This is a genomic window from Rhizobium fabae (assembly GCF_003985135.1).
GTDB classification, from domain to species: Bacteria; Pseudomonadota; Alphaproteobacteria; order Rhizobiales; family Rhizobiaceae; genus Rhizobium; species Rhizobium pisi.
In genome coordinates this window covers 1-56044 of the sequence record NZ_ML133662.1, presented here as the reverse complement: position 1 = coordinate 56044, position 56044 = coordinate 1, and the positions used below count along the sequence as shown (strand labels likewise).

Below are 56044 nucleotides of genomic sequence, written 5' to 3'. Positions count from 1 at the left end.
CGCGCCGAAGCCGAAGGCGCCGGAACCCAGCATCTTCGACAATCCCTTCACGCAGGCGATGCAGGGGATGTTTTCGACGCCGAAGCCGCAACCGGCAGCTCAGCCGAACCCCTTCCTCGACAATCCCTTCGCCAAAGCCTTCCAGGAGATGATGGCCGGACTTGGCCAGCAGCCGGCGGCCAAGACGCCGGAAGCGCCGAAGGAAGAGGCGAAAGTCAATGCCGACAGCTATGCCGACATGCTGAACGCCATGTTCGACAGCGGGCTCGAAGTGCAGAAGAGCTACCAGAAGAACCTGGAAATGATCTTCGAAACCCATCGGCCCAAGCCCTCCTCTGAAACCTAGCGCCGCGCGTCTTTTCAGACGCGCATCAAGGACGTTCTAAATCGTGGCGCGGCCTTTCCGTTTTGCCAGCCGCGCGTTAGCTCTTGGTTTAGCCATAAAAAAACCCGGAGATGGCTTGGGAAAAGCCGATCACCGGGTTAAGCGGCAGGGCTATTGGCTATCACCCTGCGGGGAAACTCGACGTTCCTACTCGTCGTAGGAACGCAGGAGCGACGGCAGGCGCCAGCGATTACGCGCCGAGCGCGTCAGGTGTTCCGACGGGTCCTCGAAGAAGGTCGACGCCAGGAACGCAGAGGTTACGTCGGCCCGGGTGAGGCCGATATCCCTCAGCTGAGTGTCGCTCAGATCATGCAGCCTGTTGATCTCCATGCGATTGCGGAACACGCGAAAGAGGGAGGCCAATGGAGCGAGGCCTGCCACCAGACGCTGGGAAAACGTCGGGGTAAGCTTGCTGCAGTCGAGTTCTAGTGTTCGGTCTGTCATGCGCATCGAACTCTCCTTTCTTTCGGGCGCGCAACAACCTGCCCCTCCCGCGAGGTCATACGGGAAGGAGCAAGGTTGAATCGGCTCGGACAGGCAGGGCGTCTGTCCTTCACTTTGCTTGATTTGCATCCCGAAGATGCCAAAGACCTATTGATCAGTCCAACGAATGTTTCTAATGATTATCATCAGCTATCTTTATGGGTGAAATCATGGCCGCGCCTCTTGATCTCGACCAGTTGCAGACTTTCATCGCCATCGTGGACTCCGGCAGCTTCACCAAGGCGGCCGACAAGGTCTACAAGACCCAATCGGCCGTCTCCATGCAGATGCGCCGCCTCGAGGAGCGTATCGGCAAGCAGCTGTTCATCAAGGATGGACGCGGCAACCGGCTGACGGTCGAGGGTGAAAAGTTGCTAAACTACGCCCGGCGTATCATCCGCCTGAACAACGAGGCGATCGCCGCCTTCGACGATAACAGGCTGGAGGGGACGCTGCGGATCGGCACGCCGGACGACTATGCGGACCGCTACATGCCCGAAATCATCGGCCGCTTCGCCAAGACCCATCCGAACGTCGAGCTCTACATCGTCTGCGAGCCTTCGGTGGATCTTGCCGAGCGCATGCACAAGGGAGAGCTCGATATCGCGCTCGTCACCCACAATCCGCGCGAGCGCATGTCCGATGTGGTGAGAACCGAGCCGCTCTGCTGGGTGGGCTCAGCCAACCACCCGATCCGCGACGACGCGCCGGTGCCGCTTGCCGTCGGCCGGCGCGATTGCCAGTGGCGCCAGCTTGCCTGCTCGGCGCTCGATGCTGTGGGCCGCGAACATCAGATCCTGTTCACCAGCTGGTCCTGCACCGTCGTTGCCGCTGCCGTGCTCGCCGGCATGGCGGTTTCGGTGATGCCGGAATCGGCACTGCGAACCGGCATGAAGGTGCTGAGCCAGGCAGACGGCTTTCCGGCGCTGCCGCCGGTGCAGATCGGCATCATGAAGCGGCCAGGCGTTTCGCTCTCGCTGATGAACGCCATCACGGCACATATTACGGCCTGCCTCGACAATATCACCCCTGCCGTCGTCGACGACAACCTCGAGGCTGATGTCAAATCCGCCCAGGCCCGGCTTTACCCGCGGCTGAAAGCCGCCAACATGGTGCCGAGCTGGTAGAAGCGCTCAGGCGGCGTTCTGTGCGGTCGCTGCGAAAAGGGAGGCGCGGATGACGCGCTTCCACTCATCGAGCATACGCCGCGCCAAGGCCTCTTCGCTCACGGCGGCAAGGCGAATGACGGCGCCGATCAGATGGCTGAAGAGGTAAGTGCGCGCGTACATCTCTTCGTCGCAAAGGTCGGGGGCCAGGCCGCGGACGGCGTCATGGAAAATGCCGGCAACGCGGCCGCTATGCTCGATGTTCAGCTGCAGCAGATCCTGATCCATCTCGGTGCCCATCCAGACGCCGAGATAGACGGGATCGTTGCGATAGGATTCGTAATACCAGTCGATCACGGTGCAGACGCGGTCGAGCGCCTGATCGAGCGACCGCACATCGACGAACATTGCCGCCATCTTTGCCTGGATCGCCGAGGCGTGCTGGTCGAACAGGGCTTTGACGATCGCAGCCTTCTCCGGGAAATATTGATAGACCGAACCGATCGGCACCTTGGCGGCGACGGCAAGTTCCGTCATCCGCATGGCGCTAACGCCCTTCTTTGCAATAATCCTGGCGGCGGCGGCGAGAATGAGATCCAGCCTCTGGATACTGCGCTCCTGCTTCGGCTTCCTGCGCAGTCCTATGCGATCCATGCTTTCGGCGCCCATATCGTTCCCATTTTTATCGTTTTTTTCGCGACGGAAGCGATCTGCCAAACCGGCGCATCGGCCGGATATGACATGCAAGCCTTCAACGGCGGTAAACGGAAACGCTCGCATTTTAACGATTGGCAAAAGCGCAGATCAAAGCATATCGCGTTAATTGATCCAGTATCCGATAGACCTGAAATAGTTGTAATATTCTTTGGTAAAGAAGAGACCGCAGACGTCATCGCCCCTGATGAGCGACGGCAAAACGCCAGGTCACGTGCGTTCCGGCAACGTCTTGGATTTGTCCGCAGCTACGGGACGATGCGGTTTCTGCGGCAGCGTCAACTCGCTGCCATCCAGACGGCAAGCCACACCCACATCGCAGCGAGCACGATGTAGCCGGCGGCAAAGATCGGGCTGCGATAGCGCAGGTCGTTGCTGGTAACGTGGACGGCTGCATGGGCATAACGCAAAGCGACGAAGGCCCAGGCCAGGACGCCGGCAACGACATTATCCGCCTCGGTGATATAGAGAAGAACGCAGCAGGCATAGAACAGCACCGGCAGCTCGAACTGGTTGGCGAGGCAGTTCTTGACGACCAGGCTCTCGGCCGGCTCATCGCGATTTTCGCAATAATCCGATTTCGCGATCTTGCCGGCACGGATCATTTTTGCGCGCCGCATGCCGAGAAGGGCATAAAGACCATAGACCAGGGCCACATGGGCAAGGAGTGGCCAGAAGATTTGATAGCCGGTCATATGGTCGTGTGCCTTTCCGCTTTTGCCGTCGTCGCGAGCAGTAGCCGAAAGGGAAACCGGATACCAGCGCGGCCTAAGATCGCAGAGACGGGCGGGATTCCAGTGTCGGCGGCCCGCCGTCAAACATTGGCGGGCCGCCGGATTTCATCACACCTGCGCGGCGCCGCCGTCGGCGAAAAGTTCGATACCGGTGACGAAGCTCGAATCGTCGGAAGCAAGAAAGAGTGCGGCGGCGGCGATCTCTTCGGCGCGGCCGACGCGCCCCATTGGCACCTGCGTTGCGAGATAATCGAGCAAGCCCTGCTGCTGCACCGGATCCTTGCCGGCGAGTTCGACGAGACCGGTTGTCTTTGTAGAACCGGGGCTCAGCGTATTGATACGAATGCCGCGATCCTTGAGATCAAGGATCCAGTTGCGAGCGAAGCTTCGTAACGCGGCCTTCGAGGCGGCGTAGACGCTGAAGGCCGGAGTACCGGTCGAGCCCGCCGTCGATCCCGTCAGGATAACCGATGAGCCCTGACCGAGCAGCGGCAGCGCCTTCTGCACGGTGAAAAGAACGCCTTTCACATTTCTGTCGAACGTGTCGTCATACTGCTCTTCGGTAATTTCGCCGAGCGGCAACATCGAACCACCGCCGGCATTGACGAACAGCACATCTATCCGGCCGGCTTCGGCTTTCACGCGTTCATAGAGCCGGTCAAGGTCGGCAAGCTCTGCGGAGTCCGCCTGGATGCCAACAACCTGGCCCCCTATTTCCGCTACGGCCGCGTCGAGCACGTCCTTGCGCCGGCCGGTCACGAAAAGCCGGGCGCCTTCGGCGGCGAAACGCTTGGCAGTGGCAAGGCCGATGCCCGATGATGCGCCGGTAATCACTGCGATCTTTCCACTCAATCTCTGCGTCATTGTCGTCTCCTGTTGTTCGACCAAGGCTGAGATATGGACGCAGGGAACGTTTCGAAATAGAAAGAAATGAAAGCTATCATTACAGGAATGAAATGACGAAATTTCCGGATTTCGAAGGCCTCGCAATGTTCGCCAAGGTGGCCGAAGAGCGTTCTTTCGCTCGCGCCGCCAGGACGCTCGGTGTATCGGTGCCTACCGTTTCGCGGGCTGTCAGCAGGCTGGAGGAGAGACTTGGCGCACGGCTCTTCAACCGCACCTCCCGGCAACTGGCGCTGACGGATTTCGGCTTGCGATTGGTCGACAGTGCCTCGCGGCTCTATGCGGAGGCAGAGGCTGCGGAAAATGCAGCGCGCGAGCTGTCCAGCCGACCGCGGGGACTTATCCGGCTTGCCGTGCCGATGGCTTTCGGCACACGCTGGCTGGCGCCGATCCTGCCCGATTTTTTCGACCTCTATCCCGATATTTCTATCGACCTGCATATGAGCGACGCCGTCGTCGACCTGGTGGGAGACGGTTTCGATGCTGCCCTGAGAATTGCCGTTCTGCCGGATTCCTCATTGGTCGCCCGGAGGCTGGCAGCGGTCGCTCCCTTCATTCTCGCTGCACCTGCGTACCTCGATAGATACGGCACGCCGCGACATCCGCGCGAGCTTAAGGCCGATCATTGCCTAGGGTACGCCTATCGGCCGCGCCAGGACATCTGGCGCTTTCGCAATAAGGCAGGCGAAGAGGAAGTTGTCGTGCCGGCCGGTCCGTTGCGCTCCACCAATTCGCAAGCCTTGATTCCGATGGCGTTGCACGGCCTTGGGATTGTAGAACTGCCGGAATTCATGGCGCACGAATATCTCGCCGATGGCAGGTTGAAAGCGATCCTCACCGACTGGACGCTGCCGAGCGGAGCACTCTATTTCGTCACGCCCTCTGCCCGGGCTCGGCCTGCGAAGGTGGAGGTGCTCTCGGATTTCATGGTGGCGCGACTTTCAAATCCGACGTGGCGGTGGACAGGCTGATAGCACCTTAGTCTTCACGCGGTGAGAGCCATCGGGCGATGGCAAGCCGGGCGATGACGATGAAGCAGATGGCGAGGCTTGCGAATTTCAGCCGCGTCATCCACGGCAAAATGTACATCGCAAGCGTTGCGGATGCGCCGCCGCCGAAGGCGATCAGGCTCGAGATGTTCTCGCCATAGTCAGCAATGCCGTAAAGGAAAGGCAGCAAATAGACCGCCATAGCGACGAGCGGATGCAGTGACCGGCCGAACCACGAGCCGACAGGTCCAAGCTTGAGGAAGGCAAGGAACAGCAGCGCCGTCAGCAATGCCGGAAAGATCAGCTCCGGTCCGAAATACATGGCGCGCAGCAGCCTGGTCGCTGTTTCGTTCTCATCGAGCAGCTTCTGCATGTGGAAGACGGCCGATTTGTCATAGCCGGCAAAATAGGTGTCGAGCACTGCTTGTCCGGTCTCGTGCTTGAACGGAACGACGAAGCCGAAGGTCGTCCAGGCAAGTACGGCCAAGCAAAGGGCTGCGAGCAGCGCGACGACCCAGAGGGGAATCCCGCTGCTCGCTTTCATGTCAGAGGCCGGCGCCCGGATAATTCGGGCTCTCGCGGGTGATCGTCACGTCATGAGCGTGGCTTTCGCGAAGCCCGGCGCCGGAGATGCGCACGAAGGTCGCCCGCTCCTGGAAATCCTTGATGTCCTTTCCGCCGACATAACCCATGGCCGCCTTGAGGCCACCGGCCAACTGGTGGACGACGGCCGAGACCGGTCCCTTGTACGGCACCTGGCCTTCGATGCCCTCCGGAACGAGCTTTAGCGTGTCGCGCACCTCCGCCTGGAAATAACGATCGGCCGAACCGCGGGCCATGGCGCCGACGGAACCCATGCCGCGATAGGCCTTGAACGAACGTCCCTGGTAGAGATAGACCTCGCCCGGGCTTTCATCGGTGCCTGCCAGCAGTGAGCCGATCATGACGGCGGAAGCGCCGGCAGCGATCGCCTTGGCGAGATCGCCCGAGAACTTGATGCCGCCATCGGCGATGACGGGCACGTCCTGATCCTGTGCCGCCTGGACCGCCGACATGATGGCAGCGAGCTGGGGAACGCCGACTCCGGCGACGATGCGCGTCGTGCAGATCGAACCCGGCCCGATGCCGACCTTGACGGCGTCGGCACCTGCATCGATCAGCGCTCTCGTGCCGTCATAGGTGGCGACGTTGCCAGCCATGATGCGCACCGAGTTGGAAAGCTTCTTGACGCGGGTGACGGCATCAAGGACGCGCTGCGAATGGCCGTGGGCGGTATCGACGACTAGAAGGTCGACACCGGCCTCGATCAGGCGTTCGGCGCGTTCGAAACCGTCATCGCCGACGCTGATGGCGGCAGCGGCGCGAAGCCTGCCCTGCGCATCCTTGGAAGCATTCGGGTTCAGCTGCGACTTCTCGATGTCCTTGACGGTGATGAGGCCGACGCAGCGGCCTTCAGTATCGACCACCAGGAGCTTCTCGATGCGATGCGAATGCAGCAGGCGCTTGGCTTCCTGCTGATCGACGTTCTCCTTGACGGTGACCAGATTGTCTTTGGTCATCAGCTCGTGGATCTTCTGCTCCGGATCGGAGGCGAAGCGGACATCACGGTTGGTCAGGATACCGACGAGGCGGCCAGACTTTTCGACGACGGGAATGCCCGAGATGCCGTGCGATTTCATCAGGCCCAGCGCTTCGGCGAGCTTCGCATCGGGGCCGATGGTGACCGGATTGACGACCATGCCGCTTTCGAACTTCTTCACCTGGCGGACCTCTTCGGCCTGCTCAATCGGCGTCAGGTTGCGGTGGATGACGCCAAGGCCGCCGGCCTGCGCCATAGCGATCGCAAGCCGGCTTTCGGTGACGGTATCCATGGCCGAAGAGAGGATCGGGATGTTGAGATCGAAATCCCGGGCGATGCGGGTGGAGATGTTCGTCTGGCCGGGCATGACCTCTGAGTGACCCGGCTGCAGCAGCACGTCGTCGAAGGTAAGCGCGTCCGCGCCGGTTGCCGTTTCAATGATTCGTGCCATGGCCAAATTCCTTCGTTAAAGAAAAATGCGACCTGGTCGGGAAACGAATCGTCCGCTCCGCGGTCAGCATTGAGTTGCTTGGAAGTTGGCGAGGGCTGGTAACACGTCTATGACAGGAAGGAAATAGGAAAAAGCCCGGCATGTCCGCCGGGCTCGTCATGGGTGCCATGCATCTGGCTCAGATGTCGAACTGATAGGTCTTCGGCACGAAGCGGTAACCGCCATCCTGCCTCTCGACGAAGCCGACCGCAGGGAACGGCATGTGGTAACCCAGGAAGGCGATCTTGTCGGTCGCTATCATATCGAAAACCTTGCGGCGGGTGGCCGCCGCCTGCGACTTGTCCATGTCGAAGCGCACCTCCCAATCCGGACGCAGCAGCGACAGGATATAGTGATTGGCCGTATCGCCGGTCAGCACCAGGCGTTTGCCCTCGGTTTCGACGTGGAACACCATATGCCCCGGCGAGTGGCCGGCCGCCAGCATCGCCGTCACGCCGGATGCGACGCTGTCACCGTCCTTGATGAAGGCGGCTTTTTCGATGAGCGGCGTCACATTGGCGAGCACGGCTTTGTGACCGCCTTCGGCGGGCGTGCCTTCGCGCGCCTTGTCCGACCAGAAATCATATTCGGCCTGGCCAATGACATAGCGGGCATTCCTGAAGGCAGCCGCGCCGTTTTCCATCAGCCCGCCGATATGATCGCCATGCAGATGGGTCAGCGCGACGACGGTGACGTCGTCGGCCGAATATCCCGCGGTCTTTAAGCCTTCGGCAAGCTGGCCGGCGCCGCGCGCACGACCAGAGGCGCCGAAGCCGGTATCGACGAGAATGACATCCGCACCGGTCTCGATGAGGGCCGGCGAATAGCCGTTGAGGAACTTGTCGGCCGGCAGGAAATTCGCGCTCAGTAAGGCCTTGACGGTTTCGGGATCCTGATTGGTGCCGAAGGTCTCATAAGGCTTTTCGGAGATGTTGATGCCGTCGCGGACGACGGTGAATTTGTAGGAACCAAGCTTGAATTGATTGATCTCAGGCAAAGGCGTTACATTCATATTTCTGCTTTCTCCAGTCGCGGCCGCTTCGGCCCTGTCTCTTAGAATTGCCGGCGCCGCCAACAGCCCGAGGCTTGCCGCAAAAAGCGTGCGCCGCTTTATTCCAATTGAAATAGCCATGCATCCCTCTCCCGTGACATCAGGCGCGTCACCGCGGCCCAATGATCCCGGCCGGATTTCTTGTTCCGGCGCAGCAGATATATGCCAATCTTGACAGGCGAGGTTGTCGGACAAGCCATCTCACGCAGACGTGAACCAAATGTCTCATCCACGCGGATTGAGGGATTGGCATGACCGGCAGGCGGGACTAAACAGCACGGGCCTTTCCAGCGCCAATCCACAGCCCATCGAGGCTCCCGCCTATGAATCGCATCGTCCCGCTGATCCTCGCCGTTGCTCTCTTCATGGAACAGATGGATTCTACGGTCATCTCGACGGCGCTGCCGGCGATCGCAACGGATTTGCATGTCGGACCGATCACGCTGAAACTGGCGCTGACGTCCTACATGGTTGCGCTTGCGGTCTTCATCCCGGTCAGCGGCTGGATGGCCGACAGGTTCGGCGCCAAGAAGATCTTCCGCCTTGCCATATCGGTCTTCGTCATCGGCTCGATCTTCTGCGCTGCCTCGTCCAGCCTCGTCGAATTCGTCTTCGCCCGCTTCCTGCAGGGCATGGGCGGAGCGATGATGACGCCGGTCGGCCGCCTCGTCCTGGTACGCACGACGCAGCGCAGCGATCTCGTCTCGGCCATGGCGCTGCTCACCATCCCCGCACTTGTCGGCCCGCTCACAGGTCCGCCGCTCGGCGGCTTCATCACCACCTATTTCAGCTGGCACTGGATCTTCCTGATCAATGTGCCGGTCGGGATCATCGGTATCTGGCTTGCGACGATCTTCCTGCCGGAGGTGGAGGCGACAGCGCCGCCAAAGCTCGATTTCACCGGCTTCGCGCTCACCTCGTTTTCCGCCGCGGGCGTCGTCTTCGGCCTGTCGGTGGTCAGCCTGCCGGCCCTGCCGCCGATCATCGGCGTCACCGCCACCGTAATCGGCCTCGTCTGCGGCTTGCTCTATGTGCGCCACGCCAAGCGGCACCCGGCGCCGATCCTCAACCTCAACCTCTTCAAGAACCCGACATTCCGAGCCTCCACCGTCGGCGGTACGCTCTTTCGTATCTGCGTCGGCGCCATGCCCTTCCTGACGCCGCTGATGCTGCAGCTCGGCTTCGGACTGACGCCGTTCCAATCCGGCCTCATCACCTTTGCCGGCGCGATCGGGGCGATCACCACGAAGTTCATGGCAAAGCGCGTCTTTGCAGCCGCCGGCTTCCGCACGACGCTTCTCGGCGCCGCCATGGTGACGACGCTTGTGACCGTGATTACCGGCCTGTTCACGCCGTCGACACCGCATCTCGCCATCATCGGCGTGCTGCTTCTCGGCGGCTTCTCCCGCTCCTTCATGTTTACCGGCGTCAATGCGCTCGCCTTTGCCGATATCGATGATGCCGAAGCGAGCCAGGCGACATCGATGAGTTCGGTGATGCAGCAGATCAGCCTGGCGCTCGGCGTTGCGGTCGCCGCCGCGATCCTGGAAACCTCGATCTATTTCCGCGGCGAGGCGCTTGATGTCACCGATTTCCACCTCGCCTTCTATATTATCGCCGGGCTGACGGTCATCGCGACCATTCCCTTCGTCAGGATGGACCGCAATGCCGGCGCGCTCGTTTCCGGCCACCGCTCAAGGCGCATCGCGACATCCACGATCGAGGCTGAGCAGCCGGCCGTGAAATAGACCTCGGATTATTCGGGGTTTTCGCAGACCGCACTGAGCTTGTTGCCGTCGAGATCGCGCACATAGGCGGCATAGAAATGGGCATGGTAGGGGCGCAGGCCCGGCCCGCCTTCGTCCACGCCGCCAGCTGCCACGGCCGCCGCATGGAAGGCATCGACAGCCGCCCGCGTTTCGGCGGAAAACGCGACCATTGCGCCGTTGCCGGCAGTTGCCCGGCGGCGATTGAATGGGGTCACCACCCAGAAGCGGCAGCGTGTATCGCCATCGGCGGAATAGCCGATTTCCTCCTCCGAATAGTGCTGGCGACGATAACCGAGCGCAGCCAGCACGGCATCGTAAAAATGCCCTGCGCGATAGAGGTCATTGGTTCCGAGCGTGACGTAAAGAAGCATAGGATCAGCTGTTCAGTTCCTGGGTCGCCATCATCGGACAGGACCGGCCCGAAGATCAAGCCTCCTTTGCTTGCTCCTCGGCCCTTCGCCCTTTGAAGCCCTTCGCCAACAGGAACATCTCGACCGATTCGGCACGTGAGGAGTTCGGCTTGACATGGACGACCTGGCGGAAATTCTGCTTCAGCATGGCAAGCAGATCGCGCTCGGTGCCGCCTTGGAAGGTCTTGGTGAGGAAGTGCCCGCCCTCCCCCAGCACCTCAATGGCGAAATGGGCCGCCACCTCGCAGAGATGCATGGTGCGCAGATGGTCGGTGCGGTGGTGGCCGGTGGTCGGCGCGGCCATGTCCGATATGACGAGATCGGGCGTGCCGCCGACCGCCTCCATTAGCTTGTCAGGCGCCGTCGGATCCAGGAAATCGAGCTGCAGGATCCTGACGCCGGGAAGCTGGGCCATTTCGAGGAAATCGATCGCTGCGACACGGATATCGTCATCCGTCGAGCCGGTGACCTTGGCGGCGATCTGCGACCAACTGCCGGGCGCGGCACCCAGATCGATGATACGCCTGGCGCCGCGAAGGATATGATATTTCTCGTCGATCTCCAGCAGCTTGAAAGCGGCGCGGGCCCGATAGCCTTCGAGCTGCGCACGCTGCACGTAGGGATCGTTGATATGGCGTTGCAGCCACTGGCGGGAGGACGCCTTCATCTTCTTGTTCTTCACGCGCTGGCCGAGCTTGCGGCCGGTGCGATTTCCCGCGATCGGTGCCTTGGTCATGCCTTCCCCTTATCTCGCGCGCTGGCCGCGGCGGTTGCGGTTCCGCCGCCACACGCCGTCATCGGCCATCATGTCTGTGAGCAGGCCTTCCCTCAAGCCGCGGTCGGCAACGCGCATGCGCGGGCTCGGCCAGCGGCGGCGGATCGCTTCGAGGATGGCACAGCCGGCAAGGACCAGATCGGCGCGATCAGGCCCAATGCAGGGGTTGGCAGCTCGGCTTGCAAAATCCCAGGAAAGCAGTTTCGCCTGCATGGCGGAGACCTCGCCATCGGACAGCCAGATGCCATCGACCTTGCGCCGGTCATAACGCGGCAGGTCGAGATGAACGCCGGCTAGCGTCGTTACCGTGCCCGACGTGCCGATCAGATGAAAATCGCTCGTCTGGGCAACCTCTATCTCAGGGCAATCGAAACACCCGAGCATGCCTTCGACCTCGCGCACCATGCCCTCGAAGATCTCCGGCGTGACGTCGCGTCCGCCGTGGCGCTCCGACAGCGTCACGACGCCAACCGGCAGCGAGGTCCAGTGGGTGATGTGATTGGCCAGCCGGCTGAAGCGGTTGTCGCCGATGCGGATGACGGCGATCTCCGACGAACCGCCGCCGATATCGAAGAGCACGACGGAGCGCGTCTCACGCCCGACCAGCGAGGAGCAGCCGGAGACGGCAAGCCGCGCTTCCGTTTCCCGGTCGATGATCTCGAGCGCAAGGCCGGTTTCCGCAACGACCCGGCTGAGGAATTCCTCGCCATTGACCGCCTGGCGGCAAGCCTCGGTGGCGATCAGCCGCATGCGGCGGATCTCCCGGCTCCTCAGCTTGGAGGCGCATATCCGCAGCGCCTCGACTGCTCTCTCCATCGCCTCGTCGGACAGACGGCCGCTTGCCGCAAGCCCTTCGCCGAGGCGCACGATGCGAGAGAAGGCGTCGACGACGCGGAATTGTCCCGGACGGGTCGGCTGTGCGATCAGCAGACGGCAATTGTTGGTGCCGAGATCGAGAGCGGCATAGAGCTCGTCCGGCCACGCGTGCTCGCGATCTCCCTCGCGACCGGGACGCGCATCGTTATCCTGGCGACCCTTGCGGCTGGCGGTTGCGCCATTCTGCGCTTCGCGCGGATCGGCACTGCGCGCCGTCTCTTCCGTACGGTTTCCCTGCTGCGTTGCGCCGGAGGGCTTCGCCGGTATCAGCGGTCGGCCCTGCAGACCGCGCTTGCCGCGATGTTTCCGACGATTGCGCCGGCTCGGCGCCGAATCGCTGTCGGGCCGGGCTGCGTGGCCTGCCACTCCCGGCTGTTCCATGGCAGGAGATTGAAGTGAACCGTCCTGCACAGCACCTTGGCCGCCACGACGGCGACGCTTTCGCTTGCGGGCCGGATTCCCGGCTGCATCCTCTAGCGGGCGTGCAGGCTGTCCGGCATCGCCGGAAAGCTCATGCGAAGCGGGATAAGCCGCGTTGCGGGATTGCCCGCCACGCTTGCCCTTGCGGCGCCTGGACTTTTTGCCGTCCTTGCGCCCTACCGCCGACGCCCCGTCAAATTGCGGCTTTGCGCCGCCTTCGGGGTCTTCCACGTTCGTTTTCCATCGCGCCGCGCAAGTCCGGAGGTATGCAGCAGGCGCTCATTCGATTTTTGCGTTGCCGCAAGAATATCAGCGCCCGCCGAAATCGCCAAATTCTTTTTTGGACAGGGGATTTGAGGACGAGTTGCGCTGCCCTCCCGCATGACGGATTTTTTTCAAAACAGGTATTTGCAATCCCCCGGCTTTTGTTTATAAGCGCCGCACACCAGCCGAACCGCCCGCCGGTTCGCTTTTGCTGGGGAATAGTTCAATGGTAGAACAGCGGACTCTGACTCCGTCGATCTTGGTTCGAATCCAGGTTCCCCAGCCAATTCTCCCTAGTAGCGCCGGATATCGTTTTGGCAATGCCCAGACCTGTAGCCCACAGGTGATGCCCACGCGCGAAATATGCGGAGGCAGCGCCGGTGGCAGTTGGCGTTTGTGGACGGAAACTAGCACTACTTTGGCAGAATTGAATTTGGGGTCATTTGGAACCTGATACGGCAGTGAGGACATCGTTGTGGTGGATGGTGGTTTGAGAGCGCGGCTATGACAGCGCGCCGGATGGCCGGCAGTGTCGGCTTAGGCGGACCGTGCCTCTTCCTTTTTTTCCCGCTTTGCCTTGTTGAGGCGTTGATGTTGAAGAAAGGCATAGGCAATCATCGTCATCAACGCGTGTCGGTGTAGGCCCTGCCACGATCGGCCTTCAAAGTGATCGAGGCCGAGTTCTTCCTTCATCTGCTGATGAGCCTGCTCGCAGACCCATCGCGCTTTGATGGCGGCCGCGAGAGCTTTCAAGGTCGCCTCGGCCGGCAGATTGGAGAGATAATATTTGCGCTCGTCGTTTGAACGCCATTCACCAACGAGCCACGCCACTTCGCCCGGCATATGCTGCTGTCCCTTGTCGAGGATGCGTTGCGGGTTGCCATCAGCAATCCGAATGCGTAGGGCACCCCTGTGAAAATGCCCAAGATGGCCAATCATCGTAAATGGCCGGTTAATCTGCCAAAGTAGTGCTAGCTAGGCGAACGCCTGCCACCAGCGTTTCGGCTTTTTCGCGATGAAGCAGTGCGTGACTGCCCGAAGATCATCATCATGATATCCCTTCGCTTCAAGCTCGCGCATGATATCGGCAGGAACAGCGCCTTCAGGTTCTCGATCAAGATTATCTGCCAAAATCGACAGCCCCTTAAGGCGGCTGGTCGCTGCAGCGTAGTCGCGTGATGAACGCTTATTAAAGTTAAAAGCATCCACATACATGTAATTCACGACGACTTCCGCAGATTCATTCGCCGCAGCAATTTCAATCTTTCTGTCGACCAGATACTTCATGGCTTCGTCGCGAGATAGCCGGAGATGCGCCCATGGGTAATCTCCGAAATACTGGGGGAAATGATGCCCATTGCGAGAGTTCCACAGCGGAGAGGCGATGCTGTAGATCGCCCCGCCTGGAGCCAACACCCTCTCCATCTCAGCAAATGCCAAGAATACATCAGGGACATGCTCCATCGTCGCGAACGTATAGACAAGATCGAAGTAGCCAGATTGGAGGCTCTTCATCTCTTCTGCGCTCTCCTGATGATAGGTTACACGAGGATGCTTGAAGTCCCTACCGATGCCATCAACGACATCGACGCCGTGAACTTCCTTCGCTCCGAGGTCGACAAAATACGTGCAATCTCCGCCAGTGTTGCAGCCTATAACCAGAACTCTCTTGCCTTTGACATTCAGGATCTTGTTGGCAGTTGTGGCATGGTAAAGGTTGTAGTCCATGAAAATTCCTCTCCGATCACAACCTGCTTACAGATCAGGGAAGAGGTATTCAACTGCTCCCTGCATTTTCCGCCACAATTACACTGCACCAACATTTTCGCTAGTGTTTGAAGTGCCGCCGGACAATGAAATCCCTCACGAAGGGGCCGCAGCATTCGCCGGTTGGCCAAATGATTTGCTTTTTCCCACCGTATCGCTCTTACAGACACGATTTCGCGTCAAGAACCATGCGACACGATCGCGTCGCGAATTTTGGCGAGCTGTTCACGTGAGAAGTGGGAACGATCTCACGGTGGTAGCCTCGGAACTGCCGATTGTCTCTAACCGAGGCGGTCACCGGTCGATTTACGATTTGTGGTTTAAGGCAACCCGTGTAGAATCAGGCTAAGTGCCTCAATTTCTCGATGTGATTTGAAGCTGCCCGCGATCATTGCTCTCCATGATGAAATCCTCTCTCAACCATATGCCACTTCGCAAGCAGCGCGAGATTGGCCGCGTTCTCGAAATTCTCCACGAGGAGTTCGAGGACGCGCTGAAAGAGGGCACCGCGGATTTCAAGAAGCGGGGCAGGATTCTGAAGATCATCCTGTTCGGCTCCTACGCCAAGGGTGGCTGGGTCGATGAACCTTATACGATGAAGGGATATCGCTCCGACTTCGATCTCCTGATCATCGTCAACAACCGCAGGCTCTGCGAGTTTGCCGAGTACTGGTACAAGGCAGCCGACCGGCTAGTCCGGGAAAGCTTGATTGAAACGCCAGTGAGCTTCATCGTCCACTCCAGACGAGAGGTGAATACCTACCTCAGGGAGGGGCAGTATTTTTTCTCCGACATCAGAAACGAAGGCATCGTTCTGTACGAACTGGACAATGAGCCTCTGCCTTTGCCTGAGCTACTTTCGACGGAGGGTCGGCTACGTGTTGCGAAGGGGCATTTCGAGCAAAGGTTTAGGGCGGCGAGTCGTTTCCTCGAAATTGGCCGCTTCGCGATAGATCGGGGGTATGCAGAGAATGCTGCATTCGAACTTCATCAATCGATTGAACAGGCCTATTCTTGTGTCCTGCTTACGCTCACCAATTACGGCCCGCCATCGCACAATATCAAGTTCCTACGCTCGCTTGCGGAGGAGCAGGACCGACGACTGATCGATGCCTTTCCTCGCGATCTGCACAGAGAGCGCGCCTGGTTCAACACGCTGAACGAAGCCTATGTGAAGGCACGGTACTCCGAGCATTTCGAGATCACCGACGAAGCGCTTGCTTGGCTCGGGGAGCAAACGGCCAACCTGATTGAGTTGGTCAAAGCCGTTTGCTCGGAGCATTTGGAGAAGCTGAGCGGAGTACTGTGTGGCGGCGGCTCGTGAAACGTATGTTCTTGATCAGCTGGTAGCGGAGATAGTCCGCGAGGACCTGAAAGTGATGGCACGAAATGGTCCGTCGGTCGGTGTTACCAAGGGTTTGGCCTATGCCTGAGGTGATCTAAGCCTCGCCTGAAAACGGGTCTATGTCGCGGGCCACCGCGGCATGGTGGGCTCTGCAATTGTGCGGCGCCTCGCATCCGAGGGCTGCGAGATTTTGACCGCCACCCGCGCCGAAGTCGATCTCAGGCGGGAGGACGAGGTGGAGGCCTGGATGAGGAAGAATCGTCCCGACGCCGTCTTCCTGGCCGCAGCGCGAGTCGGCGGTATGCTTGTGAACGCCACCTCTCCGGCCGACTTCCTTTACGACAACTTGATCCTGCAAGCGAACGTCATCCAACGCAGCCCATAGGGCGGACGTCGAAAAGCTGATGTTTCTGGGCTCGTCTTGCATCTGTTGGAAATTTGCAGATCACCTGATCGTTGAGGACGCGCTTCTGACCGGATCGCTCGAGCCCACGAATGAATGGTATGCGATCGCCAAAATTGCAGGATCAAAGCTCTGACTAGGCCTATCGCAAACAGCACGGCTCATCGTAAGCATGCGCTGAGGACCGCAGGGTCAGGCTTTTTTTTGCGCGATCGGCGCTTCCACTTTGCGGCAGGAGCCTCGACGTGTTTGCGGGATTGGCGGCGTCGACGTCGCCAGGATCGTAGTGTACGTCGCCCCTCGTCCGACAAGTCGAGAAAGAAGGGATCATCGAAGTCAACGGTAGCCAGAAGGTCGTGCGTCCAGCCGTCGCCGAAGTTTAGAGATACTTGAATGATCTCGCGCCGATATCTTTGATAGCGGCAAGAAGAGTTTCCTTGCGAGAACCGATGGAGTCATCAAAGCCGTCATGAGGCACGCCGAACCCGATGTCACGGACCCTGTACTCATATAGATGGCTGCTGGTCCAGCCGAAAGCCTCCTGAAGAATCTCATGAAGCCGATCAAGCCGGATGCGGAATGGGTCGATAACGCGACGCATCACCAAGGGATCGATCGACGCCCGCATCTTCGGCACGGCGGCACTTTCACTTATGCTCCTGACGCCGGTGATCGGCGCGTGGAGGAAGGAAGCAGGACCGGGTAGGGATTCGGCCATAGCGCTCGCCCGTCTTCTGGCGACAAGTTACGTCATCACCGGCAGCTTTGGCATCATGTTCGGCAGAAGGCATTGGACCCGATCTTCGCCTTCATCGTCGCCCTGATCTGCGCGGATCGCGGCAGTACGCGTTTTTCACCCGTCGTTCGGCGTTGACCTCAAGCAACCTCCGAGCATCTCCCTTTTTGTCGACGCTTGATTGTTTTTAGCAACTCAAGCAGATATGGTCGAAGTACGATGCGCCGATAGCCCTCGCTATCCATAATGGACGACACGAGGATTTCGACATTCCCGCTTTCAAGTCTTTCGTCGGGCAGCTACAAGCAACACACATTCAGTGAATGCCATGTTGAATAATAAACAGAAGTCAATTGCCTGGGCTGTGGTGGGGATGATAGTCGGAGCTGCCGCGACCGTGGATACGCAGGATTGACCGACAAGATATCGGCGGCAACCGCCGCAGGCCTTTTTCCCTATTGCATCGACAAGTCCCTTGGTGATCCCGACCGCTATCAAGTTGTCCTCGATCTGCGTGCAGCGAAAGTCGACGAGCGTGAAAGCGTCATAGAACAGTCGGGATGGGCGACTCCGCTGGCCAGCGACGAACCGATCGCGAGCTTGGTAAAGTGTGCTTGGTGAAACTCAATCTGTTTTAGCTACCGATTTGAAGCTATCCAATCAGCGCTACGTCAAGCAGGGCTTTCCATATGCGTGTTCTTCACTTCTTCAAGACTTACTGGCCAGACACCTTCGGGGGCATCGAGCGCACGATCCACGCTCTAGCCAAGGGCGGCAATGCTCACGGCATTCAGACCGATGTGTTGTCCCTTAGCCCCGATCCACTAATCAATACTGTCGAGTTCGATGGCCACATGGCTCACAAGGCGAAACAGAATCTCGAGCTGGCCTCGACCGGTTTCTCGCTGGACGTTTTTAGAAAGTTTCGCGAACTGAGCGCGCAGGCCGATATTGTACACTACCATTTTCCATGGCCTTTTATGGACTTGGTGCACTTCGCGACCCCACCTCGCAAGCCATCGATTGTGACCTATCATTCGGACATCGTGAAGCAGAAGGCGCTCGGCCGGATATATAGGCCACTGATGTTGCACTTCCTCTCGTGCGTGGATCAGATCGTTGCGACATCGCCAAATTATCTTGAATCCAGCGAAGTTCTTCAGCGGTTCAAGAACAAGACCGTAGTCATCCCGTTGGGCCTCGACGGCGCAGATTCCGCCACTGCGGATGAAGCTGAAAAGAATCAGTGGAAAGCCCGATTTCCAAAACCGTTCTTTCTCTTCGTCGGCGTTCTTCGCTACTACAAGGGCATTCACATCCTTCTTGAGGCTGCGAAGGAAGCGACTGCGGATGTTGTGATCGTCGGCGGCGGTCCTATGGAAGTCGAGCTCAAGGCGCGCGCGGCCGACCTCGGTCTGCAAAATCTGCATTTCGTAGGTGCGGTTTCCGACAACGCAAAGGCGGCGCTACTCGAACTGTGCATCGCATTGGTTTTTCCCTCGCACCTCCGATCGGAGGCTTTCGGTCTGTCGCTGGTAGAGGCGGAAAGGTTCGGAAAGCCGATGATCAGCTGCGAGATCGGAACCGGAACGAGCTACGTTAATCTCCATGGTGTCACTGGAATCGTCGTTGCGCCGAATGACACCCGGCAACTGGCGAAGGCAATGAACGATCTGGCGGACGATATCGAACTTACGCAGCGCTATGGAGCTGCAGCGTTCCGTCGCTATATGGAAAACTTCACGGCGGCGCGCATGGTTGCCGAATACGTCGATCTTTACAGGTCCCTAAGCTTACGCTGACCGAGGATGACGGTTAACAGATGCCGAGAGGTAGGCCCTAACCCATGAGGGCCTTGTACCAGACGGCGTAGGGCTGCATCAGCCACCATTTGATTGGCACGCTGCCGTGATGTTTCCGGACTGTGCGGATCGCCTCGCTGTAATGCTGGCGGCGCAGGGTTTTGGTCTTAGTCGTTTCGTGCTCGCGGTTGACGGCGACATCCTGCTGCACAAAATGAAGCGGGCCGCTTGCTTTGAAAAGGCGCCACCAGAGGTCGTAATCCATGACCATGTGCAGATCCGGATCGGCGCCGCCAACGGCTTCCCAGGCCGAGCGACGGATAAGCGTAGCAGGCTGAGAGATGATGCAGCGCAGCGCCAGCCTGCGCTCGCTGAACGGCTCTACCCACACCGGATAACGTCGTCCGGTCCTCTCTACGACATTTAACGCCAGGCCATACGCCGCCGGCGCATCCGGCGCCTCGGCGGCAAGCGCGCGGCAAAGATGCCCCAGTCCGCCTTTCAGATACCAATCGTCACTGTTCAGCCAGGCCACGTACGGTGCGCTGCCGCACGCAATGCCCTCATTGATGGCAGCGGCCTGTCCATTATCGCTGTGGCTTCTCCAACCAGCCAGCCGATGCTCCCACTGACGGATGACTTCGATCGAACAATCCGTCGAGCCTGCATCCATGACGAACACCTCGACCGGCACATCCTGCTGGAAGATGGATTCCAGCGCCTGGTTGAGATACCGCCCCTGATTGAACGACGGGACGGCGATCGTCACCAAGGGTGCGCTCATAGCTTAACCCGCCGGCCGGTTTTGAAAGTCCGCATAGGCCTTGGCGATGCCTTCGATGAGAGGTGTGCTTGCCTGCCACCCAAGTTTCTTCATTCTATCGACATTTAGGAGCTTACGAGGCGTGCCATCCGGCTTTGTCTGGTCGAACACAATATCGCCGTCAAAACCCACAACCTTCATGACCGTCTCCGCCAGTTCCCGGATGGTTACATCCGTCCCGGTGCCAATATTGTAGAGACCCTCGGCGACGCCGCTCTCCATCAGGAACACGCTAGCATCGGCCATGTCATCGACATAGAGGAACTCGCGCATCGGACTGCCAGATCCCCAAACAACCATTTCGCGATCGCCCCGAACCTTCGCCTCATGCGCCTTTCGGATCAACGCAGGTAGCACATGGCTGTTGTTCAAATCGTAGTTGTCGTTCGGCCCATAAAGATTGGTCGGCATGGCGGAGACATACCTTGTGCCATGCTGGCGATTGTAGTTCTCGCATAGCTTGATGCCGGCAATTTTGGCAATCGCGTAGGGTTCGTTGGTCTGCTCCAGCGGCCCCGTCAGCAAGTAGTCCTCGCGGATCGGCTGGGGGCAATCCCGAGGATAGATGCAACTAGAACCCAGGAACAGCATGCGGTGCACGCCCGCCTGCCAGGCGGCGTTAGTTATATTGGCCTCGATAAGTAGGTTGGTGTATAAAAAGTCAGCACGGAATGTATTGTTGGCATGGATGCCTCCGACCTTGGCGGCAGCCATGAAGATGAAGTCAGGAGTTTCTTTGCCGAGGAACGCGGTGACGGCCTGCTGGTTCGCCAGGTCAAGCTCCTCGTGTGTGCGAGTCACGATATTGTCGTAGCCACCGTCCAGCAACCGCCGCACGATCGCCGATCCAACCATGCCGCGGTGCCCTGCAACGTAGATTTTTGCTTGCCTATCCATTGGCTCACTCGTGATAGTCATAGGCGGAAAAGCCATGGCGCTTGACCAGTTCGTCACGCTCGGCGGCCTTCAGATCCTCTCGCATCATTTCCTGCACAAGTTCCTCGAAGGTAATCTTAGGTGTCCATCCGAGTTTTTCCTTCGCTTTCGTCGCGTCACCGAGAAGGGTTTCGACTTCGGTGGGGCGGAAATAGCGCGGATCGACAGCGACGATGCATTTGCCTGACGGATCATAGCCTTTCTCGTCGATGCCTTCGCCCTTCCAAGAAATTTCTATGCCCACTTCACTTGCAGCTGCATCGACAAATTCCCGGACGCTGAATTGCACTCCGGTTGCAATAACAAAATCCTCGGGCGTCTCCTGCTGCATCATCAACCACTGCATCTCGACATAGTCCTTGGCGTGACCCCAATCGCGCTTGGCATCCATGTTTCCAAGGAACAGGCAATCCTGCAAGCCGAGCTTGATGCGGGCGATCGCGCGCGTGATCTTGCGCGTTACAAAGGTCTCGCCGCGCACCGGGCTTTCGTGGTTGAACAGGATGCCATTGCACGCATACATGCCGTAGGCTTCGCGGTAATTGACGGTAATCCAATAGGCGTAAAGCTTGGCGACGGCGTAGGGCGAGCGCGGATAAAACGGTGTCGTTTCCCGCTGCGGAATCTCCTGCACCAGTCCGTAGAGCTCGGAGGTGGAGGCCTGATAGAAGCGGCAGGTCTTTTCGAGACCTAGAATACGCATCGCCTCGAGAATGCGCAGGGCGCCTAGAGCGTCGGAATTAGCGGTATACTCCGGCTCCTCGAAGGAGACCGCAACATGTGACTGGGCAGCGAGATTGTAGATTTCATCCGGCTGAACCTGCTGGATGATGCGGATCAGGCTGGAGGAATCCGTCATGTCACCGTAGTGGAGAATGAAACGGCGGCCGGTTTCGTGGGGATCCTGATACAGATGGTCGATACGGTCGGTGTTGAACAGCGACGCGCGCCGTTTCAGGCCGTGAACCTCGTAACCCTTCTCTAGAAGGAGTTCAGCCAGATAAGAGCCGTCTTGCCCTGTTACACCTGTGATTAGCGCCTTTTTCATGTGCTATCCATTCTTCCGTAAAGCGACCTGTAAAGCAGCATCGGCACGCTTGTGTTTCAAGAGATACGCGATATGGCGGATGATACGCTGCGCCGTATTCATCCTGCCATAAGCGTGGGCATGACGGAGCTCCGCCATTTCACGCGCACCCCGCTCACGAAAATCCGTTTGGGATTTCTGATTGCCGTGAACGCGGAACAATCCGAACAGCTCGGGCACATGGTTGAACACCGCCCCGGCCTGCATGAAACGCAAGATCAGATCCCAGTCCATCGCGAAGTGAAATCGCTCGTCGAAGCCGGCTCCCACCCTCTCCCATAGACCGCGCCGCCAGAACATGGTTTCCTGTGGTACGTAGTCGACAAACCGCAAGATCTCCTCGTCGTGCCCCGGCAATATCCAGCGACCGATCTCGCTTCCCTGTTCGTCGACAACAAGGCGGTTTCCGTAAATCACTTCGACCGAAGGGTTATCGCGAAAGTAGCGACCGACCAGATGAAGCGTTCCGGGTAGCAGCATATCGTCGGAATTCAGATAGGCCATGATCTCGCCGCTGCTGCGGGCAAAACCACGGTTCAGTGCATTTGTCTGTCCCTTATCGGCTTCCACAATGATGTCAACACCACGGTCGCGATAATTCGCGAGTATCGCTTGCGAGCCGTCGGAAGACACCGCGTCCTGAACGATGTACTGCAAATCGGGGTAATGCTGCGCCAGAACGCTGTCGAGCGTCATGCCGACGAACTTGGTCTGATTAAAGGACGGCGTAACAAGACTAATCCGCGGTAGATTGCGGTCATCGCCGGACCGCCCGATTGTGGCGATGCTAAGCGGACGCGGGGGATATTGCTGAAACAGGCCAAGCCGAAGGCCAGCCATGCGCCTTAGCGTTGTGCCGACGCCGAGCTCCGATAGGGTCGCCCTCATGCCAGGCCGCATTCCTTACGGAACCAAGTAGCATAGCGCGACAAGCCGGCCCGCCAGTCAATAGAGGGTTGCCAGCCCCAGACCACTGCCCGGGATATGTCAGCCTGGTAGTCGCGCGGATCGCCATGCCGCTCGGTGCCGCAAAACACGGGGCGGTCGTTCTTGCCCATAAGATCGAAGAGTTCGCCGACGACATCGGCGACGGTGACGGCGACACCGGAGCCGCCGTTTACCACCGGGCAGTGCGGGCCGGCATTATCCGCTGCACAGATCATGAGTTCGGCCGCGTCGGAAACATGCAGCCAATCGCGTGTTTCGAGCCCCGTCCCGAAAAACTCGGTCTCGTCAGCACTGATGCGGCGACAGGCATCCCAGAGGAGCTGTTTGCGGAAGCCTTCGCCGTAAATCGAGAACAGGCGGACGATTGCTGTGTTGAGTTTAAATAACCGCGCATAGTCGCGAACCAGCTCTTCGGCCAGACGCTTGTGTGCGCCATAAGGTGATGCAGGACGAAGGGGAGCATCCTCCCGTATCGGAAACTGCTCGGCGATCCCATAAACCGCGGCGCTCGACGGATAGACCAGAGTCGCCTGCGGGCATTCGCTGCGCACGAATTCTAGCAGATCGGCCGTGGCCGATACAGTCCTACGGAAATCCAAATACGGGTCGCTGATCGACGCACCCACGGAACCGCTGCCTGCACAATGAACGACGATGTCCGGACGAGTATCGAGAGAGCGCAGCGCTGCAAGCGAGACATCGTTTTCAGCCCAGCGCTCGACCCCCCAAGCGCGCTGTTCCTCGACGCCCCAACTGCCGTGACCGACGCCATGGACAGTCCAACCCTTGTGCGAAAGGGCAATAGCCACATGCCGGCCGATCGAGCCGTAGGCACCCGTTACTAACGCGATATCAGTCACTCTGCGCACTCAATGATCCTTCCGGGGCCGCCCCACCGCGGCCGATATACCTTCTTGCGCTGCTCGCCGGGAAAGGCGGACGCGACCCTCCCGGTCAAATTCAAGCGGCCTTGCGACTCAACTCGCCTACAGGTTTTCCTTCTATGTGCAAACGCGTCCAGCATTCAAGCAGCACGAGCTTATAGAGGAAAGGCAGGCTGTAGGCCGATAGGTCCCGAGACTTCTCGGGCTCGATCAGGCCTTGGCGCACTAGGGCGCCATTTTCGACAAGCGGCAGGAAGTGAGTGACGATGCCGTGCATCCAATCGCGCACGGGCGGCGTGAAACCCTGTTTCTTGCGAGATAGGACATCGGCCGGCAAAGCGTCGTGTAGGGCTTCGACCAAGAGCCACTTGTGCGGCTTGTGCCAGTCGACGAGGCCGCTGTTACGCATACCCGTAACCCGGTCTACGAGCTCGACATCCAGAAGCGGCAACCGGCCCTCGACCGAATGCGCCATGCTCATGCGATCGAATAGGGCCAGGCAGTTCGACCGAAGCCAAGTGCGGTTCAAAAGGTTCGAGATCGCCAGATGCAGGGGGCCGGAGACGTCGAGCGCGGCCTCTTTCAGCCAGTAGCCCTCCGGCAGATGATCGAGTGCCTTTTCCGGCATGAGCTTCCGCGACCAGGCGTCTCCGTTGCGCAGATCGGGGTGAACCCCGAAGAAATCCGCCTTTTCGGGGGGCTTCTGCCCCATAAGCCGTTTCCACCAGGGCAGTTTCACCTTCTTGCCCGCCAGCAGGGTCTCGTTGCGCAACATGGCTTCGCGCACCCATTCGTAGCCCCAGAAGAATTCGTCGCCACCCATGCCGGACATCAAGACGGGATAGCCCGCCTCGCGGGAGGCCTTGGCAACGGAGTAGTAGCCGAAAGCCGCGATATCGCCAACCGGCGTATCCATGACTTCGACCAGTGCCGGGAAGCCGTCAATCACCTGGTCCGTGTCCAGCTCCACTTCCGTGAAGCCGATCCCGAGATCCTTCGCAAGGGTCTCGGCAAAACCACGCTCATCCGTCTCAGGGCGGCCTTTGTAACCGATCGTGAACGCATGCAACTGGCCCGGGAAATGCCTCGCCGTCAGCGCTGCGACTAGGCTGGAATCGATACCACCAGACAGCGCGACGGCGACTGGAACATCCGCCGTGCCCATAAGACGGCAGGCATTGTCGAGAATTTCCTCGGTAACCGCCACCGGCTTGCCGGCATCTTCTCGGACGTCGGAAAGATCCCAGTAGGATTGTGGCGCTTTATCGAGCGCACCGGGCTTCAGCAGCAGGTAGTGGCCAGCCGGCAACAGTTCGAGACCCTGGAGTGGAGTCAGCGGCTCCGGAACGTATTGGAACGTCAGGAACATGTTGAAGGCCTCCGGCGTCAGCTTCAGCGGCTTAGGCATTACGGAGGAAATACTTCGGATTTCGCTGGAGAACCATATCCGCCCGGCATCGCCGCGATGCAGATAGAGGGGTTTTTCTCCCATCCTGTCGCGGGCCAGGAGCAGTGTCTGGTTACGCTTGTCCCAGAGCGCAAAGGCGAACATACCGCGCAGCTTGGCGAGGCAATCGACACCGTATTCCTCGTAGGCGTGGATGATCGTCTCGACATCGCTCAGGCAGGAGAACCGGTGCCCGAGCGCGCGCAGTTCCTCGCGCAGGGCATCGTGATTGTAGATCTCGCCGTTGCAAATGATGACGATGTCGCCCGTCTCGTTGAAAAGCGGCTGACGTCCGCCGGCGAGATCGATGATCGACAGGCGGCGCATGGCGAGCATTACATTTGTGTCGTCGAACATCCCCTCCGAATCGGGACCGCGATGCTCCAGCAGCGCGTTCATACGGCCGACGCCGGCTATGTCCGCCCTTGTCAGAGCCGAGTTTGAAATCATACCGCTAATGCCGCACATACTCGCCTTCCTGTTCCTCTATCCGGCTTTCGGCGCACGGCCGGCCGCTTCGTTCGCAATCGCGACAAACGCATGCGCGGATGCCACCCGCGCAGCATCGCGCCGATCGGCTGCCGCGCGTTCCGTCTCGACACAAGGTCCAGCCGTCGATCCTGGCAGTACCTGCTCGATCCGTTCAGCCATATCGTTCGCATCCGCCGCCCTGAACAGATGACACTGCTCAAGATCATTCAACTGTTCCTTGTGAACCGCGATATCAGATGCCAGGATGGGTCTACCCAGGGCCTTAGCATCTTCTATCACGGTGCTCCACCCCTCAAACAGAGAGGGTTGAAGCACGAGGCTTGCTGCACGGAAAAGTTCGATCTGATGGTCCCGAGGCACGAGGCCCAGGATCGTCACCTGATCGGCGATTCCCCAGTCGGTGAGGCTCCGGACCAGCCTGTCGTAATAGCCGGGATCGCGGCGATCCGATTGCAGGCCGGTGCAGACCATTCTCACGATCACTTTGCGATCCTTCAGGATTTTCAGTGCCCTGAAGGCCGTCTCGTGATCCTTGTGCTTCCAGAAATGGTTGGCAACGTAGACGAAGTGTTCCGGCACCCCGTAGGATTCAAGTATCTGCTTACCGGCTCCCAACTCGTCTGCCGCTATGCTGCTGCAGAACGACCAGACACGCGGCACGACCGTCGCATCAGGAAAGAAGCGCCGGAAATCGGTGAGCGCGGCATGGCTCGACAGGAGTAAGACGCCCTGTGTGGCCGCGATCTCGCCGATGCTGCGGGTGCGGGTCGCGAGTTCTTCCGCCGAAAAAAGCTCAGGGAAATGAAATATTTGGAAGTCCGGCACCCAGTAGAGATTGGTGCGCCAGCGCTGCGAGGCATCGAAGGCCGGGAAATAAACGGTGTCGCGCGCCGCCGGCCAGAATGCGCCGAGGGCCGGCGCCCGGCGAAGGATAGCCCGGTGAAGGCGCCGCGCGTGGGCCATCAATCCGGCTGCCCGGCGTCCGGCCGCCTGACGCGCCAGCACAGGATAGCGAAGCATTCGCCGAGCGAGCGCGGTTTCACCCGACGACAGGAATACAAGTCGCGTGTCAGGCTGATCTCCGACAGGCATCGAGGACAGGGCGGCCAGGAGATTGTCGATATAGATCGATCCGCCAAGCCACTGCTCGTCCTCCAGAAACTCGATCCGTAGCTTCAACCTCATGCACGGCCTATCCTATCGCCTGTCGGGCGATATCATGGAAAACCCGGCCGGCATCCAGGATGCGGCCTTCCATCTCGTGCAGCGCCTTCTGTTCCGATGCTCTGTCCGGCCCGGGTACGAGCCCGGGCCAGGCAGCGGCGAGCTTCGCAGCCAGATCGGAGGGCTCGTCGGGATCGAAATAGGTACAGCGAGCGGGATCTTGCTCACGATGAACCGGAAGATCCGACAGAAAGATTGGGCGGCCTATTGCGCGCGTATCCTCCACAACCGTGCTCCAGCCCTCGAACAGCGATGGCTGGACGATCGCCGCGGCGCGCCGGAAGATTTCCACCTGCGTAACACGGTCGATGAGGCCCAGAAGCTTGACTTGATCCTGGAGACCGTTCTCCTCGATAAAGGCGAGAAGCCCGGCAAAATGGCTTTCGTTGCGTCTGTCGGACTGCGCCCCTGTGCACACAAGTGGAATGGTAAGACCATGATCCCGCTTAAGGATTGTGAGAGCATTCAGTACCGCAATATGGTTCTTGTGCGCCCAGAATTGGTTGGGCAGATAAAGGAATTTCGACGGCAGTCCGAACTTCCCGACTATCGAATCATCCGCTGCCCCTTGAGTCTCCAGCAGCGAGCAGAAATGCCAGACGCGTGGCGTCGCCGGCTGACCGGGATAAAAGGAGCGAAAGTCGGCAGCGGCAACCTCGCTGCTGAGTACGATCACACCGGGCTTTGCCGCCAATTCCGCGATGGAACGGTCGCGCGCGGCGATCTCGTCTGCCGAGAACAGATGGGGAAGATAACGGTGCTGAAAATCGGGGATCCAGCGCAAGGTCACCGCGCCTTCTACCTCGCGCCCGAAGCCCGGATAGACAATATCGATGGGGGGCTGGGCAATCTTCAGACCGATCTTTCGTGCGATACGCTTCAGCAGGCCTTTCTTGCGGCCCAAAGCGTCCGCTAGATGATTTTCCGCAAGGAACTTGCCGACTACATCCGGCGCGCCGAGGAGTTCGACATGCGGACGCTCGTTGGCCGGCAACCGAGAAAGGCAGATGGCAAGGTTTTGTAGATACAGCACGCCGCCCATCCAGGTCGGATCACTGATCAGCTCTATCCCGATGCGAAGTGTGCGTTCTGGTCCGTTCACGATGTGTGCAGCTCCCGCATCGACCGGCGCCAGGCCCGTTTCCTGCCTATCTTCGGTATCGGGTTCCAGGCGAGCCGGCGCAGGCGCTCCAGCTGGGGGCGGTCGGGGAGGTTCGAAAAGTCGATCGTCGTCAGCCCGAACCATCTCTCACTTTGCAGCGTGCGCAGAAGACCGCGCTGCCGCAGCGTCGCCACATCCAGGCCGACAGATTGCACGTCCGCTTCCTGCACCGGGCCCGGGGCGGCCACCAGGAACAACGGCAGGCGGATCACGCCTGGAAATATCTCCGGACGGCAGAGCACGTCGGCGCCGTCGGTTGCGATCGCGTTCCTGAACTCCCGAAACATCCGACGCTGATTGTGGATATACGCAATGGTGCGCCCTGGCAGAGAAGTGAGCCAGTAGATAGGCAGAAAGAGAGGTCTTACCCCAGTACGCAAGGTAAGATCGATAACGATGCGCTTGATGAGACGCATCCGGTTGCGATTGCGGTAGGCAGCCGGCGCATGACGGCCGATGAAGCGCCAATGGTCACGCACGTTGCTCATCGACCGGCGAGAAAACAACTCGTTCCAGATGGAGCGAAAAGTGCTGCGCCCCTGCGTGGGCACGATGCCGGTTTCCTCGATGTGCGCCATGATGCGGGTTTCATAGGTCACGCCCAGTTTGAAGCCATGGCTTTTCAAACGGCAGAAGAACTCGTAGTCGGCGAGGTAATGCGGCAGCATCTCGGCATCGACATTTCCCGCGGCGCGGATCATCCGCAGCGGGATGATGCTGCCCCGCCCCGGAAGCACATCCACGTCGTCGCGATAGATCTCGCCGGGATCGACATGCTGCCTTACCGAGAAAGTATAGCCTTCCCAGTCGACATATTCGCCGGCATCGAGCACCTGTTCCGGGTCCCTGCTGTCGACGATCAACCCGCCGACCGCCGCGTCGTGCTGAAGTGCGGCCTTGACTAGCGTCTCGACATAGTCGGAATCCAGAATTGTGTCGTTGTTCATCATCAGGACCAAATCGTCCGGTCGGCCGCCGAGTGAGAGCACATGGTCTATGCCCAGCGCCATGGATCCCGACCACCAGAACTCCTTGTCCGTTGTCAACACCGTGACATCGGGAAATTCGGCACGAATGGTTGCGACGCTCCCATCCGTTGAACCGCCATCCGAAACGATGATGTTGATCGGTCTCCATGTCTGGGCCCGTAGGTAAGCAATACAGGCACGAGTAAAATGCAGCCTGTTGAAGACTGGAATGATCACATGCACGGTCGGTAGGCCGGAATCGGCCACCTCTGTCGCAGTGCCAAACTCCGCCTCGGTATTCATCGTCACTTGCCGATACCGGAAGAGGAATCGAGAATCTCCCCGTTTTTGCCGATCACCAGGAAGTCGATCTGGCGCTCCCAGTGGAAGGAGGTGAAGAACAGGTCGCGGTTGCGCTCGAAGAAATCCTGGAACGGGTTAGTATAGGCGCTTTGAAGCGCTTCGAAGAACTCGTTTCCGAGTTCACGGCGCTCGCTTTCGTTCCATTCTATCAGGCAGAGCGTATTTCCAAGCCTAATGCTGTGCCAGCGATGATGATCCTGCAGCCGGGTGAAATTAAACATCACATCCGAAAGACGCGTGGGCACTTCCAGATAGCCCCGCTTGCCGACGCGCGACAGTTCGCGCATCGCTTGGCCTGGATTGTCGAGGTGCTCCATCACGTGCGAGCAGAATACGAAGTCGTAGGCACCGTCTTCGAAGGGCAGCCTCTCGATATCGACCTCGAAAAACGTACGGCCATCGAGAACCATGGGTTCAACGCGATGCGTCGTTTCCTCGGGGAACTTATCGGCGAGATGATTGGCGCGCTGGAAAGGATATCCTCCGGATCCGACATCCAGCACAAGATCAGTCTCTGCGATGTCCCACTTCATCACCTCGTTCTGATAGGTCCAAGTGCTGCGTACTGGTTCGGCGCGTTTTTCAAGTCCCGGAGCCAGCATCCAGGCCTCTTTTGGCAACTGAGTCAACAGTAGCTCCTGCGCCGAGTGACGCAGATCCGCATCATCTTCTATCCCACTCGACCTCACCAGTTCCTTGACAATGGGAAGCAGCCAGCGCACGTCGTCAGCGCCGGCGGTCTTGGAGGACTGCGAGCGCGCTCTCATCCAAGCTTCGAACTTCTCGCGCTTGCGGCGCTCGAGACGGTTGACTATGCGTGTCAGCATCACTGTGTCCCAGTTTCGTGCGGGCGGGATATGACCGCCATTAATTCTTTCGTGACAGGCAGCGTCGAGACCCTGGCACCAAACTCGGCAAGCATGTCAGCGAAGCTCTCCTTGCTCCAGAACCAGTTGTGGCCGAGGAACTGGTCCCCCGTGCCGTCAGGCACAACGATCGCCACCGTGCCGCCGGGACGGCAGATGCGTACGAGTTCGGCGGCGACCCGCTTCGGATACTCCAGATGCTCGAGCACATCCGTGCACAGGACCAGATCGAAGGATGCCGTCTCGTAAGGCAGGTTCTGGTGGATCACGAACTGCTGGAACGCACCGTCAGGCATCGCTCGAGCCGCGCCTTCGACCGCTTTTCCCGAAAAATCGAGGCCGGAAACGGCGAGGGCCGGACGACGCCGACGCACTTCGCGAAGCAAATCTCCGACCCCGCAGCCAACGTCGCAGACGCTTCCGCTATTCGGGAGATGCACCTCGATAAGGTCCACGATCTCCGTTGTCAGCTTGTCGCGTGCATGGCCAGCTTCGGCCTTGAATGCAGCGAGATTGGAGCTGTCACCCCACAAGAGGTCGTAACCCTCTGCAGAGTTGTCCTCCGTCAGCCAGCCGACCCCTAGGTCGGCGCTACGCGTCTGGTCGGGAAGTAGCACGGCGCGATAGCGATTCTTCGGAACCAGCAGGAACCGGTCGACCGGACCATAGACGTACATGCCCTTTGGCACATAATCGTATTGACCTTGCGGGATATGATCCCATCCGTCGGCAGAATAGGGCGCGTTGCCGCGCATGTCACCTTCGCTCGTCGCCGGATAGAGGCGTTCGGCAACCCGTCGGAGCAGTTCCGCGCCCGTTTTGCGAATTCCTCCAATACTCAACCTGCTCTTTCCTTTTCGCATAGATAGACAAACGCCAAAGCATATCTCGGATCGCTTTCCTTCAAACCTTTCGCAAGGAAGGGCAATGCAAGGCATCGCAGCGCGACACGAGCGAAGTAGCCCAGCTTCGACCCCATTGCCTTCTTCTCGTGCAAAAACTCGGCGAAAATCAACCAGCGCCCACCGATGGATTGGCGCGACAGAACCTTGAAAGGCGAAAGCAGCTTGTCAAGGGCGGACGACGAAAACCTGAAAAAATCATCCGGGGCGGCGTGATAGTAATACATGAAAGGTACGACCAGAAGGAGGCGGCCTCCAGGCGTGAGAACGCGATATTGTTCCTTGAATGCAGCATCGAAGTCGAACAAATGCTCTAGCGCAAATACAGAAACAAGTGCGTCAACGGAACCGTCGGGCAGATCGATCTTCGTCATGTCCAAAACCATGTCGAAGCCGGGGACCACGTTGCTGGTCACATACGGCTGGTCCGAAGACATGAATTTCTTGTAGTAATCGCTGCCTGCTCCGAGTTCCAGGATCGCCCCGGTTCCAGCGAGAGCAGGCAAAAACTTGAGCATGGCCTCATCAGTCATGGCGCGCGCCGGGGTGCGCCCATCCGCCATGAATTCCGAGAGGAAGCTAAGTGGGAGCGCCGGGGGAGCGATTTTCTGAATCTCATCCGACGTCATCGTAAAGACGCCGCGCTGCTCTGCTGTTTTCTTGAAAAAAACGGTCATGCCTGGCTCCTTCCGTCCACAATGACATTCGCGATTTCCGGCAGAGCATGAGGACTGGGTTTGAGTTCGAACGTACTGTTCAGATGCATGACCGCGTTACTATCGGCATATAGAAACAGGTCCCGAGGGTGGAGGACTACGAACCTTGCCGCTCCGAACCAATAGAAAAGATGCACGCCAACCTCCTTGCGCGTAATCCCGATGTTGGCCACATAAGCGCCCGGCCTGAAATTCGGAGCCTGAACACGAACCTTCAACACGTAGTGGCCAGGCATGACTTTCGGCAAGGCCAGCCCCTGTTCGTAGTTGTCCAACGTCGCAATAAATCTGTAGTGAACGGCGTCGATAGTATAGCGGAACAGTAAGTTCTCTTGCGGTTCCTTCACCTCGATCTCGGCAACGATCTCGATACTTTCTTTGAACTGAAATTCACCGCCGATCCTGGGTCCGGATTCGCCATTGATCGTTACAGACGTGCAGACAACATCCCCGGTACCGCCTTTGCTGTGACCATACTCGGCCTTGCTTTCCTCTTTATCTAAAGTGTCTTTATAATGAGCTGAAACTGCGCGTTCGAACTGGCTGGAAGCAATCGCGGCATTTCGGGAGTTTTGGTCGTCATAGGCACGAATTGTCTCTTCCGCGGGGCCATCGACCAAAACTGAGCCGCGATTCATGAACAAGCCGCGATCGCAGACCGACCAGATTGCACCTGGCGAGTGAGACACTAGAATGATGGCCGCTCCCTGGCGCTTCAGTTGAAGAATATGGTCAAAGCACTTCTTTTGAAAATTCAGGTCGCCGACAGCCAGCACTTCGTCCATTAGCAGCACGTCGGGACGGCTGAGTGCCGCGATCGCAAAGCCAAGCCGAACATACATGCCGCTGGAATAGTTGCGAACGGGTAGATCGATGAAATGATCCAGTTCAGAAAAGGCGATGATCTCATCCATCAGACCATCGATCTCCCGGGTCGATAGACCGAGCAGCGCACCGTTAACGTAGACGTTTTCACGTCCTGTCAGCATCGGCGCGAAGCCCGCACCGGCAGCGATCAGCGCGCCGACGCGACCGCGGATTTGGATACGTCCCTTGTCGGGCGCATATACGCCGTTCAGGATGCGCAGGAGTGTGGTCTTGCCGCAGCCGTTTACGCCCATGATACCGAGGGCTTCGCCACCATTAAGTTGGAAGCTGACATCGTTGACGGCCCAGAACTCGCCTTCTCGGAGGACATCCGTTGTGCTCGAACGACCCGCGAGTTTACGGACCGAATCGCGAAGTCCATATTTCATAGATTGCCGCAGAGTGAGCCCGAACTTCTTCGAGACACCTTGAGCGCGGATCGCCCAGTTATCGCTCATAGCCGCTCGGTTACCTTGTCCTTGATCAGATAGAAAGCGTGGACGCCAATCCACAGCACGATGCCCGAAAACAGCGTGGCAGCAAGATAGCCAGGCCAGTGGGAAACAGCACCGAGCACTATGATAGTGCGCGGCGCGTCAACCAGATAGGTTAATGGATTCCAGAAGACGACTTGCTGAAGAGCTGGGTTGGCAAACTGGGCTGTGTATACGACCGGAGTCACATACATGACCAGGTTGATCAATGTCACGAACATGCCGGTCACATCGCGCGCCACGGCGCCAACAACCGAGAGCATCAGACCGATACCTACGCCGAGCGCTATGATAGGCAGAACGGTCACGGGATAGAGAACGACCCAGATCGACGGCAATCGACCGAAGACGAACAGCAGCAAGATAAGCACGATGACATTGACGAAGAGATTGTAGCAAAGCGATGCGAGGCCCGTGACGGCAAGGCCGATTTTCGGGATATTGGTGCGCATGACAAGATCGCTGTTGGCGATCAGTCCGTTCGCGACGACGGACAGCGCCGTGACGAAGATGCCCCAGACCGTCGTACCGACATAGACGTAGATCGGATAGGGAATTTCTGTGTCGCCAGGGTTCAGGATGCCTGTGAGCTGCATAAAGACGAAGCTGGCAATGCCGAGCAGCGGCACGAGCACGATCCAGAGATAGCCGAGCAGCTTCTGGCGGAAGCCGGCGACGAAATCGCGCTTGAAAAGGTGCCACAGAACGTGCCGCGACCATGAAAGCTCACGAGCGGCCAAAACGATGGAACCGATCGGTCCCAAGACGTCGCCGGCGGCTTCATAGGTTCGCACGATCTTTGCTGACTTGCTTGCGGGGCCCACTGTCATTGGCGCTCGCCTGCAACGGCGGGCTTGACCGCCAAGAAGGAGTAGAGACGCCCCGGCGTCTGATCGCGCGCATTCAGGGCCGCGATCAGACGCTTCAGCAGCATCCGGCCGAGGAAATGCTTGCGGTTGAAGATGATGTCGGTCAGCGACCGACCAATGATGGCGGCAGCAGGCCGGGTGCAATGGACGAAGCACTGTTCCGGTGTCATCGGGAAATAATTAATCGGCGAGTCCAGCGGCGCGAGCACCTTGTCGAGATGTAATCCGGCACCGGTCATTGCCGACAGATATTCCTGAAGCAGGAAGGCGTTTTCGCCGCCATAGAACTTGTGGAGCGTGTGTGCATCGAGGAAGGCCTGCAGATCCTCGCGGCGGCTGAGCACATGCTCGCGCGTTGCGATCATCACGCCGCCCGGCTTCAGGACACGGAAGACCTCGCGGCAGGTCTGCGGCAGATCTCGCGCATGGTGCAGCACCTGGCGGGCATTGACTACATCGAAGGTGTTGTCGGCAAAGGGCAGCTTCTCGGAATAGTCGCCGGCGACTTTGATCGTCAGTCCGCTGCTTGCCGAAAGGGAATGGATGGCACCGGCACCGACCAGCATGCTGGGGTCGGGTTCGAGAGCCGTCACGTCCCAACCGTCGCGCGCCATGGCATAGCTGCTGATGCCGCGGCCTGCGCCAAGATCGAGCGCAGTCCCGCCAGGTGTCGGAAGAAGAGCGGCGATCGCCTTCCATTCCGCACTTTCCCAGAATCGCTCGGCTGCATCCTGCAGCGGATCGTCGAAGTAGCAGGCACGCACCAGGGGCTGCTGATCCTTTTGATCGCGCAGCCATTGTACCGACTCTTCCCAGCTCATCAGTGCCATTCTATCGCTCCCGATCTTCGATCGTTACTTGCCGGCGGCGTCCAGCGCTCGTAGCGTGGTGTTTGCGCCGGTGATGACATCCATAACCGGCACATCGAGAATCTCCATCCGCCGCTTTTCGCCGCCCAGGAAATTCAGCTTTCCAGATTCATCGCGCGAATCCCGGAACCGCGAGTCGATGTAGGCTTCAGCCGCCGTCAACGCGCTGAGGCGGCCGAGACGGTCTCTTCGCACGAAGAACAAGTTGTTGGCGGCAGTATTGGACCCGACCAGTGCATAGCCCTTCTTGGAAGCGAGATGTTCGAACGCCCTTATCGAGGCGCCCCAGAACAGGTTCGAGTAATGCGCCTTCTCGCGCTGGAAAGCCCGGTCGTAGGGAACGGAAATTGCATAGTCGGGGCCGAAAACGCTGTTCCACTCGACAATGACGATGACCGGATTGCAGATGTCAATCTTTTCCCAGACCCAGTAATCGTTTCCATCGATATCTACGCTGAGAATGCCGACATCGCCATCAAATCCCGCATCGCCTATGAGCTGGTTAATGTTGTCCCGGTCGATCCAGGCATCCACTGCCGTCAGGTCATGACGCCAGTAAAGGTCCTGATTTCGGACGAAATCCATATATTCCTTGCTGCCGTCGATGATCAAACCGCGCCAATGATCGTTCATCAGCAAGAAGCGTGTGCTGGATTCGGAGTAGTTCTGAACGCCGAACTCGACGAAGCTTGTCTCTCTGCGCGTGATTCCGGTCTCGCGGATCAGGTATTGAAGTATGCCGTCCTCGCCGAACTGCGAAAACACTTTGAATTCCGCATCCTGAAGGCGCGCAAGCGGCGCCCGTTCGGAATTCTGCAACGCCAGCGCCCTGCCTTGGAGGATCATCAGATCGTCGATCTGCTGCCGGGTGTTCGACAACCCGCGCGCGACCACGCCCTCTATATGTTGGGATACGGGCGTGGCGATCATGCGGGTGAGCTTATTCAGGAGAGACACGTTATTCCTCTTTGCCTTGGGCGGTCAGGGCAGACGTCTTATCTGTCGTTGACCCGCCCGCCAGCGGTTCGATAACAGGGATCACCTTATTGCGATAGACCATACCCGGGGGTACGTCGCTGGTAACGATGGAGCCGGCCGCAATGACGCTGCCGCGCCCAATGCGCACGCCGCGCAGGATCGTCACGCCGAAACTGATCCATACATCGTCTTCGATGATGACAGGCGCCGAGAAGACGCCAGGCATGTCCGCAGCGGTTACAGGATGGCCTTTCTCGATGATGTGACGAAAGTGGGCGTGGCGCTCGTCCATATCGGCGGAATGCGCCGTGCCGTCATGAATGTTCACGTCATGGGCGATTAGCACACGGTTGCCGATAATGACCCGCTCCATCGACCAGATCTCTGTCCTGATGCCGATATAGCACCAATCGCCGATGCTGACCTCACCCCCGTGACCATAGGTTAGGAGCCGGCCACGCACGTAGGAGTTGCGCCCGATATTGATTTTCTCCGGGCCGCCCGAAAAATTGTTGACTTCCGATTCGGGCATAAGCGCCGAACCGGCGCCCAATACGCAGGCATCTGCGCCATGAACCCGCTTTCGCTCACGATCGAGTTCATGCGCCAGCCAAGCGAATGCCCGGTATCTCAGTCTTTCAAGAAAACGCATTACGCAGCTTCTGGTTGGCCCTGCGGGCGAATATCTTCAGAGACGCGATCACCCCTGATCCCGGTGAGCCGGACTGCGCGACCGGCCTCTGCCTCCCACGGAAGAAATCCTTGAGTTGCGCGAAATGGCGTTCATTGACAACCGTCTGCGCCGGAAAAGAGACGTGCTCCGGCAGTGCAGAGCCGATGTAAAGCGTAGCATCCCCCTGCTTGAGGAAATCGTCGCTACCGCAATGTACACCAGTTCCGTCGAAGCCACCGTTCCAGACCAGGCTGTTTGACGGATAGACGACAAGCCCCCGCTTGCGCGATGTAGTATACCACCAAAGGATCCCCCAGGAATCGTTGCGCCCGGCAATTCGGTCTTCTAGCATCGAAGTATAGGCGGAGCTACCGTCGAAATTGAAGAGGCTCATCCATTCGCGATCTTGGCGCGCGGCGTCCAGATCGGGAACGTCGAGATTGAAATCCTTCCAGGCTCGCTGCCATGTGGCCCAACCCCACGTCGTCGTTACGGGCAGAAGGAATGCATCCTCGACTGGACCTTTCGGCGGACTGATCGTGAAACCACCCACCTGAACCACTCCCGGCTCGTTTTCATAACGATCAAGCGATGCAATCATAAAGTGCAAAAAATCAGGACTGACAACTAGATCATCCTCGACGACGACCGCACGGCCGTAGCGTGAACACAGTTCGCTGACGCCGCCTGAAATCGAACGGGCAAGACCGATATTCGCCTCACGTTCAACCACCGTCGCGTTCAACGTCTGTGCCCAGCGACTCAGAATTTCACGCGTTTCAGCCACCTTTGCGCGCGCGCTCTCAGTCTTGGCTGCATCGGAGAAAAAATAGAAATCGCAGTCCTGAAGGCGTCGTGATTTCGAAAGAGCGAGCAGCGCCCGCTCCGTATGTTCCGGGCGATTATATGCGAAAAAAGCGACGGGTGTCTTGCCGGTCATCGATTACTACCCCACAAAACCTTCGCTTCGACCACTCCCGTCAAAATCCGACCCATCAATTCTGCTACCCCGTTGCCTAAGGAAAACATCTCCTTTCGCGATATATAGCACGCTCCAGGATCGCTTCAGCCTAAAAGCGCCGGCATTATATTTTTCGGAACTCGATTCCGACTCGACGCGCACATTCCATGTACCTACCGCCCGGAAGCGATCGCATATCGTCCCGCAGCACCCAGTTCGAGAGAAGCCATAATTCGCAAAAAGTGGCTTTGCAAGCGAATTGCTCTGCATCCACAACCATGGGATAAAGCGACAATTGCGCTTCCCGCAGGACAGGCCCTCCTGCTCAAGACCACGTGTCCACGTGATCTGCAACTTAGTATTTCCCCCGGGGATGGGTTAGAGTCCGGTCCATTAGGGCGGACGAAGGAAGGACGGTCAAGTGGGCCGGCTTGCCGTGGCGAGGTGGCATGGTATTCCACGCCGCCGAAAGTATCCGGCCAGTACGTCTTGAAGAAATGGAGAACTCTCATCCGGGCTTCGGCCGTCGTTTGGTCGTGCTTTTCAAGGCGCCGTTACCCGATTACGAGCGTTACGCCTTCAGATATCCCATGTAGGGGTGCTTCCGGCGATTAAAACTTACACCGCACTTCTCTCCCGCACACCATCCGCGATTGCCATCATCTTATCCGCCGCCGCATGCCCGATCAGCATGAAGGCATGCATCGCGTTCGACCAGTAAACCACATTCATACCCTTGCGGTTTTCAAGATCGGGCGGTTTGCGGCCGGCGTCAGACATCACGATACATAGCGCCATCGGGCCGGTTTCGGGGTCGAGGTAGGCGATCTGGGCGAGCGGCTTGCCGTCATATTGCAGGAGCAAAGCGCGTTTGAAATCGATGCCGGGAAGCAAGACGGCTTCAAGGGAGAGCGACAGGCCGAGTTTTTCGTTTAGGCTGGCGAGTTGGGCGACCTGTACTTCCCTCGCAGGGACGGGGCCAGTGAGCGTTTCTGGAGTGTAGAGCGAGATATATTCAGCGACCACGGCACGCCATTCGCTGTTTTCGTCCTTTGCCGAAAAGCCTCTGCCGATGCCGATGACGGCGCGGTCGATGGTGATGCCGGCGACAAGCGAGGCGGCGAGTGTGCCGAGGAAACCGCGGCGGGTGGCGATTGGTGGTGCGGAAGCGGATTTTGCGCTCTTCTGCTCAGGAATGGTGGCGAGCATTCTCTCCAGTTTCTCTCGCGGCGCCTCGGAGAGCAGCGGGGCGAAGGCCTGCGCGAACGGCAGGTTGGCGCGGGCGAGGAATTCTAAGCGTTCGGCGACGCTGTCGTCTTCGCTGACGAGCTCTTCGATGCGCGCGGCCTCTTCGGCCGTCAGTTCGCCATCGATGAAGGCGGTGAGGTCCTCGTCAGAGGGAATGGTGTGTTTCGTGTTCATTGCCGTCCCCCTTCCGGTCCGGCGCCGGAGAGCTTTGCGCGGGCAGCCGCCAGCCGGCTCATCACGGTCCCGATCGGAATATCCAGTATGCCTGCAACCTCGCGATAGGAAAGTCCTTCAACATAGGCGAGGAAAACTGCTGTTCTTTGCGCCTCGGGCAGCGCATTCACCTGTCTCAGAACCTGGCCCGCCATCACGTGCGTTTCGGTATCGTGGGCGCCGTCGAAGGTCAGCGCATCCCCGGCGTCGACGAACCCTTGGCCCTGGCGCACGCGCCGCGCGCGGATCTCGTTCAGCCAGATCGAATGCAGGATCGAAAACAGCCAGCGATCGAGCCGCGTGCCGGGCATGAATTGATCGGCGCGCTCCAGCGCGCGAAGGCAGGTCGCCTGCACCAGGTCGTCGGCAACATCGCGCTGATGCGAGAGAACGAGACCATAACGCCAGAGCCGCGCCAGATTTTCCGCCAGGCCGCTCCTGATATCCGCTTCGCTCGCGATGGCCGCCTCCGCCAGTCTTGCATCCTTCGGAACCGCCGGGCGAACCGGCGATTCCATCGTTGCGTGACTATAGGCAGGAAATGTGGTGCGCGCGACCGACATTCGGATATGCCTTTCCCTGGTTCCGTCTTCCCGCCCGCTCCGTCGATCAGATCTTCGACGGGTCGAGGATCGCAGCGTTGAGGTCCTGATATTCCTCGCAGCTCGTGCCGCAGATCGCCTTGATCGTGTTCAACTGGTCCTTGGCGAGATCGAGCTGGCCCTTGATGACATAGGCTTCGCCGAGATATTCACGGACCTTGGCGTATTGCGGATCCATCTTCACCGACTTGAGGTAATAGGAAATGCCTTCGTCGGTGCGGCCGAGCTTGCGGGTGGCGTAACCGCGATAGTTCAGCACTTCGGCCGTGTTCTGGTCCTTGACCGTGTCGAGCATGGCAAGCGCCTCTTCATAGCGGCCGTCCTTGGCCAGCGAATAGGCATAGTCGGTGCGGTTCTCGTCGGAGACGTTGGCGCTCTGCTGCTTGACGCATTTCTTGGTCTTCTGGTCGTAGATCTCGCCCTTCTTGCAGGTCGGCATGGTGCTATTGTTATCGCCGATCGCAAAGACCGGGACAGAGAAAACGGAAGCGGCAAGGCAACCGCCGAGAAGGATGGAAGCGATACGGACTGTCGTGAGCGTCATGGGAAAACTCCTCTAGAAGTGACGTTGCGAGGAGAGAACACCGCTGCATCGGGCTTTATTCGACAGCCTTTTCATTTTCTCGATCACAGCTTCGTGAAGCAAACCAGATCGAATAAATTATCGACACGACGTGTTCTCAGTCGTTGCGCCGGGAACGACAAGGAGAATTCAGTGACCGATACCGTAAAACTCGTCAGCCTCGCCGTCGCCACGCCCGAACACGTCATTACCCAAAATCAGGCCGCCGAAGCCTCGGCCAGGCTGTTTGCCAATCGGTTCGAGGACTTCCGGCATCTTGCCCGCGTCTTCGACAGCGCCGGCATCGAAAAACGGCATGCCGCGCGGCCGCTTGCCTGGTTCGACGAGCCACATGGCTGGCAGGATCGGATGGAGGCCTATGCGGAGGTTGCGGGCGGGCTGTTCGTCGAGACTGCCACCTCCGCACTTCGTCGGGCAGGGCTCAAGCCCAGTGATGTCGACTGTGTCGTTACGGTCTCGTCCACCGGCTTTACGACGCCGAGCCTAGATGCGCAGCTTGCCCGCCGAGTAGGCTTCCGGGCCGAAATCGAACGCGTGCCGGTCTTCGGGCTCGGCTGCGCTGCCGGTGTCTCCGGCTTTGCGATCGCCTCGCGCCTGGCGCGCAGCCGGCCGGGGGCCGTCGTGCTGTTCGTTTCGGTCGAGCTTTGCACGCTGGCCTTCCGGCTGGACGAACTGACGCGGCCGAACATCATCGCCACGGCGCTTTTCGGCGACGGCGCTGCCGCCTGCGTGCTGCGCGCAGGGGGTGATGGACTGGCGCAAGTGGAATCGACCGGCGAGCATCTCTTTCCTGATACGCTCGATATCATGGGCTGGAAAATCGACGACGGCGGCTTCGGCATCGTGCTGGCGCAATCGCTGCCACCCTTCGCCGAAAAGGAGCTCGGCCCGGCGGTGGCGGGCATTCTGGCGAGAAACGGGCTGAAAGCAGAGGATATCGGCCGCTTCATCTGCCATCCCGGCGGCATGAAGGTGCTGGCCGCGATGGAAAGCGCGCTTTCGTTGGTGCCGGGTACTTTGGATCACGAACGCGCCGTGCTTGCCGAATACGGCAACATGTCCTCGCCCACCGTCCTCTTCGTGCTGGAGCGGGTGATCCGCGCCGGATTGCCGGAACGTGCGGCGATGATTGCCATGGGACCTGGCTTTTCGGCGAGCTGCGTGACGCTCCGGAGGCCGGTATGATGTGGCCGTCGATCGCGCTCCTTTCTTTCGTGACGCTGCAGCGGCTGGGAGAACTCATGCTCGCCCGGCGCAACACCGCCGCCCTTCTTGCCAGAGGCGCCAGAGAAGTCGCGCCGGAGCACTATCCCTTGATGGTAGCGCTGCATGCAGGCTGGATCATCGGCCTGTGGCTGCTGGCACCTGGAAGAGCGGTCGAGCTCTTCTGGTTTGTCGCGTTCATGGGGCTGCAGGCGCTGCGGCTCTGGGTGCTGGCAACGCTGAAAGACCGCTGGACGACGCGCATCATCATTTTGCCCGGCGCGCCGCTTGTGAGATCAGGCCCCTATCGCCTTCTCCGGCATCCGAATTATGTGATCGTCATCGGCGAGATTGCCGCGCTTCCTCTCGCCTTCGGCCTGCCGCTTTACGCGGTCGTCTTTTCGCTTCTCAACGCCTGCGTCCTTTATATCAGAGTGAAGGCCGAAAATGCCGCACTGGAAAGCGCAATGATTTTGAAATGAATGACATTTTTCGTTTGCGCGCCAGTATCGGCACGGGCATTTTCACCTGACAGCAAAGCGGAATTCAGGGGAAATGACAAAGAACGCAATCGTGCTCGGCGCCGGCATCGTCGGGGTTTCCACCGCCATCCACCTTCAGCGGCGCGGCCGGCAGGTGACACTGGTCGACCGCAAGGATCCGGGGAGGGAAACCTCCTTCGGCAATGCCGGCCTGATCCAGCGCGAAGGTGTCGCCCCCTACGGTTTTCCCCAACAGCTCGGCCTTCTGCTGCGCTATGCCCTCAACAATCGCATCGACGCGCATTACCACCTGCGCACGCTGCCAAGCCAGATTGCCTTCCTTGCCCGCTACTGGTGGAACTCCAATCCGCGGCGCCACGCGGTCATCACCCGAGCCTATGCGCCGCTAATCGAAAATTCGATTGCCGAACACAAGGACCTGATCGAGGCGTCGCATGCCGAAACGCTGATCCGTAGGGATGGCTGGATGAAGCTTTTCCGGACGCGGGCCCGGCACGACGAAGCCCTCACGGAAGCCGCGCTTTGGCGGGGTGAATTCGGCGTGGAATATGACAGCCTGACCGCGGCCGATATCGCCCGCATGGAACCTGATCTTAGCGGCGATTTCACCGGCGGCATCCGCTGGCGCGACCCTTGGTCGGTGCTCGACCCGCATGCGTTGACATCAGCCTATCGCCGCCATTTCGAAAGCCTCGGCGGCCGGTTCGTCGCGGGTGACGCGGCCTCGCTCGGCCAGTTCGGCTCCGGCTGGAAGATCATGACGAGCGAGGGTCCGCTCGAAGCCGACGATGCGGTGATCGCGCTCGGCCCCTGGGCGGCCGTCGCAACCGGGCGGCTCGGCTATTCCTTCCCGCTCGGCGTCAAACGCGGCTATCACATGCATTATGCGCCCGAAGGCAACGCCGTGCTAAACAACTGGATGCTCGATGCCGAACGCGGCTATCTCCTTGCGCCGATGAGCCGCGGCATTCGCCTGACGACAGGGGCGGAGTTCGCGACGTTGAATGCACCGAAGACCCCGGTCCAGCTCGATCGCGCCGAAGCCGTGGCCCGCACGATCTTCCCGCTCGGCAAAAGGCTCGATCCCGAGCCCTGGATGGGCGCGCGCCCTTGCACGCCCGATATGATGCCGATCATCGGCAAGGCGCCGCGCCATCAGGGCCTATGGTTCGCCTTCGGCCATGCCCATCACGGGCTCACACTCGGGCCGGTGACCGGTCGCGTGCTTGCCGAACTCATTACCGGGGAAGCGCCGTTCATCGATATTGCGGCCTACGCGCCGCAGCGTTTCAACCCGTGACGCCGAGAGAAGCGAGACCTTTGAGAGCGGTCGCCGCGATGCCGTCCACCGTGTCGTCGATATCGACGGTGACGACGCCCGGCTCGCCTGTGGGCACCTCAAGGGTCGCCAGCTGGCTTTCGAGCAGCGACACCGGCATGAAATGCCCCTTGCGCTCACCCATGCGTTGCGTCAGCAGCGCCCTGGAACCTTCCAGGTAGACGAAGAACAGATTGCCGCCGGCAGCAGCCCTCAGCCTGTCGCGATAGATGCGCTTCAGCGCCGAGCAGGAAACGATGATGCCATCGCCTTTCTCCAGCGAGGCCTTCATGTCTTCCCCGATGCGGTCGAGCCAGGGCATCCGGTCCTCATCGGTCAGCGGAATACCCTTCGACATCTTCTCGACATTGGAGGCCGGATGAAGCGCATCGCCTTCGACGAACTGCAGGTGAAGAGCTTCGGCAAGCTTTTCGCCGACAGAGGATTTGCCACAGCCGCTCACCCCCATGACGATGATCGCATGGGCTTCGTTCATCCGCTCATCCGGCATGATTCCTCCGAACATCCAACCTTCTGTCTACGCAATTCCCTGCAAAAGCGCTTCGCGCTTTGCCTGGGAAAACCGCTCCTCACTTTTCGTGGAATTGCTCCGGTTTCTCGCTCAGTCGAGCGGGAAGTGGCAGGCATATTGTTGTGCGCCCTCTCCACTTAGTTCGGGAGAAACCTGGCGACAATAGTCCTGCGCCTTCCAGCAGCGCGGATTGAAGTGGCAGCCCGACGGCGGCTTCAGCGGCGAAGGCAACTCGCCTTGCAGGCGGATGCGGTTCTTCGCACGTTCGGGATCGGCGATCGGCGTCGCCGATAGCAAGGCTGCGGTATACGGGTGGCGCGGCCTGGCAAAGACCTCGGCGGCGGGACCGGTTTCGACGGGGCGGCCGAGATACATCACCATTACCTCGTCGGCTATGTGATGAACGACCGAGAGGCCGTGCGAGATGAAGAGATAGGCAAGGCCCATCTCCTTCTGCAGGTCCATCAGCAGGTTAAGCACCTGCGCCTGGATCGAAAGGTCGAGAGCCGAAACCGGTTCGTCGAGCACCAGCACCTTCGGCCGCAGCATCAGGGCGCGGGCGATGGCGATACGCTGGCGCTGACCGCCGGAGAACATATGGGGATAGCGGCCGTGGTGTTCCGGACGCAGGCCGACGCGGGCCATCATCTCCTCCACCTTGCGGCGTCGGGCGGCGGCGTCGAGATCGGTGTTGATCTTCAGCGGCTCTTCGAGGATGGAGCCGACCTTCTGACGTGGGTTGAGCGAGCCGTAGGGGTTCTGGAAGACGATCTGCACCTGGCTGCGCAGGCTGCGATCGCCGACATGGGCGGGCTTGCCGTCGATCAACAACTGACCTGCGGTCGGGTCCTCGATCATCGTGACCAGGCGAGCGAGCGTCGACTTGCCGCAGCCGGATTCGCCGACGACGGCGAGCGTCTTTCCGGAATGCAGGCTGAAGCTGACACCGTTCAGCGCCTTGACGGTCGCGTCGGCTTTGAAAAGGCCGCGATTGACGGTGTAGAAGCGGGCGAGATCCCTGCCCTCGAGAACAGCGCCTGTCATACCAGGTCTCCTGCAGTTTGAACGGCCATGACACCGGGATGCCCGAGCGGCTTGCCGTCCTTCAATGGATAGTTGCAGAGCGCCAGCCCGAGCTCCGGTCCCTGGCGGACGACGCCGCGATCGCATTCGACCGTCGCGTAGCCGCAGCGCGGCGCAAACAGACAACCTGTCGGGCGGCCGTGCTGGCCGGGAACGACGCCGGCAATCGATGGAAGACGGTGACCGACTTCGGCGCGTTCCGGCAAGGCGGCAAGCAAAGCCGCCGTATAGGGGTGATGCGGATCGCGGAACAGCGCCCTCACCGGTTGTTCCTCGACCTTCTGGCCGGCATATTGCACCTGCACGCGCTCAGCGGTTTCGGCGACGACACCCATGTCATGGGTGATCAGCACCAACGCCATGCCATGCTCCTTCTGCAGGCGGACAAGCAGATCGAGAATCTGCGCCTGGATCGTCACGTCGAGCGCCGTCGTCGGCTCGTCGGCGATCAGAAGCTTCGGATTGCAGGCGAGCGCCATGGCGATCATGACGCGCTGGCTCATGCCGCCTGACATCTGATGCGGAAAGTTCGACAGGCGGTCTTCCGGCGCCGGAATGCCGACGAGATTCAGCAGTTCGATCGAACGTTCGCGTCGCTCCTTCCGATTGAGGCCCATATGGAAGCGCAACGTCTCGCCGATCTGGAAGCCGACCGTGAAGCACGGGTTGAGGCTCGACATCGGCTCCTGGAAGATCATCGCCATGTCCTTGCCGACGATCCTGCGGCGCTGGCGGGCGGAGATACCGCGCAGGTCCTGGCCGTCGAACTGCATGCGGTCGGCGGTGATCTTCGCCGTCCAGGGCAGAAGGCCCATCAGGGCCAGCATGGCAACGGATTTGCCCGAGCCGGATTCGCCGACGACCGAGAGGATCTCGCCCTTATCGCAGGTGAGCGATACGCGGTCGACGGCGCGGAAAAGACCGGATGACGTCTGGAATTCAACTGTCAGATTTTCAATTTCGAGAAGTGGCATCACGACCTCTTCAGCTTGGGGTCAAGCGCATCGCGCAGGCCGTCGCCCATCAGGTTGATGGCAAGAACGGTGATGAGGATGGCAAGACCCGGAAAAGTCACAACCCACCAGGCGCGCGAGATGAACTCGCGGGACTCGGCAAGCATCGTTCCCCATTCGGGTGTCGGTGGCTGGGCGCCCATGCCGAGAAAGCCGAGGGCTGCGGCATCGAGGATCGCGGCCGAAAAGGCGAGCGTCGCCTGGACGATGAGCGGCCCGAGACAGTTCGGCAGGATCGTCTTGAACATCAAACGCAGGGTGCCGGCGCCGGCGACGCGCGAGGCGATCACATATTCCTTCTCGCGCTCGGAGATAACAGAGGCGCGCGTCAGCCGCACGAAATGCGGCTGGTTGACCAGTGAAATCGCAATCATCGCATTGGTAAGGCCGGGGCCCAGCACGGCAACCAGCACGAGCGCGAGAAGCAGCGACGGGAAGGCCAGGATGATATCCATCAGGCGCATGATGGCCGTATCGATCCTGCCGCGGAAATATCCGGCGACGAGGCCGATCAGCACGCCCGAAATGACCGAAAGCGTGACGACGACGACACCGATGAAAAGCGAGAACCGCGCGCCGTAGATCAGGCGCGAGAGGATATCGCGACCGACAGCATCCGTTCCGAGCGGGAAGGATGCACTGCCGCCCTCCATCCAGGCCGGCACGGCGAGCAGCACCGCACGGTTCTGTTCGTTCGGCGCATGCGGCGCAAAGAGCGGCGCGAAGACCGCGACGACAAGGATGACTGTGAAAACGACGAGGCCGATGACGGCGCCCTTGTTGCGGGAGAAGTAATGCCAGAACTCCGCAAGAGCGGATGGCTGGCCGGTTTTGATGGTGACCGTGCTCATGGACCGCTCCTAGTGACGAATACGCGGATTGATGAAGCCGTAGAGAACATCAACAATCAGGTTGACCATCATGATGACGCCGGCGATCAGAAGAAGTCCGCCCTGGACCACGGCGTAGTCTCGCTTGAAGACTGAATCGACCATCCACTTGCCGATGCCCGGCCAGGAGAAGATCGTCTCGGTGAGGATGGCGCCGGCAAGGAGAACGCCGATCTGCAGGCCGATCGTGGTGATGACGGGGATCATCGCATTGCGCAATGCATGCACGCCGACGACGCGCAGCGGCTTCAGGCCCTTGGAGCGGGCGGTGCGGACATAGTCTTCGCCGAGAACCTCGAGCATTGCCGAGCGCGTCTGGCGTGCGATGACGGCAAGCGGAATGGTCGCCAGCACGATGGTCGGCAGGATGAGGTAGCTGACCGCCGAGGCGAAGGCGCCTTTCTGGCCCGACATCAGACTGTCGATCAGCATGAAGCCGGTGACCGGCTTGAAGAAATACATCAGCGAGATGCGGCCCGAAACCGGTGTCCAGCCGAGATAGCCGGAGAAGAAGATGATGAGCAGCAAACCCCACCAGAAGATCGGCATGGAATAACCGATGAGGGCAACACCCATCACGCCCTGATCGAACCAGGTGCCACGCTTGACGGCCGCAAAGACGCCGGCGGGCACGCCAAGACAGACCGCGATGATGATGGCACAGAGCGAAAGCTCCAGCGTTGCCGGGAACAGTGTGAAGAACTCGCCGAGAACGGGCCGCTTGGTCACGATCGAGGTGCCGAGATCGCCGTGCAGCACTTTTACGAGATAATCGAAGTATTGCACATAGACGGGCCGGTCGAAGCCGAGATCGTGCATGATTTGGGCGTGACGTTCCGGCGCCATGACACGCTCACCCGACAGAAGCATGACCGGGTCGCCGGGAATCAGGCGGATGAACGAGAAGGCTATCAGTGAAACGCCGAGGAATGTCGGGATCAGTACCGCGAGGCGGCCGATGAAAAAACGCAACATGGCAGGTTTTCCAATAGTTTCCGGCGGTCAGGGGAACCTGACCGCCGGCCGCACCCGGCGTTGACCGGGTAGTTTACAGATTTTTTATTATTCGGAAATGTCCACGCCGTCGAAACGGTGAATTCCGAGCGGATCCATGAAGAAGCCCGAGACCTTCTTGCTCATCGGAACGAAGACCAGCGAGTGGTCGAGCGTATTCCAAGGCGCTTCCTTCTTGAAGATCAACTGAGCCTGCTCATAAGCCTTCGTGCGCTCGGCAACGTCGGCCGTCTCCTTGGCCTTCGTCATCAGATCGTCGAATTCCTTGTTGCACCATTGAGCGCGGTTGTTGCCGCCGACAGCGTCGCAGCCAAGCAACGTATCCATGAAGTTGTCCGGGTCGCCGTTGTCGCCGGTCCAGCCGAGAATGACGGCACCGTCGCGCTTCTTGTCGGACGAAAGCTTCAGATATTCGGCCCATTCATGCGTGACGATTTCCGCATCGACACCGACCTTGGCCAAGTCGGCCTGCATCAGTTCTGCGGCGCGACGCGCGTTCAGCATGTACGGACGCGAAACCGGCATGGCCCAGATCTTCATCTTCAGACCCTTGACGCCGGCATCCGCCAGCATCTTCTTCGATGCTTCGGGATCGTACTTGTCGTCTACGACGGCATCGTTATAGGACCACATGGTCGGCGGGATCGGGTTCTTGGCAACGGCCGCGGCACCCTGGAAGACGGCATCGACGATTGCCTGCTTGTTGATCGCCATGTTCAGCGCCTTGCGGACTTCGGCCTTGTCGAAGGGCGGAATCAAGGTGTTGTAAGCGAGATACGAGACGTTAAGACCTGCCTGCTCGAGCACGGTCAGGTTCGTGTCCTTCTTGAGTTCGGCGACGTCAGCCGCATTCGGATAAGGAATGAGGTGGCATTCGCCGGCCTTCAGCTTCTGCGCGCGGACGGCGGCGTCAGAGGTGATGGCGAAAACCAGGTCGTCGATCTTTTCCTTGCCCTTGAAATAGGTCTCGTTCGCCTTGTAGCGGATGACGGCATCCGGCTGGTAGGCAACGAAGGTGAACGGGCCGGTGCCGAGCGGCTGCTGGTTCATCTGCGCCATCTTGCCGTCGGCGGCGAGCTTGTCTGCATATTCCTTGGAGATGATCGAGGCGAAGTCCATGGCGAGGTCGGCGAGGAACGGCGCTTCGGGATGATTGAGAACAAACTTGACAGTAAGGTCATCGACCTTCTCGACCGACTTGATCAGCTCGGGGAAGCCCATGCCGGCGGCATATTCGTAGGAGCCGCCTTCGACATACTTGTTCCACGGATTGTCAGCCTTGAGCTGGCGCTCGAAGGAGAAGATGACGTCGTCGGCGTTGAAATCACGCGTCGGCGTGAAGAAGTCGGTGGTCTGGAACTTGACGCCGGGATGAAGCTTGAAGGTGTACTCCTTGCCATCAGCCGAAACGCTCCAGCTGTCGGCCAGACCCGGTTCGATCTCGGTGCCGCCATGCTTGAATTCGACGAGGCGGCTGTAGACCGTACGCGACGACGCGTCGAAGGTCGTGCCTGCCGTGTAGAGGCTCGGGTCGAAGCCTTCCGGCGAGCCCTCGGAGCAATAGACAAGGGTCTTGGACCAGGCCGACGTCGCCATGACGGAAATCAGGGCCGTCGCTGCCAGGAGGACAGAGATCTTTTTCATAATATTGTTTCCCGGTTGTTCTTTTTTGATGTTTGGAGACCGTAGATAGGCATCCCGATCGACGGTCGATGGAACGACATTTATCTACTGAAAGCAACGGTCTACGGAGAAAATTTTTCCAGCTGGACAATTTTAGAAATTTTCAGTCAAAAATCAGCCTTATTTGGAAATATTCGCACAAAAACAACCAGATTTTTGTCGCATTTGGTATAAATGCACCTCCTATAACGACATGCGGCCGCCAATTCCCCGCATTTCGGAGGCCGGCGAGATTCAGCAAAAGCAAAAACCGCGATTGCCAGGGCAACCGCGGTTTGAGAAGTCTGGACTGTTCTTTTGATCAGGCGGCCGGGGCGACGACCGAAGGCTTGCGATAATGCTGCTCGCCGGTCAGTCCAAGAAGGAAATTGATCTGCGGACGCGCCTTGACGAGGTCGTCGATGGTATATTCCGAAAGCACTGCGAAGAAGGCGTTCAGCGCCTTGCGCAGGGCAGAATTCAAGCCGCAGCTGTCGACCAGCGGGCATTCGACCACGCCATCGTCCTCGAAGCATTCGGCCATGGCGAAACTGTCTTCCGTCACGCGCACGACATCGAAAAGGGTGATCTCGGCGGCCGGTTTACCCAAGCGTACGCCGCCGTTGCGACCGCGGAGGGTTTCGACGAGACCCGCCTTGTTCAGCGGCTGAAGGATCTTGAAAAGAAAGAGCTCGGAAACGCCATAGGCCTTTGCGATTTCCGGAATCCGGCTCAGGTGCCCTTCATTGGCAGCACAATACATCAACATGCGAACCGCATAGTTCGTCTGCTTCGTCAACCGCATGCCAATCTCCTGACTCGTGCCTGTTCAGACCTATATAGGCTGTTTGATAGTTTTGAACAATTCCAAAATATGAAAATCACATTCAGCTTATGAGGCCATTTGCCGCGACGTTAATCCGGCGCCATAAACGGCAATCGCAGACCGGCAGCACAGCTGAAAGGCAGGCGGGCTGACATCAACGGCTTAAAATCAAGAAATCGGGGGCCGAAAGGCCCCCGAATAACAGATCGCAGATCGTGGTGTCGTGAAGATCACTTCATCGTCGGCATGACGAATTCCGCGCCGCTCTTGATGCCGGAGGGCCAGCGGGCGGTGACGGTCTTGGTCTTCGTCCAGAACTTGATCGAATCCGTGCCGTGCTGGTTGAGGTCGCCGAAGCTCGATGCCTTCCAGCCGCCGAAAGAGTGGTAGGCCAGCGGAACCGGGATCGGAACGTTGATGCCGATCATGCCGATATTGACGCGCGAGGCGAAATCGCGGGCGGCATCGCCATCACGGGTGTAGATCGCGACGCCGTTGCCGTATTCGTGCTTCATCGGCAGCGACAGCGCGTCCTCGTAGTTCTGGGCGCGAACGACGGAGAGGACAGGCCCGAAGATCTCGGTCTTGTAGATATCCATCTCGGGCGTGACGTGGTCGAACAGGCAACCGCCGACGAAATAGCCGTCTTCATAACCCTGAAGCTTGAAATCGCGGCCGTCGACGACGAGCTTGGCGCCTTCCTCGATGCCGCGGTCGATGAGGCCGCGAACACGGTTATAGGCATCCTTGGTGACGAGCGGGCCCATGTCTGCCTTGTCGTCGGTGTACGGGCCGATGCGGAGCGATTCGATCTTCGGCGTCAGCTTCTCGACGAGACGGTTGGCGGTCTCTTCGCCGACAGGGACGGCCACGGAAATCGCCATGCAGCGCTCGCCGGCCGAACCGTAGCCTGCGCCCATCAGCGCGTTGACGGCCTGGTCCATATCGGCATCCGGCATGATGATCATGTGGTTCTTGGCGCCGCCGAAGCACTGGGCGCGCTTGCCGTTCATTGCCGCTGTGCCATAGACGTAGCGGGCAATCGGCGTCGAGCCGACGAAGGAGACGGCGCCGATATCGGGGTCGGTGAGGATCGCGTCGACAGCGCCTTTGTCACCGTTGACGACGTTGAGGATGCCCGCCGGCAGGCCGGCCTCGATCATCAGCTCGGCAAGACGGATCGGCAGAGAGGGATCGCGCTCGGAGGGCTTCAGGATGAAGGCGTTGCCGCACGCAATCGCCGGCGCAAACATCCACATCGGGATCATGCCGGGGAAGTTGAAGGGCGTGATGCCAGCGCCAATGCCGACCGGCTGACGGATCGAATACATGTCGATTGCGGGACCCGCGCCCTCGGTGAACTCGCCCTTGGCGAGATGCGGGATGCCGCAGACGAATTCGCAGACTTCTAGGCCGCGGATGACGTCACCCTTGGCGTCCTCGATCGTCTTGCCGTGCTCCTTGGAGAGCATTTCGGCGAGCTCGTCCATATGTGTGTTCAGAAGCTCGACGAACTTGAAGAAGACGCGGGCGCGGCGCTGCGGATTGGTGGCAGCCCATTTCGGCTGCGCGGCCTTGGCGTTTTCGACCGCGGCGCGCAACTCCTCGACGCTTGCAAGCGCCACCGTCGCCTGCACTTCGCCGGTCGCCGGATTGTAGACATTGCTCACACGGCCGCTGGTGCCGGCAACATGCTTGCCGCCGATGAAATGACCGATCTCATGCATGGGATGCTCCTCCTGTTTTTGGGATGCCCCACAATCGCACTTCAATTTGCACAAATCAATGCGCTGATATAAGCAACCATTGTGCGTCAATTGAAGTCATCCGATAGAAGGGACAATGACCGATGAGCGGAAACCTTGTCGTCAGAATGGCGGAGCTTGAGATAGGGCCAGGCATGATCGAGGCCTATCGGGTTCTTCTGGCCGAAGAGATCGAGGCGTCGGTCGCTCTAGAAGAAGGCGTCCTCTCGCTGAATGCGGTTTGCCTCAAGGACAATCCGAGCAGCATTCGTATTCTTGAAGTCTATGCGAGCAGAGAAGCTTACGAAGCGCACCTCAAAGCGCCGCATTTTCTCAAATATAAGAATGAGACGGCCGGCATGGTGACATCGCTGACGCTCATCGATGCCGATCCCATCATGATGCGCGCCAAATCATGAACTGGGACGATGTCCGCATCTTTCTGGCTGTTGCCCGTACGGGACAGATCCTTGCCGCATCGAAAAGGCTGGGGCTCAACCACGCGACGCTCTCACGGCGACTGACATCGCTCGAAGAGGCATTGAAGACCCGCCTCCTTATCCGCCGACCGACCGGCTGCGAGCTGACGGCGGAAGGCGAGGTGTTTCTTGCTTCCGCCGAACGGATGGAAACGGAAATGCTGGCCGTTCAGGCCAATCTTGGCCACACCGATGCGGCAATTGCCGGAACGGTGCGCGTCGGGGCGCCCGACGGCTTCGGCGTTTCCTTTCTTGCACCTCGCATGGGCAGGCTGATCGAGCGCCATCCGGAACTGAAGATCCAGCTCGTGCCCGTGCCGCGCTCGTTTTCGCTGTCGCAGCGCGAGGCCGATATCGCCATCACGCTCGAGCGACCCGAACAGGGCCGGCTCGTCTCCTCCAAGCTCACCGATTACACGCTCGGCCTTTATGCCTCGCACGATTATCTGGCTACGCAGGGAGCACCCGCCGATATCGACGCGCTCAAGGTGCATCGCCGCATCGGCTATGTCGAAGACCTGATCTTTACCGCATCGCTGAATTTCTCCAGCGCAGTGATGCGGAGCTGGGATGCAGGCTTCGAGATTTCGACCGCGATCGGCCAGACGGAGGCGGTACGATCAGGTGCCGGCATCGGCATTCTGCACGACTACATCGCCCGGCAATATCCCGAACTCCAGCGCATCCTGCCTGATGTTTCGATCCGGCGCGCTTACTGGACGACCTATCATGAAACGGCCCGTGACCTGCTGCGCGTCCGGAGCGTTGCCGACTTTCTTCAGGAACTTGTCAGCGCGGAGCGGAACATCTTCCTTTAGGAGACGTGCTTGGCCGGCTCGTCGTTCTCATCGGGATTTGGAACCGGCGCCTCGTCGGGAAGCCGGTCCGGCTCCGGCTCCTTGATCGGCGGCACCGGCTTCCAGCCCGGTGCGGGCATCGGCGGCTGATCGGGAATGGGTTCATTGGGCACGGACATGACCGCCTCCCTTTCATGATTTTCAATATGAGTGATGTTCGCCGGGCTATTTGTCGGGCTTCAACGATTCGGCGGCACGCATCGGCATGCTGTCGATGATGGCGAAGAGCTCGCCGCTGGCGATCGGCTCGGTGGCTTTCAGCTTGACCGTGCCGTCCTTGCCGAGGAGAAAGGCAGCGAATTCGCCCTCCTCGGGTGCCTCCAGGTCACGGCGGATCGCTTCACCGTCGAGACTGCCAGCCGCGCCGAAGAGCAGCCGGACATGGCCCCCCGACACCTTCAGCACCACGATGTCGCGCTCATCGAGCCCGGCCCGGTCGGCAAGCAGCTGATTTTCCTGGCGGGCGGCGCGGGCATTGTCCTTGTCGGCAAAAAGGATGAAGACGCGGTTCTTCCATTGGTAGGCTGCAAGGCTTTCGGCCGGCGCATAGGCGCTGTTGGTCTCGTCGATCTTGGTCGCGCCATAGAGAAGGGTTTTTGACATGCTCATTCTCCCGTCAGCAGGAACAACGGTCCGGGCGCAGCATGGGTTCCATCGAAACGTCGGGAACCGTCTTTTGGTTTCGCTTCCCGAAATCATCAGTGAGATTTGTACAATTGCCAATCTTACCTTGCGGCCTTAGCACGCTCGCCACAGTGCCTGATGATTAACCTTCGTTTGGCACTATGGAGACTTTCGTGAGCGTGGAGATCTCCTACGCGCACGGAGAAAGCTCTCGGGATGCGAAAGACCCGTCGACCTCGTCTTGGTGGTCTCCATCTCATGGGCGCGGCGCAGGTAAGCCGCAGGAGAGACCGAACTCCTGGCATCGCCTTAATCAGTATGGAAATCGTCGCGTGCCGCATGGGAGGCTCAGCAATCTTGCCGTTTCGCGATGGGAAGGACAGCCAAATCGGGTATTCGGCTGGCGTTGAAATAGGCGCCATCATCGCATGACTACAGCTTGGAATGCGCCAGTCTATCGCGCATCAGTGCCAGCAACTCCGCCTTGCCCGACCGTTCACGGGTGGGCCGGGACTGCAGCTCGGTGGCGCCGCCGAAGGCTTGGTTCACGATCTCACTGGCCATCCCCGCGCGCACGATAGCGTCGTAAGAGGCCTCCAGCCGAGCGATGACCACCCTTTGTCTCCTTCATCGTGCTTCAGAGATCAATGCCGCGTCTGCGGTTAACCGTGCGCTGGCGCCGTTCCGAGACGATCTTGTCGCTGCTCTCGAGTCGGACGGTCTGCTGCAGGACCTTCAGCCTTTCCTGCATCGCCTCGAAGGCCCGACGCTGCGCCGGTGGCACGCGGTTGATGAGATCCTTCTCTTCCCGGAGGACGGCGTTGCGGCCGAAGCGCGCGTCGAGTGCCGTACTGACCGCGGCAAACTCCCGGCGAATGTCCGGATCGAGAGCAGCGGCCGATGCATTTTGCTTGCGGCCGTTGTTCTTCGCCCCGGCAGTCAGGCGCATGAGCGCTTCTTCCGCCGCCGTCGACAGGCCGGGAATGGCAACAGCCATGCGCCGTCGCTCCTCGGCAATCGCCTGGCGTTCGGTGTCGAGCACATTGACGTAGGCCGAACCGAGCGCGCGCAAACGGGCGGCTGCTTCGGGTACGGCCTGCACCAGCTCCTTCCGCTCCCGGCCGGCGGCAAGCATCCGGTCCATCAGGCGATCGGAACCGCGCAAAGCACCGTAGGCAGAGGGGTCGTTGGTCACCGCGGCGGCGATGCGGTCGCCAGCAAAACCTTTGGCAAGCAGCTCTTCGATCTTGCCGGCGGCGCCGGCCGGATCACGCCAGATCGTGCGTGCCACGGCGGCCAGTGCCGCTCGCTGCTGGCGATACAGCGGTGTGGCGAGAGCGCGAGATCTCGCCTCGTCGTCGATCGGGGTTTTGAACTCGGTGACAGCGGCAAGCATGGGGATATTCTCCTTCTGCGGATCAGCACTGGCGCTGGCGACGATCTTCGAACGATCCCACCGCTCGACGAGATGCTGTTCCTCGGCAAAGCGCTTCACGGCCTCGAACAGCCGGGTCAACTTCTCGTCTCTGATGCTTGTTAGGTCTTCCGGCATACGCTCGACCATGTTGCGTTCGGCAACCGCATCGGCTTTCGATGTGAAGGCGCTCCAGCCGAAGCGAGCGGTGAGCGCCTCGCTGACCGCCTTGATCTCCTGCACGACGGCACGGTCCTCGGCGGCGAGTGCGAAGGCGCTCTTGTAGGCATCGTCCCCTCCTTGCCTGCGCACCGCCTCGATCTCGATGAGACGTGCCACCGCCTTCTTTGAGAGCGCTGGGATCGACAATGACATATACGCGCGGCGTTGTTGCTCGCGGCTTTCGAACCGCTCGGCGTTTCTGCGGAACTCCGTCGCGTGGGCGCGGGCAAGCGGCAACAGTTCCGTCAATGCCGCGGTCGCGATGCTGCGCTCGTCGCGCGCCGCTCGACCGTCGATGATTAGGTCGGAGCCACGCAGGCGCCCCAGCCGATCGGGCGCAATAGCAAGATCGTCGGCGAGCCTGCGGGGTTCGATCTTCAAATTCGATGCCAGGGCGTTCAGGGCGACAAGGGCTGCATCCGGTTGACGATAGATCGTCTCGAGCAGCGGCCGCAGAATTGCTTCCCGCTCCATCCAGGCGGG

At 59.6% G+C, this 56044-nt stretch carries 58 protein-coding genes, 1 tRNA gene and 3 pseudogenes (1 of these 62 cut by a window edge); 16 read left to right on the top strand and 46 right to left on the bottom strand.

From position 1 onward, the window contains the following. Nucleotides 1–346, top strand: partial view of a DUF937 domain-containing protein gene (locus EFB14_RS29120; RefSeq protein WP_126830064.1) — the final stretch only. Its footprint begins 500 nt before the window's first position; 346 of the gene's 846 nt are visible here — the last part of the coding sequence; its start codon lies off the left edge, out of view; the stop codon is at nt 344–346. 186 nt (nt 347–532) lie between these two features. Here EFB14_RS29120 and EFB14_RS29115 read toward each other — a convergent pair whose 3' ends face one another. Beyond that, a complete protein-coding gene (locus tag EFB14_RS29115; RefSeq protein ID WP_125843850.1) occupies nt 533–835 on the bottom strand; it encodes a YjiS-like domain-containing protein in 303 nt (100 codons plus the stop codon). A gap of 203 nt (nt 836–1038) precedes the next feature. On the opposite strand from EFB14_RS29115, the gene EFB14_RS29110 reads away from it, so the two are divergent. Next, entirely contained in the window at nt 1039–1995 is a 957-nt protein-coding gene (locus tag EFB14_RS29110; RefSeq protein ID WP_126830062.1) for a LysR substrate-binding domain-containing protein, read from the top strand. A 6-nt stretch (nt 1996–2001) separates the two neighbouring features. On the opposite strand, the gene EFB14_RS29105 is transcribed toward EFB14_RS29110, so the two are convergent. From EFB14_RS29105 to EFB14_RS29095, 3 genes are all read right to left on the bottom strand, one after another. After that, nucleotides 2002–2643: a TetR family transcriptional regulator gene (locus EFB14_RS29105; RefSeq protein ID WP_125843848.1), complete on the bottom strand. Its 642-nt coding sequence runs from the start codon at nt 2641–2643 to the stop codon at nt 2002–2004. A 323-nt stretch (nt 2644–2966) separates the two neighbouring features. Continuing rightward, entirely contained in the window at nt 2967–3383 is a 417-nt protein-coding gene (locus EFB14_RS29100) for an MAPEG family protein (RefSeq protein WP_126830060.1), read from the bottom strand. A gap of 147 nt (nt 3384–3530) precedes the next feature. Beyond that, nucleotides 3531–4286 carry an SDR family NAD(P)-dependent oxidoreductase gene (locus EFB14_RS29095; protein ID WP_126830057.1) on the bottom strand — a complete coding sequence of 252 codons (756 nt, stop codon included), beginning with the start codon at nt 4284–4286 and terminating at the stop codon, nt 3531–3533. Nucleotides 4287–4378: 92 nt separating this feature from the next. On the opposite strand from EFB14_RS29095, the gene EFB14_RS29090 reads away from it, so the two are divergent. Next, nucleotides 4379–5296 (top strand): LysR family transcriptional regulator, encoded by a 918-nt coding sequence (locus tag EFB14_RS29090; protein WP_126830056.1) that lies wholly within the window; start codon nt 4379–4381, stop codon nt 5294–5296. A gap of 7 nt (nt 5297–5303) precedes the next feature. Here EFB14_RS29090 and EFB14_RS29085 read toward each other — a convergent pair whose 3' ends face one another. The 3 genes from EFB14_RS29085 to EFB14_RS29075 all read right to left on the bottom strand — a co-directional run bounded on the left by EFB14_RS29085 (nt 5304) and on the right by EFB14_RS29075 (nt 8515). Continuing rightward, on the bottom strand, nt 5304–5858 hold the full coding sequence (locus EFB14_RS29085; RefSeq protein ID WP_126830054.1) for a hypothetical protein: 555 nt from the start codon (nt 5856–5858) through the stop codon (nt 5304–5306). A 1-nt stretch (nt 5859) separates the two neighbouring features. Next, nucleotides 5860–7344: an IMP dehydrogenase gene (gene guaB, locus EFB14_RS29080; RefSeq protein WP_125843844.1), complete on the bottom strand. Its 1485-nt coding sequence runs from the start codon at nt 7342–7344 to the stop codon at nt 5860–5862. Nucleotides 7345–7522: 178 nt separating this feature from the next. Then, entirely contained in the window at nt 7523–8515 is a 993-nt protein-coding gene (locus EFB14_RS29075; protein WP_126830052.1) for an MBL fold metallo-hydrolase, read from the bottom strand. Nucleotides 8516–8757: 242 nt separating this feature from the next. Here EFB14_RS29075 and EFB14_RS29070 point away from each other — a divergent pair, with 242 nt between their 5' ends. Then, complete coding sequence (locus EFB14_RS29070; protein ID WP_126830050.1) at nt 8758–10182, top strand: DHA2 family efflux MFS transporter permease subunit; 1425 nt, start codon at nt 8758–8760, stop codon at nt 10180–10182. Between the two features lie 8 nt (nt 10183–10190). Here the strand turns inward: EFB14_RS29070 and EFB14_RS29065 are convergent, their stop codons facing one another. Genes EFB14_RS29065 through EFB14_RS29055 form a run of 3 tightly spaced genes read right to left on the bottom strand, consistent with a single transcriptional unit; the run spans nt 10191 to nt 12915 of the window. Next, on the bottom strand, nt 10191–10574 hold the full coding sequence (locus EFB14_RS29065; protein ID WP_126830049.1) for a VOC family protein: 384 nt from the start codon (nt 10572–10574) through the stop codon (nt 10191–10193). Between the two features lie 55 nt (nt 10575–10629). Continuing rightward, nucleotides 10630–11349 carry an RlmE family RNA methyltransferase gene (locus EFB14_RS29060; protein WP_126830047.1) on the bottom strand — a complete coding sequence of 240 codons (720 nt, stop codon included), beginning with the start codon at nt 11347–11349 and terminating at the stop codon, nt 10630–10632. Between the two features lie 9 nt (nt 11350–11358). Continuing rightward, on the bottom strand, nt 11359–12915 hold the full coding sequence (locus EFB14_RS29055; RefSeq protein WP_125843839.1) for a Ppx/GppA phosphatase family protein: 1557 nt from the start codon (nt 12913–12915) through the stop codon (nt 11359–11361). Between the two features lie 245 nt (nt 12916–13160). On the opposite strand from EFB14_RS29055, the gene EFB14_RS29050 reads away from it, so the two are divergent. Further along, nucleotides 13161–13234: transfer RNA gene (locus EFB14_RS29050), tRNA-Gln, on the top strand. A 266-nt stretch (nt 13235–13500) separates the two neighbouring features. Here the strand turns inward: EFB14_RS29050 and EFB14_RS29045 are convergent. Beyond that, nucleotides 13501–13854 (bottom strand): annotated as a pseudogene (locus EFB14_RS29045) (transposase); the annotation flags it as partial. A 69-nt stretch (nt 13855–13923) separates the two neighbouring features. Beyond that, the gene (locus EFB14_RS29040) at nt 13924–14676 is read right to left on the bottom strand and encodes a class I SAM-dependent methyltransferase (RefSeq protein ID WP_125843815.1); all 753 of its coding nucleotides are present in this window, start codon (nt 14674–14676) and stop codon (nt 13924–13926) included. Between the two features lie 439 nt (nt 14677–15115). Between EFB14_RS29040 and EFB14_RS29035 the strand changes: the two genes are divergently transcribed. Together EFB14_RS29035 and EFB14_RS29030 are read left to right on the top strand one after the other, a co-directional pair. Next, the gene (locus tag EFB14_RS29035; protein ID WP_126830045.1) at nt 15116–16039 is read left to right on the top strand and encodes a nucleotidyltransferase and HEPN domain-containing protein; all 924 of its coding nucleotides are present in this window, start codon (nt 15116–15118) and stop codon (nt 16037–16039) included. A 160-nt stretch (nt 16040–16199) separates the two neighbouring features. Further along, nucleotides 16200–16596: pseudogene (locus tag EFB14_RS29030) on the top strand (NAD-dependent epimerase/dehydratase family protein); the annotation flags it as partial. A gap of 246 nt (nt 16597–16842) precedes the next feature. On the opposite strand, the gene EFB14_RS33615 reads toward EFB14_RS29030, so the two are convergent. Next, nucleotides 16843–17064: a plasmid pRiA4b ORF-3 family protein gene (locus tag EFB14_RS33615; protein ID WP_245438331.1), complete on the bottom strand. Its 222-nt coding sequence runs from the start codon at nt 17062–17064 to the stop codon at nt 16843–16845. 10 nt (nt 17065–17074) lie between these two features. Here EFB14_RS33615 and EFB14_RS29020 point away from each other — a divergent pair. The 3 genes and pseudogenes from EFB14_RS29020 to EFB14_RS29010 all read left to right on the top strand — a co-directional run. Beyond that, nucleotides 17075–17337 (top strand): annotated as a pseudogene (locus tag EFB14_RS29020) (O-antigen ligase family protein); the annotation flags it as partial. Between the two features lie 273 nt (nt 17338–17610). After that, the gene (locus tag EFB14_RS29015; protein WP_126830043.1) at nt 17611–17820 is read left to right on the top strand and encodes a hypothetical protein; all 210 of its coding nucleotides are present in this window, start codon (nt 17611–17613) and stop codon (nt 17818–17820) included. 68 nt (nt 17821–17888) lie between these two features. Further along, entirely contained in the window at nt 17889–19001 is a 1113-nt protein-coding gene (locus tag EFB14_RS29010) for a glycosyltransferase family 4 protein (protein ID WP_126830041.1), read from the top strand. Between the two features lie 37 nt (nt 19002–19038). Here EFB14_RS29010 and EFB14_RS29005 read toward each other — a convergent pair whose 3' ends face one another. The 7 genes from EFB14_RS29005 to EFB14_RS28975 all read right to left on the bottom strand — a co-directional run bounded on the left by EFB14_RS29005 (nt 19039) and on the right by EFB14_RS28975 (nt 26581). Continuing rightward, nucleotides 19039–19770 carry a glycosyltransferase gene (locus tag EFB14_RS29005; protein ID WP_245438333.1) on the bottom strand — a complete coding sequence of 244 codons (732 nt, stop codon included), beginning with the start codon at nt 19768–19770 and terminating at the stop codon, nt 19039–19041. Nucleotides 19771–19788: 18 nt separating this feature from the next. Then, on the bottom strand, nt 19789–20721 hold the full coding sequence (locus tag EFB14_RS29000) for a GDP-L-fucose synthase family protein (RefSeq protein WP_125843810.1): 933 nt from the start codon (nt 20719–20721) through the stop codon (nt 19789–19791). A 4-nt stretch (nt 20722–20725) separates the two neighbouring features. Next, the gene (gene gmd, locus EFB14_RS28995; protein WP_125843809.1) at nt 20726–21808 is read right to left on the bottom strand and encodes a GDP-mannose 4,6-dehydratase; all 1083 of its coding nucleotides are present in this window, start codon (nt 21806–21808) and stop codon (nt 20726–20728) included. Nucleotides 21809–21811: 3 nt separating this feature from the next. After that, entirely contained in the window at nt 21812–22735 is a 924-nt protein-coding gene (locus EFB14_RS28990) for a glycosyltransferase family 2 protein (RefSeq protein ID WP_126830036.1), read from the bottom strand. Further along, complete coding sequence (locus tag EFB14_RS28985; RefSeq protein WP_245438330.1) at nt 22732–23655, bottom strand: NAD-dependent epimerase/dehydratase family protein; 924 nt, start codon at nt 23653–23655, stop codon at nt 22732–22734. The genes EFB14_RS28990 and EFB14_RS28985 overlap by 4 nt, the downstream gene beginning before the upstream one ends. A 100-nt stretch (nt 23656–23755) precedes the next feature. Next, nucleotides 23756–25594, bottom strand: a complete 1839-nt coding sequence (asnB, locus tag EFB14_RS28980; protein WP_125843806.1) for an asparagine synthase (glutamine-hydrolyzing) — start codon at nt 25592–25594, stop codon at nt 23756–23758. Between the two features lie 18 nt (nt 25595–25612). Further along, the gene (locus EFB14_RS28975; protein WP_245438329.1) at nt 25613–26581 is read right to left on the bottom strand and encodes a glycosyltransferase; all 969 of its coding nucleotides are present in this window, start codon (nt 26579–26581) and stop codon (nt 25613–25615) included. On the opposite strand from EFB14_RS28975, the gene EFB14_RS33610 reads away from it, so the two are divergent. Continuing rightward, the gene (locus EFB14_RS33610) at nt 26573–26791 is read left to right on the top strand and encodes a hypothetical protein (protein ID WP_245438328.1); all 219 of its coding nucleotides are present in this window, start codon (nt 26573–26575) and stop codon (nt 26789–26791) included. The two genes, EFB14_RS28975 and EFB14_RS33610, sit on opposite strands and share 9 nt — an antisense overlap. A 19-nt stretch (nt 26792–26810) precedes the next feature. Here EFB14_RS33610 and EFB14_RS28970 read toward each other — a convergent pair whose 3' ends face one another. From EFB14_RS28970 to EFB14_RS28905, 14 genes are all read right to left on the bottom strand, one after another. Next, a complete protein-coding gene (locus tag EFB14_RS28970; RefSeq protein WP_245438327.1) occupies nt 26811–27944 on the bottom strand; it encodes a glycosyltransferase in 1134 nt (377 codons plus the stop codon). Next, nucleotides 27941–29275 carry a glycosyltransferase family 2 protein gene (locus tag EFB14_RS28965; protein WP_125843804.1) on the bottom strand — a complete coding sequence of 445 codons (1335 nt, stop codon included), beginning with the start codon at nt 29273–29275 and terminating at the stop codon, nt 27941–27943. The genes EFB14_RS28970 and EFB14_RS28965 overlap by 4 nt, the downstream gene beginning before the upstream one ends. Nucleotides 29276–29277: 2 nt before the next feature. After that, the gene (locus EFB14_RS28960) at nt 29278–30162 is read right to left on the bottom strand and encodes a class I SAM-dependent methyltransferase (protein ID WP_245438332.1); all 885 of its coding nucleotides are present in this window, start codon (nt 30160–30162) and stop codon (nt 29278–29280) included. Continuing rightward, nucleotides 30162–31043: a class I SAM-dependent methyltransferase gene (locus EFB14_RS28955; RefSeq protein WP_164737607.1), complete on the bottom strand. Its 882-nt coding sequence runs from the start codon at nt 31041–31043 to the stop codon at nt 30162–30164. The genes EFB14_RS28960 and EFB14_RS28955 overlap by 1 nt, the downstream gene beginning before the upstream one ends. After that, nucleotides 31040–31780, bottom strand: a complete 741-nt coding sequence (locus EFB14_RS28950) for a methyltransferase domain-containing protein (protein WP_126830032.1) — start codon at nt 31778–31780, stop codon at nt 31040–31042. The genes EFB14_RS28955 and EFB14_RS28950 overlap by 4 nt, the downstream gene beginning before the upstream one ends. Continuing rightward, the gene (locus EFB14_RS28945; RefSeq protein ID WP_125843800.1) at nt 31777–33144 is read right to left on the bottom strand and encodes an ABC transporter ATP-binding protein; all 1368 of its coding nucleotides are present in this window, start codon (nt 33142–33144) and stop codon (nt 31777–31779) included. The genes EFB14_RS28950 and EFB14_RS28945 overlap by 4 nt, the downstream gene beginning before the upstream one ends. After that, entirely contained in the window at nt 33141–34010 is an 870-nt protein-coding gene (locus tag EFB14_RS28940) for an ABC transporter permease (RefSeq protein ID WP_126830030.1), read from the bottom strand. Before EFB14_RS28940 ends, EFB14_RS28945 begins: the two co-directional genes overlap by 4 nt. Then, nucleotides 34007–34879 (bottom strand): class I SAM-dependent methyltransferase, encoded by an 873-nt coding sequence (locus EFB14_RS28935; RefSeq protein WP_125843798.1) that lies wholly within the window; start codon nt 34877–34879, stop codon nt 34007–34009. Before EFB14_RS28935 ends, EFB14_RS28940 begins: the two co-directional genes overlap by 4 nt. A gap of 24 nt (nt 34880–34903) precedes the next feature. Continuing rightward, complete coding sequence (locus EFB14_RS28930; protein ID WP_125843797.1) at nt 34904–35875, bottom strand: hypothetical protein; 972 nt, start codon at nt 35873–35875, stop codon at nt 34904–34906. A 1-nt stretch (nt 35876) separates the two neighbouring features. Beyond that, the gene (locus EFB14_RS28925) at nt 35877–36428 is read right to left on the bottom strand and encodes an acyltransferase (protein WP_281015458.1); all 552 of its coding nucleotides are present in this window, start codon (nt 36426–36428) and stop codon (nt 35877–35879) included. Between the two features lie 106 nt (nt 36429–36534). Further along, nucleotides 36535–37509, bottom strand: a complete 975-nt coding sequence (locus EFB14_RS28920) for a glycosyltransferase family 2 protein (protein ID WP_125843795.1) — start codon at nt 37507–37509, stop codon at nt 36535–36537. Between the two features lie 639 nt (nt 37510–38148). After that, nucleotides 38149–38952: an anti-sigma factor family protein gene (locus tag EFB14_RS28915; RefSeq protein WP_126830027.1), complete on the bottom strand. Its 804-nt coding sequence runs from the start codon at nt 38950–38952 to the stop codon at nt 38149–38151. Beyond that, nucleotides 38949–39554: an RNA polymerase sigma factor gene (locus EFB14_RS28910; protein ID WP_126830025.1), complete on the bottom strand. Its 606-nt coding sequence runs from the start codon at nt 39552–39554 to the stop codon at nt 38949–38951. Before EFB14_RS28910 ends, EFB14_RS28915 begins: the two co-directional genes overlap by 4 nt. Nucleotides 39555–39600: 46 nt before the next feature. Then, the gene (locus EFB14_RS28905) at nt 39601–40137 is read right to left on the bottom strand and encodes a tetratricopeptide repeat protein (RefSeq protein WP_126830023.1); all 537 of its coding nucleotides are present in this window, start codon (nt 40135–40137) and stop codon (nt 39601–39603) included. Nucleotides 40138–40308: 171 nt separating this feature from the next. Between EFB14_RS28905 and EFB14_RS28900 the strand changes: the two genes are divergently transcribed. The 3 genes from EFB14_RS28900 (at nt 40309) to EFB14_RS28890 (ending at nt 43182) form a co-directional block, all read left to right on the top strand. Continuing rightward, a complete protein-coding gene (locus tag EFB14_RS28900; RefSeq protein WP_126830021.1) occupies nt 40309–41361 on the top strand; it encodes a type III polyketide synthase in 1053 nt (350 codons plus the stop codon). Further along, nucleotides 41358–41861, top strand: a complete 504-nt coding sequence (locus EFB14_RS28895) for an isoprenylcysteine carboxyl methyltransferase family protein (protein ID WP_125843790.1) — start codon at nt 41358–41360, stop codon at nt 41859–41861. Before EFB14_RS28900 ends, EFB14_RS28895 begins: the two co-directional genes overlap by 4 nt. Nucleotides 41862–41934: 73 nt before the next feature. Next, nucleotides 41935–43182 carry an NAD(P)/FAD-dependent oxidoreductase gene (locus EFB14_RS28890; protein WP_126830019.1) on the top strand — a complete coding sequence of 416 codons (1248 nt, stop codon included), beginning with the start codon at nt 41935–41937 and terminating at the stop codon, nt 43180–43182. Here EFB14_RS28890 and EFB14_RS28885 read toward each other — a convergent pair. From EFB14_RS28885 to EFB14_RS28850, 8 genes are all read right to left on the bottom strand, one after another. Beyond that, nucleotides 43172–43711 (bottom strand): gluconokinase, encoded by a 540-nt coding sequence (locus EFB14_RS28885; protein WP_126830017.1) that lies wholly within the window; start codon nt 43709–43711, stop codon nt 43172–43174. The genes EFB14_RS28890 and EFB14_RS28885 overlap by 11 nt on opposite strands. 111 nt (nt 43712–43822) lie before the next feature. Next, a complete protein-coding gene (locus tag EFB14_RS28880) occupies nt 43823–44776 on the bottom strand; it encodes a peptide ABC transporter ATP-binding protein (RefSeq protein WP_126830015.1) in 954 nt (317 codons plus the stop codon). Beyond that, entirely contained in the window at nt 44773–45789 is a 1017-nt protein-coding gene (locus EFB14_RS28875; protein ID WP_126830013.1) for an ABC transporter ATP-binding protein, read from the bottom strand. The genes EFB14_RS28880 and EFB14_RS28875 overlap by 4 nt, the downstream gene beginning before the upstream one ends. Continuing rightward, nucleotides 45789–46679 (bottom strand): ABC transporter permease subunit, encoded by an 891-nt coding sequence (locus EFB14_RS28870; protein WP_126830011.1) that lies wholly within the window; start codon nt 46677–46679, stop codon nt 45789–45791. Before EFB14_RS28870 ends, EFB14_RS28875 begins: the two co-directional genes overlap by 1 nt. Before the next feature lie 9 nt (nt 46680–46688). Further along, complete coding sequence (locus EFB14_RS28865; protein ID WP_126830009.1) at nt 46689–47693, bottom strand: ABC transporter permease subunit; 1005 nt, start codon at nt 47691–47693, stop codon at nt 46689–46691. An 87-nt stretch (nt 47694–47780) separates the two neighbouring features. Further along, a complete protein-coding gene (locus tag EFB14_RS28860; RefSeq protein ID WP_125843783.1) occupies nt 47781–49376 on the bottom strand; it encodes an ABC transporter substrate-binding protein in 1596 nt (531 codons plus the stop codon). 340 nt (nt 49377–49716) lie between these two features. After that, on the bottom strand, nt 49717–50199 hold the full coding sequence (gene rirA, locus EFB14_RS28855) for an iron-responsive transcriptional regulator RirA (protein WP_125843782.1): 483 nt from the start codon (nt 50197–50199) through the stop codon (nt 49717–49719). 251 nt (nt 50200–50450) lie between these two features. After that, nucleotides 50451–51947 carry a CoA-acylating methylmalonate-semialdehyde dehydrogenase gene (locus tag EFB14_RS28850; RefSeq protein WP_126830007.1) on the bottom strand — a complete coding sequence of 499 codons (1497 nt, stop codon included), beginning with the start codon at nt 51945–51947 and terminating at the stop codon, nt 50451–50453. Between the two features lie 122 nt (nt 51948–52069). Between EFB14_RS28850 and EFB14_RS28845 the strand changes: the two genes are divergently transcribed. Together EFB14_RS28845 and EFB14_RS28840 are read left to right on the top strand one after the other, a co-directional pair. After that, a complete protein-coding gene (locus EFB14_RS28845) occupies nt 52070–52384 on the top strand; it encodes a putative quinol monooxygenase (RefSeq protein WP_126830005.1) in 315 nt (104 codons plus the stop codon). Beyond that, the gene (locus EFB14_RS28840) at nt 52381–53262 is read left to right on the top strand and encodes a LysR family transcriptional regulator (protein WP_125843779.1); all 882 of its coding nucleotides are present in this window, start codon (nt 52381–52383) and stop codon (nt 53260–53262) included. The genes EFB14_RS28845 and EFB14_RS28840 overlap by 4 nt, the downstream gene beginning before the upstream one ends. On the opposite strand, the gene EFB14_RS33110 is transcribed toward EFB14_RS28840, so the two are convergent. The 4 genes from EFB14_RS33110 to EFB14_RS28825 form a co-directional block, all read right to left on the bottom strand. After that, nucleotides 53259–53420 (bottom strand): hypothetical protein, encoded by a 162-nt coding sequence (locus EFB14_RS33110; RefSeq protein ID WP_164737606.1) that lies wholly within the window; start codon nt 53418–53420, stop codon nt 53259–53261. The genes EFB14_RS28840 and EFB14_RS33110 overlap by 4 nt on opposite strands. A gap of 46 nt (nt 53421–53466) precedes the next feature. Beyond that, entirely contained in the window at nt 53467–53904 is a 438-nt protein-coding gene (locus EFB14_RS28835; protein ID WP_125843778.1) for a DUF4174 domain-containing protein, read from the bottom strand. A 453-nt stretch (nt 53905–54357) separates the two neighbouring features. Beyond that, nucleotides 54358–54540, bottom strand: coding sequence for a hypothetical protein (locus tag EFB14_RS28830; RefSeq protein WP_126830003.1), 183 nt, complete (start codon nt 54538–54540; stop codon nt 54358–54360). A gap of 22 nt (nt 54541–54562) precedes the next feature. Further along, a partial coding sequence (locus EFB14_RS28825) for a BID domain-containing protein (protein WP_164737605.1) occupies nt 54563–56044 on the bottom strand: 1482 nt, incomplete at its 5' end.

Coding starts and splice junctions, on each gene's coding strand:
- EFB14_RS29115 (WP_125843850.1), bottom strand. CDS start 835: ATGCGCATGACAGACCGAACACTAGAACTCGACTGCAGCAAGCTTACC.
- EFB14_RS29110 (WP_126830062.1), top strand. CDS start 1,039: ATGGCCGCGCCTCTTGATCTCGACCAGTTGCAGACTTTCATCGCCATC.
- EFB14_RS29105 (WP_125843848.1), bottom strand. CDS start 2,643: ATGGGCGCCGAAAGCATGGATCGCATAGGACTGCGCAGGAAGCCGAAG.
- EFB14_RS29100 (WP_126830060.1), bottom strand. CDS start 3,383: ATGACCGGCTATCAAATCTTCTGGCCACTCCTTGCCCATGTGGCCCTG.
- EFB14_RS29095 (WP_126830057.1), bottom strand. CDS start 4,286: ATGACGCAGAGATTGAGTGGAAAGATCGCAGTGATTACCGGCGCATCA.
- EFB14_RS29090 (WP_126830056.1), top strand. CDS start 4,379: ATGACGAAATTTCCGGATTTCGAAGGCCTCGCAATGTTCGCCAAGGTG.
- EFB14_RS29085 (WP_126830054.1), bottom strand. CDS start 5,858: ATGAAAGCGAGCAGCGGGATTCCCCTCTGGGTCGTCGCGCTGCTCGCA.
- guaB (WP_125843844.1), bottom strand. CDS start 7,344: ATGGCACGAATCATTGAAACGGCAACCGGCGCGGACGCGCTTACCTTC.
- EFB14_RS29075 (WP_126830052.1), bottom strand. CDS start 8,515: ATGGCTATTTCAATTGGAATAAAGCGGCGCACGCTTTTTGCGGCAAGC.
- EFB14_RS29070 (WP_126830050.1), top strand. CDS start 8,758: ATGAATCGCATCGTCCCGCTGATCCTCGCCGTTGCTCTCTTCATGGAA.
- EFB14_RS29065 (WP_126830049.1), bottom strand. CDS start 10,574: ATGCTTCTTTACGTCACGCTCGGAACCAATGACCTCTATCGCGCAGGG.
- EFB14_RS29060 (WP_126830047.1), bottom strand. CDS start 11,349: ATGACCAAGGCACCGATCGCGGGAAATCGCACCGGCCGCAAGCTCGGC.
- EFB14_RS29040 (WP_125843815.1), bottom strand. CDS start 14,676: ATGGACTACAACCTTTACCATGCCACAACTGCCAACAAGATCCTGAAT.
- EFB14_RS29035 (WP_126830045.1), top strand. CDS start 15,116: ATGATGAAATCCTCTCTCAACCATATGCCACTTCGCAAGCAGCGCGAG.
- EFB14_RS33615 (WP_245438331.1), bottom strand. CDS start 17,064: ATGCGTCGCGTTATCGACCCATTCCGCATCCGGCTTGATCGGCTTCAT.
- EFB14_RS29010 (WP_126830041.1), top strand. CDS start 17,889: ATGCGTGTTCTTCACTTCTTCAAGACTTACTGGCCAGACACCTTCGGG.
- EFB14_RS29000 (WP_125843810.1), bottom strand. CDS start 20,721: ATGGATAGGCAAGCAAAAATCTACGTTGCAGGGCACCGCGGCATGGTT.
- gmd (WP_125843809.1), bottom strand. CDS start 21,808: ATGAAAAAGGCGCTAATCACAGGTGTAACAGGGCAAGACGGCTCTTAT.
- EFB14_RS28990 (WP_126830036.1), bottom strand. CDS start 22,735: ATGAGGGCGACCCTATCGGAGCTCGGCGTCGGCACAACGCTAAGGCGC.
- asnB (WP_125843806.1), bottom strand. CDS start 25,594: ATGTGCGGCATTAGCGGTATGATTTCAAACTCGGCTCTGACAAGGGCG.
- EFB14_RS28975 (WP_245438329.1), bottom strand. CDS start 26,581: ATGGCCCACGCGCGGCGCCTTCACCGGGCTATCCTTCGCCGGGCGCCG.
- EFB14_RS28965 (WP_125843804.1), bottom strand. CDS start 29,275: ATGAATACCGAGGCGGAGTTTGGCACTGCGACAGAGGTGGCCGATTCC.
- EFB14_RS28960 (WP_245438332.1), bottom strand. CDS start 30,162: ATGCTGACACGCATAGTCAACCGTCTCGAGCGCCGCAAGCGCGAGAAG.
- EFB14_RS28950 (WP_126830032.1), bottom strand. CDS start 31,780: ATGACCGTTTTTTTCAAGAAAACAGCAGAGCAGCGCGGCGTCTTTACG.
- EFB14_RS28945 (WP_125843800.1), bottom strand. CDS start 33,144: ATGAGCGATAACTGGGCGATCCGCGCTCAAGGTGTCTCGAAGAAGTTC.
- EFB14_RS28940 (WP_126830030.1), bottom strand. CDS start 34,010: ATGACAGTGGGCCCCGCAAGCAAGTCAGCAAAGATCGTGCGAACCTAT.
- EFB14_RS28935 (WP_125843798.1), bottom strand. CDS start 34,879: ATGGCACTGATGAGCTGGGAAGAGTCGGTACAATGGCTGCGCGATCAA.
- EFB14_RS28925 (WP_281015458.1), bottom strand. CDS start 36,428: ATGCCCGAATCGGAAGTCAACAATTTTTCGGGCGGCCCGGAGAAAATC.
- EFB14_RS28920 (WP_125843795.1), bottom strand. CDS start 37,509: ATGACCGGCAAGACACCCGTCGCTTTTTTCGCATATAATCGCCCGGAA.
- EFB14_RS28915 (WP_126830027.1), bottom strand. CDS start 38,952: ATGAACACGAAACACACCATTCCCTCTGACGAGGACCTCACCGCCTTC.
- EFB14_RS28910 (WP_126830025.1), bottom strand. CDS start 39,554: ATGTCGGTCGCGCGCACCACATTTCCTGCCTATAGTCACGCAACGATG.
- EFB14_RS28905 (WP_126830023.1), bottom strand. CDS start 40,137: ATGACGCTCACGACAGTCCGTATCGCTTCCATCCTTCTCGGCGGTTGC.
- EFB14_RS28895 (WP_125843790.1), top strand. CDS start 41,358: ATGATGTGGCCGTCGATCGCGCTCCTTTCTTTCGTGACGCTGCAGCGG.
- EFB14_RS28890 (WP_126830019.1), top strand. CDS start 41,935: ATGACAAAGAACGCAATCGTGCTCGGCGCCGGCATCGTCGGGGTTTCC.
- EFB14_RS28885 (WP_126830017.1), bottom strand. CDS start 43,711: ATGCCGGATGAGCGGATGAACGAAGCCCATGCGATCATCGTCATGGGG.
- EFB14_RS28880 (WP_126830015.1), bottom strand. CDS start 44,776: ATGACAGGCGCTGTTCTCGAGGGCAGGGATCTCGCCCGCTTCTACACC.
- EFB14_RS28875 (WP_126830013.1), bottom strand. CDS start 45,789: ATGCCACTTCTCGAAATTGAAAATCTGACAGTTGAATTCCAGACGTCA.
- EFB14_RS28870 (WP_126830011.1), bottom strand. CDS start 46,679: ATGAGCACGGTCACCATCAAAACCGGCCAGCCATCCGCTCTTGCGGAG.
- EFB14_RS28865 (WP_126830009.1), bottom strand. CDS start 47,693: ATGTTGCGTTTTTTCATCGGCCGCCTCGCGGTACTGATCCCGACATTC.
- EFB14_RS28860 (WP_125843783.1), bottom strand. CDS start 49,376: ATGAAAAAGATCTCTGTCCTCCTGGCAGCGACGGCCCTGATTTCCGTC.
- rirA (WP_125843782.1), bottom strand. CDS start 50,199: ATGCGGTTGACGAAGCAGACGAACTATGCGGTTCGCATGTTGATGTAT.
- EFB14_RS28850 (WP_126830007.1), bottom strand. CDS start 51,947: ATGCATGAGATCGGTCATTTCATCGGCGGCAAGCATGTTGCCGGCACC.
- EFB14_RS28845 (WP_126830005.1), top strand. CDS start 52,070: ATGAGCGGAAACCTTGTCGTCAGAATGGCGGAGCTTGAGATAGGGCCA.
- EFB14_RS28840 (WP_125843779.1), top strand. CDS start 52,381: ATGAACTGGGACGATGTCCGCATCTTTCTGGCTGTTGCCCGTACGGGA.
- EFB14_RS33110 (WP_164737606.1), bottom strand. CDS start 53,420: ATGTCCGTGCCCAATGAACCCATTCCCGATCAGCCGCCGATGCCCGCA.
- EFB14_RS28835 (WP_125843778.1), bottom strand. CDS start 53,904: ATGTCAAAAACCCTTCTCTATGGCGCGACCAAGATCGACGAGACCAAC.